Source organism: Microbacterium sp. Soil_N32, assembly GCF_057655505.1.
Genome location: NZ_JBDGME010000015.1, coordinates 55,528 through 110,464, shown reverse-complemented (window position 1 = coordinate 110,464; position 54,937 = coordinate 55,528). Strand labels below are relative to the sequence as shown.

The following is a 54,937-nucleotide window of genomic DNA, read 5'->3' as shown; positions in this document are numbered from 1 at the left end:
CGTGCCCGAGACGGCGACACGGGCGCTCACGAACGCCACCCTCCCCTACGTCTCGGCGATCGCCGGCTCGGGTTGGGAGGCCGCGGCATCCGCCGACCCCGCGCTCGCGAAGGGTCTCAACGTGCAGGCCGGTCGCATCACTCTCGACGCCGTCGCCCGCGCCCACAGCCTCTGAGCCGCGCTCCCGCGCCCCGCAGCCCGTAGCCAGCACCTCGCGCCCCCGCACCGCACCCGCCTGCGCGGGACGGAAAGAACGGGGCTTCTTGTCGGCGCGCAGACCGGGCACGAGAGGGTGCGCCCGAGTACGCTCGTAGTCGTGACCGAACGCGCACCTCTCTCCCGCAAACTGTCCGCGATCGCCGAGTCCGCGACCCTCAAGGTCGATGCGAAGGCCAAGGCGCTGAAGGCCGAGGGCAAGCCCGTCATCTCGTATGCCGCCGGCGAGCCCGACTTCGCGACGCCGCAGTTCATCGTCGACGCCGCATCCGAGGCCCTCGCCGACCCGGCGAGCTACCGCTACACGCCCGCCGCCGGACTGCCCGGCCTGCGCGAGGCGATCGCCGCGAAGACCCTGCGCGACTCGGGCCTCGAGGTCGTACCGAGCCAGGTGCTCGTCACGAACGGCGGCAAGCAGTCGGTGTACCAGGCGTTCCAGGCCGTGGTGAACCCGGGCGACGAGGTGCTGCTGCCCGCGCCGTACTGGACCACCTATCCCGAGGCGATCCGCCTCGCCGACGGCACCCCGGTCGAGGTCTTCGCCGGCGCCGACCAGGACTACAAGGTCACCGTCGAGCAGCTGGAGGCTGCGCGCACGCCGCGCACCACCGCGCTCGTGTTCGTGTCGCCGTCGAACCCGACCGGCTCGGTCTACACCGCCGCCGAGACCACGGCGATCGCCGAGTGGGCCCTCGAGCACGGCATCTGGATCATCAGCGACGAGATCTACCAGAACCTCACGTACGAGGGAGCGGAGGCCACCTCGATCGTGCAGGCGGTGCCCGAGGTCGCGAACCAGACCATCCTCGTCAACGGCGTCGCCAAGACCTACGCGATGACCGGGTGGCGCGTGGGCTGGATGGTCGGCCCCGCCGACGCCATCAAGATCGCCGCCAACCTGCAGTCGCACCTCACGAGCAACGTGAACAATGTCGCGCAGAAGGCCGCGATCGCCGCGCTGAACGGCCCCCAGACCGAGGCGGAGCAGATGCGCGAGGCATTCGACCGCCGTCGCCGGCTCATCGTGTCGGAGCTGTCGAAGATCGAGGGCATGGTCGTGCCGAACCCGCTCGGGGCGTTCTACGTGTACCCCGATGTGCAGGGCCTGCTCGGTCGCACCTGGGGCGGCGTCACCCCGACCACCTCGCTCGAACTCGCCGACCTCATCCTCGACCAGGCCGAGGTCGCCGTGGTGCCGGGCGAGGCGTTCGGCCCGAGCGGCTACCTGCGCCTGTCGTACGCGCTCGGCGACGACGCGCTGCTCGAGGGCGTGCAGCGCCTGCAGCGCCTGTTCGCTTCCTGAGCACCGGCACCGGACCGCCCGCATCGAAGCCCTCGCCCGCCTGATCGGTGGCGAGGGCTTCGTCGCGCGGCCTGCTAGTCGGGGTGGTACCCGATCAGCCAGCGGATGCCGTAACGATCCACGACCGATCCGTCGACGTCGCCCCACGGTCGGGTCTCGAGCGGCGAGACGACCCGCCCGTCCGCGGCGAGCGCCTCGAACCAGCGCGTCAAGGTCTCGGCGTCCGCCGTTCCCAGCAGCGCGAAGAACATCCCACCCATCTGCACCGCGTCGTCGTCGGCCCCGGCATCCGCTCCGGAGAGGGAGACGACGCCCCTGAGCTCTCCGTGCGCGACGGCGTCGCCGGGCCCGTCGTGCCGCCCCATGGTGCGGTAGTCGAACGTCTGCAGCTCGCCTCCGAACACATCGCGGTAGTGAGCCAGGGCCTCCGCCGCATTGCCGGGGAAGAGGAGGTACGGGGTGGGAGCCGTCATCAGGCGAGTGTACCGTCGCGCCCCGGTCGCTCACCGGGCGCGTCGACCGCGCCCCGGCCCGTCAGGGGGCGTCGACCGCGCTGCGGTACCGCCGCGGTTTGCCCTCGCCGAGGTCGATCACCCGGGGCACCCGTTCGACCGAGACCGGCGCCTGCAGCAGCGCGCACAGCGCCCGTTCGATCGCGACCGGGTCGCCGCCCGCGATCCGCGCGTGCACCGATCCGTCCGCCCGCTGCGCGACGGCCCACCCCTCGGCCCCGTGCGCCTGCAGGTGCTGCGTGAGGTCGACGGATGCCACGAGCGAGCCGTCTCCCGCGCGGAACCGGGTGTTCTCCCGGCCCTCGAGATCGGCGATGCCGACGCCCCCGTCGTCGAGCGCGAGCAGGCGCCCGAAGTCGCCCGTGCGGTACCGCACGAGCGGCAGGAGCGGGTTCTCCCCCGCGGTGACCGTGATCTCGCCGATCTCCCCCGGGTCGACCGGCTCGTCGCGATCGGCGTGCAGCACCTCGACGTGCACGCGTCGGTCGAGCACGCGGAACGGCCCGTCGGCGCGGCGGGCCGCGATGGGCCGCGTCTCGTGCAGGCCGTACACGTCGATGACGCAGCAGCCGAACGCGTCCTCCAACCGGGCGCGCAGGGGCGCGGCGAGCGCCATGGCGCCCGAGAAGATCGCGACGGGGTGCAGCACCTCGTCGAGACCGGCGTCGACGAGTTCGGCGAGGCTGGTGGGGTGCCCGCTGAGCAGGTGCGGGTCGGCATCCGCGAGGAAACGACGGCGCGCGGCGGCATCCGCCCACGACGACGGATGCAGGTTGAGCCGCGCCATCGCCCGGTGCCCGAAGCTGCTGATCACCGAGACGTAGGTGAACGCCTGCTGCTGGAAGACGAGGTTCGCGACCGCCATCCGCTCCCCCTCTGGACGCACCACCCCACCGGCGTCCGCGGCGAGCGCGACGAGCAGGTGGAAACCGCGCGCGACCTCTTCGACGTCGTCGGGGATGAGGAGCGCGGCGCCGGTCGACCCGGAGCTGGTGCCGTGCAGCATGCGCTCGAGGTCGGCGTCGAGCGGCACATGGGCGCCGAGGTCGGCCACGAGGTCACGACGCCGGGTCGTCGGGTAGGCGTCGAGCGGGGCATCGGCCGGCATGCCACGATGCCGCAGCGTGCGCCGGGCCTGCGCGAGGTGCGCGTCGAGCCACCCCTCCGTCGGCAGGGGCCGCCGCACGCGCTCCACCTGCGCCGCGGTCAGCCGGTCGCCGGTCGCGTGCGTCCACGACGGGGCATCCGGATGCGTCCGCCACCGCTCCAGCCGCGCGGCGCCCTCCGCGTCGAGGGTCGGCCAGCGTTCGGCATCCGTCAGCACCGCCGAGGCGCCGGGCGCGTACTCGGCGAGCACGAGCGGGCCGACGGCATCCGGGTCCCCCCGCCCGCCCGGACGGATGCCCGCGCTCGGAGCCACGTCGGGGTACCCGGGCGACGGCACACCGGTCACCGGGTCACTCACTCGAGTACCGAGCCGCCGCCTCGCGCCGGCGGGCCTCCTGCAGCTTGCGGGCGATGTCGGCGCGATGCCTGTGGCCCTCGTACGCCTCGGCGAGGGCGCGGTCGCGGGCCAACGAGTCGACGGACGCCAGCAGCGAGGCCGCGGTGTGCGGGTCCTCCCCCGCGGGCAGGTAGCCGGCCCAGAGCAGGAAGGTGCGGGCCGCCTCGATGCGCCGCTCGTCGTCGGCGACCCACGCCGACGGGTCGGCGACGGGCGCGAGGCGCAGCGCGAGAGCGTCGACCGCGAGGCCGGCGGTGCCGTGGCGCAGCGAGGGAGCGAACGGTTCGACGAGGTCTTCGCTCGCGACGAGCCACAGGCCGATCGCGCCGCCGCGGCGCACGCGCGGGTCGCTCTCGAAGGCGAGGCACCCCAGTCCGTTGCCGAGCACGTCGCCGGCGAGAGCGGTCAGCGAGATCCGCTCGTCGAGAAAGGTGTGGGGCACGCTCGACAGGCGGCTGGCGATCTCGTCGAGCGACGGACCGGGCCGCACGCGCGACCAGGCCTCCTGCTCCCCGCCCGATCTCTCCGACCATGCGGCCAGCAGATCCTCGGTGGGGATGCGGCCCTCGCGGCTTCCGCCGTCACCCACGGAGCCTCCCGGCGAGCGCGGCGCACGCGGCCGGGGCGTCGTCCATGCTGTCGAGGTACACCACGTCGTAGCCGTCGCGGGCGGCGAGCTCGGCGACGTGGTGACGGCGATCCATGAGCACGAGCGTACCCGTGGTCAGCTTCGACCTCACCGCGCGCGCGACGTCGGAGTACGGCTCGTTGCCGACGCCGAACATCGACACGAGGCCGTCGTCGGAGAGCACGACCACGTGGCGCTGCTGCTCCGGAGCGGCCGGCGGGAGCGCGGCATACCGCGCCTGGTACAGATCGAGCGGGAACGAGGTTCCACCCCCGAAGAAGAACGCGATCGACGCGATGATCTCGTTCGCGTCGCGGCTGAAGCGCTCCATGCCCGCCACCTGCCCCGCGCTGGCGAAGCTGACCACCCGCAGCCGCCCACCGCCGCGCAGCACGGAGAGCGCGAGGATCGTGCCGGCGAGCACGGCGGGCGACCCCCGACGCGGGTTCCGCATCGACCCGGACGAGTCGATGTACAGATCGACCTCGAGGCTCGTCTCGCTCAGGGCCGGCTCGTCGTCGAGCTCGGAGCGCCGTCGCGTGGTGACGCCCGGGATCACGGGACCGCCGCGCAGCGTGGCGGCCCAGTCGATGTCGCCGATCGGATCGCCGGTCTCCCACAGTTCGAGCGGTCCGGGGATGCCGCCGGAGGGCCGTTCCGGCGCGCGGCGCGTGTACGGACGCACCCAGGCGGCGGCCTCGTTGCGGTACCAGGCCGCGAGCACGGTCTGCTCGTCGAGCTCGTCGTAGAGCGCGAGCGTGCGGGCCACGTCGAGGCGCTGACCGCCCCCGGCCCCGCCGCCGGACGGATCGACCTCGGAATCGACCTCCCCGCGTGCCCCGGGATGCGGCGGCAGGTCGCCCCGCAGCCGCCGGTCGGCGAGCATCCGTCCGAGTTCGTCGCCGGAGGGTCCGTCGTCGTCGGGCGCGCACCCGGCGCCCCCGGCGGCGGGCCGGGCGGCGCCGGCGTCGATCCGTTCGGCCACGTACGGTGCCGCGATGACGCCGAAGCGCACCGCACCCGACACCGGATCGGTCGCGAAGCCCCAGACGGTCTCGGCGACGAGCGCCGCATCGACGGGCGGGTTCGTTGCCCGCGCCCCGGCGAGTTCGGCCGCGATGCGGGCGCTCTCCGCCTGGCGCTCGCGCAGGATGCGCTCCTTCTCGCGGTGCCGCTCGGGAACGCTCTCCAGAGGGGGAAGCGTCGTGTCGGCGGCGGCGACGCGCGGCGCCGCCGGGGGCTCGGGCGGGCAGAGGGACCCGGCCGGCAGCCGCCAAAGGATCTCGTATGCCCGGCAGTAGACCCACCACAGCCGATCACGGCCGGCCGGCGGCGGGTAGAGCGTCCGGCCGAGCCGCACGATCCCCGGCTCCCCCGGCACGACATCGCTGGCGACCGCGTGCGCCTCCGCCCGCTGCAGCTGGGCGAGGCGCGTGTTCACCAGGAGGTCGCTCCACAGGTTCGCGAGCATGCCGATGTCGGCGGCTCGCGGGGCGAGCGCAGAGACCCCGGCGAGCGCCCTGGCCATCTGGTGCCGGATCTTGAGCGCGTCGATACGGGTGCTCGGAGCGAGTACATGATGGCCCACCTCGTGCGCGAACATCGTCCAGAGCTCATCGTCGAGCCCGCGCTCGGCGAGGTACTCGGGATCGACGGTCACCGACGGCGGGAACGTGAACCACGCGGGGGCGCCGTGCGCGGCGGCAGCCCCGGGACGCACCTGCGGGTCGTCGAGACGCACCCCCCACAGCGCGAGCGCCCGATCCCAGGCGGCGCGCACCGCACCGGTCATCGGCACGGAGGGCGCATCGGCGCGATCGGCCTTCCCCTGCCCCGCCGGGGGTGGCGGGGGTGGCGCGCTCACGCCGCCTCCCGCACATGCACCCACGCGAGGTGCGTGTCGGCGCCGATCACGATGCTGACGCCGTCATCGACGGGCGACGCCGGATCCGGCTCACCGGATGCCGCGAGCCGCGACCCCCAGACATCGGCGTCGAGGCGCCACCACTCGCCCGCGACGAGGAACGCGAACGCTCCGGCATCCGCGAGCCGCACCGCACGCTCGGGCGGGCAGATCCACGCGCCGCCGAAGCCGCGGAACCCGCCTGCGGCCAGGACGTATCCGCGATCATCGACGCGGCCGGGCCACCAGAACCGATCGGCGCGCTGGCGCCGCACGAAAGCCTCGAGGACGTCGACCCCGAGACCGAGGGTCGACGCGAGGGCGCGTCGATGCACCGGCTCGTCCGCCGCTGCGAGACGCGCTAGAGCGTCGTCCCGCAGGGCGAGGGCTCCGGCCCGCCAGGCGGCGACCGCCACGAGGTCGAGGGCGCGGGAGCGGTCGTGCACCGCGTCGGGCGCTGCTCCCGCGCCCGCCGCGAGAGCCCGGCCGAACAGAGCGGCGTCGCCGTGGGCGCGCTCCACGTTCTGCGCCGCGAGGGCGAGGTCGAGGCCCACCCCCGCCAGATCCGGCGGCGGTGCGGGGGCGAGCGGCAGCCGGGCGGCGGCCAGCTGCACCGGTCGACGGATCACCCGCGGGTCTCCTGCCAGCGCGCGTAGGCGGTGTAGCGCTGGTGCAGATACTTCAGCGCGATGACGTCGTCGAAGTCGCGACCGTAGAGCTTGCCCACGCCTGCGATGCGACGCAGCTCGGTCTCGACCGCGGTGATGCGGCGCGAGACCTCCAGCGGCGCGACGCCCTCCAGGCCGCGGTCGAGCTCGGCGAGCAGCGCGGCGACGGGGTCGGCCGCATCCCGCCCGAGCATGTCGTACTGGCGGCACGACTCGGCGAACAGGTCGCCGAGCCAGCTGACCGTGTCGGTCGCGAGCTCGCGCTCGGCGCCCACGTCGAAGCGCGGATGCGTGTCGTTCGGCAAGAGCTTGCCCCGGAGCACGAACGGCAGCACGGCCGCCACATCGTCGAGCTCGACGGCCTCCGCGCCGCGGAACCAGGAGACGGCCTTCGCGTACAGCACGAGCGTCTGCAGGGCGCGCACCGAGAGGCCGTTGCGGGTCTGCGCGCCGAGATCGACCTCGAGGTCGGCTCCGCTGTTCGCGTCGATCACCTCGCCCACACGGCCACCGGCGGTGGTCACGACGTCTTTCGTGCGGTACTCGAAGCGCCGGCCGCCGTGCTGCACGAACTCGAAGTGGCTGAGAAAGAACCGCAGCCGTCGGCGCACGCCGTCGGGGATGGGCACGGCGCGGATCGCCGCCCGCATACGGCGCTGCTCGTCGGCATCGAACCGCAGCTCGGCCGGCACGTGCTCCTCGGGCTTCTCGCCCGCCTCGACGCGGGTGATGAGCTCGTCGAGGAATCGACTGTTGAACCCTGCAGCCTGCACCGTCACGTCCATCCGGTCGCGCAGCGCCTGGATCACCGGGAACGTCCCGCCGCCCGCGTCGTCGTTCGCCGTGAAGAACCAGCTCTCGACCCCCGACTCGGGGGCCGTCCGACGCATCTGGTCGTGACTCTCGACGTACCCCTCGGCCACCATCGTGAGCAGGGCCGACTGCGTCTTGGTGGGGATGCGGTTGTACTCGTCGATGATCTTCACCGGCAGGGCGAGCCAGTCGCGCCACGCGATCCGGATGTCGCTCAGCCGCTCGGCCTCGACGAGGTCGCGCGGCAGGGGGATGCCGACGAGATCGCTCACGGTCAGCTGCGGCTGCCCCTGCTGCACGCCGCGACGCACGTCGTCGGCCGCGGTGCCGGCCAGCACGCCCATGAGCACCGCCACCGTCGTCTTGCCGCGACCGGGACCCCCGATTAGGAGGCACTTGCCCCCGACCGCGAACGTGAGCAGCGGCAGCAGCACGTTCGACGAGAACGACGCCTGGGTGGGCAGCGAGATGCGCGCGTCGGCGTCGCCCAGACCGATCGACAGGGGCTCGCCGTGCGAGAACTCGATGTCGTAGTAGGGCGAGATGACCGCGCGGTTGACGATCCAGTAGTACGTCTGCCGGAGCTTCTCGTCGAGCGGGGTCTGCGCGGCGGGCGCCGCTCGGAACAGGTCGTCTGCGGTCAGCGGGGCGATGCCGTGCTCGGTGCCGGGGTTGGTGGGCGATGCAGACACGCGGCTCCAGCGATCGGACATGCCCTCATCCTAGGGGCGGCTGCCGACAGCGCTGCCAGACGCTGCATCGGCCGCCCCGCCGACCCCGGATGCCTCGGCGGCCGCCCGCTGCAGTGCGCGCTGCTCGTCCATCGACCGCCCTTCGAGGGGATCCGCGAACCGCAGGTGTGCCCGCAGCAGCGGCGCGAGGGCCGATGCCGCGGACTCGACACGAGCAGGAACGTCGCCGCGCACCTCGATCCAGGGCACGGGCTGCGTCGCGAGCACGTCACGGAACCGCTGCTGCATGCCGTGGCGGATGTGCTCGCCGTCGCGCATCCCGTCCTGCACGAACGGGATCTCATCGCCGGTCAGCACGTACAGCAGAGGACGATGCGCGGCGGCCGCGCGCTCCAGGCGTTCGGCGGGAACGCCGACGTACCGCTCGTGCCAGAGTGCCGTCGCGAGCACGTCGGTGTCGCACACCAGCACCGGCGTCGGCACCTGGCGGAGCGCGCGCTGCTCGAGGGCGATCTGCCGTTCGACGATGAGATCGAACTCGTCGCTGCGCCAGGGGGCGTCGAGCCCGCCGTCGCGCGTTTCGGAGTGCTCGCGGCCGTACTCCGGCACCCACAGCGTGCCGAGGTGCGCGGCGAGCGCCTCGGCCAGCGTCGTCGACCCGGTCGATTCGGCGCCGAGCACGACGACGCGCGCCGCGAGATCGGCCCGCACCGCGGGGGCGAGCTCGCGCCAATGCGCTGCGGGGTCGGCGCGGATCGCCGTGCCAGACACGGGGTTGATGCGGCGTCCCTCGTCGACGCGCACCCACTGCGCACCGAGCCGTCTCGCGAGTTCCCCGCCGTAGTCGTCGCACGAGAAGACGGTGTCCACCGGCTCGTCGAGCAGCGACTCGATGATCGCGAGGTGCTCGGCCCACGCGGCATCCGAGTGGAAGTCGACGGGCGCATCGTCCATCGCGGCGACGACCCGCGCACCGGGATGCGATTCGCGGATCCAGTCGGCCCGCGTCTGCAGCGGGACGGATTCGACGGATGCTCCGAGCACCTGCACCGTCAGCCGCTCGCTGCGTCGTTCCGCCTCGCGGATGAGGTGGGAGTGCCCGCTGTGGAAGGGGTAGAACTTGCCGAGCACGAGACCGTGTCCGCGCCGTTCGGGCACGACGAGCGGGGCCGTCACTCCGCGCCCCGCGACGACGCCGTCATGCCGTCACCGCGCTCTCGCGCGCGGCGCTCTCGGCGCGGGCCACGCGGCGCCAGGAGCCGTAGCCAAAGAGGCAGAGCCCGATGAACAGCGTATAGAGCGCGGCGATGATCCACAGGCCGGCGGCGATCGACAGTCCGACGAACACCACGTCGACGCCGATCCAGACGAACCAGTTCTCGATCCACTTGCGGTTGAGCATGTACTGGGCGACGAGGCTCACGGCGGTCGTGAGCGCGTCCGCGACGGCCACCTGCGAGTCGGTGAAACTCGTGAGCAGCCACATCAGGATCGCCGTCCCGCCCAGGCCCGCGACGGCGAGCAGCGGCCACGCGGCACGGGGCGTGCGAGCGATGTACGTCGGACTCTGCTCGACGCGGCGGGTCCACCGCCACCAGCCGTGCACGCCGAACGCGAGGTACACCACCTGCAGCCCGGCGGCGGCGTACAGGCCGGCACCGAGGAACACCAGGAACAGCACGACGTTGTTCGCGATGCCGATCGGATACGTCCAGACGTTGCGCAGCCCCGCGAGCAGCACGCAGGCTGCGCCCGTCGCGAAGCCGAGCACCTGCGTCCACTCCGCGAGCAGCCAGTCGAGCACCGGTGCCCCTAGAGTTCGACGCCGACGAGCACGGGTTCGGGCTGCAGCACGAGCCCGAACTCGCTGTGCACCCGGTTCTGGATGAAGCGCGCGAGCTCGGCGACCTCCGCCGCGCTCGCTCCGCCTCGGTTGGTCAGCGACAGGGCGTGCTTGGTCGACACGGATGCCCGCGAGCGCGGGAGCCGGAAGCCCTTGCCGATGCCGGCGTGCTCGATCAGCCAGGCCGCGCTCACCTTCACGTCGGCCTGCTCGCGTCGGGGCGCCGGGAGCACTCCCCCGTACGACTCGAGCGGGATGACCGTGAGGGCGTCGAGGTCGGGAGTGACCGGCCAGCGCGGGCATTCCGCGGGGAGGGCGCGCGCGACGGCCTCGGTGACGATGGCGTTCTGGAAGAACGAGCCGACGCCGTGCGTGTCGGCATCCGTCTCGTTCCACAGCATGCCCTTCGAGGCGCGCGTCTCGAGGATGCGCTCGCGCACCCACGTGAGCGGCACGGGCGCGTCGTCTCCGAGCGTGAGCGCGCGGCGCAGCTGCTCACCGCGCACGACGCGTTCGCTCGCCACGAGCAGGTCGACGGTGATCGAGAGGATCACGGCCCGACGCTGGGGCTCGCCGCCGTAGTGGTGCTTGAAGACGGAGGTGCGGAAGCCCAGCCCGAGCTCGGATGCCGGCACCACGCGCACTTCTCCGTCGATCTCGTCGATGAGCTCGACCTCGACGAGCGTCTCCTGGATCTCCTGGCCGTACGCGCCGATGTTCTGCACGGGCGCGGCGCCGACGGTACCGGGGATGCCGCTCATGGCCTCGAGACCCGCGTACCCGTGCGAGACGGCGTAGGCGACGAGATCGTCCCACCCGTGCCCCGCCTGCACACGCAGTCGGATGCGGCCGGGGTGCGGGGACGGCAGTTCCTCGATGCCCTCGGTGAGCATGCGCACGACGGTGCCCTCGAAACCCTCGTCTCCGACGAAGAGGTTGGACCCGCCGCCGAGCACCATCCACTCGTCGCCGCGGCGCCAGGTCTCGCGCAGCGCGTCGACGACGGCGTCGGTGGTGCGCGCCTCGAGCATCCGCTCCGGAGCACCGCCGGTCTCGAGAGTGGTCAGGGCCGCCAGACGCAGCGGGGCGACCTCCTGCAGGGGCACGACCATCACGCGGCGATGCGCAGCTGCGCCTTGACGAGCACGGTCGTGTCGCCGGTCGTGACCTTGAGGTCGATGCGCGTGGAGGCGTCGTCGACGGCGCCGACCGTGGCGACGACGTGCACGTCGGCTCCGTTCTCGGGGTCGACGACGACGGGCTTGGTGAACCGCACGCCGTAGTCGACGATGCGCGCCCGCGGGTCGAGCGCGGCGACGACGACCGACGAGGCGATGCCCATGGTGAGCATGCCGTGCGCGAGCACGCCGGGCAGGCCCACCGCCGCGGCCACGTCGTCGCGGTAGTGGATGGGGTTGAAGTCGCCGGATGCTCCGGCGTAGCGCACGAGCGACTCGCGCGTGAGGTGCACGCTGCGCTCGGCGATCACGTCTCCGACCGAGTAGGCCATCACTCCCCCTCTCCGACCAGCAGCACGCTGGTGGCGGTCACGACATGGGCGCCCGAGCCGTCGGTGATCTCGGCCTCGCTCGTGATCATCGCGTTGCCGGCCATCATGCGGATGCCCGTCACCCGCAGCCGCCCCGTCAGCTCGTCGCCGGCGACGATCGGCCGTGTGTAGGCGAACCGCTGCTCGGCGTGGATCGTCCGTGCGAGCACGATGCCCGAGTCGGGTTCTGACAGCAGCTGCTGGAGGGTGAGGTCCTGCACGACCATCGCGAAGGTCGGCGGAGCGACCACGTCGTCGAAGCCGGCCGCGCGGGCCGCCTCGACATCGGTGTGCTGCGGAGCATCGGCGAAGACGGCGCGCGCGAACTCGCGCACCTTCTCGCGTCCGACGAGGTACGGGGGCGTCGGCGGGAACTCCCGGCCGACCAGTTCTGTGTTCACTGCCACCCCTCGATCCTACCGAGGGGGTCCGACACCCGAGTCCTCGGCGGCCGGATCAAAGGCGCGCGGCACCGCGGCATCCGTCCCGCATCACCCGCACCTCCGGTCAGGCCGTGCGGCGCCCGCGGATCGCCTTGAGCGCCATCTGCACCGCGATGACCACGAGGTACGCGGCGAACAGGATGCTGCCCACCCGCGGGTCGATGAGCGTCGCGATCCAGGCGCCGAGCGCCGTGGTGGTGCAGGCCGCGACGCCGATGACCGCAGCCGCGAGCAGGTCGACGTTGCGGTGGCGCAGGTTGCCGACCGTGCCCGACAACGCCGTCGGGATCATCATGAGCAGCGATGTGCCCTTGGCGACGAGGTCGCTGGTGCCGAACGCGAGCATGAGCACCGGAACCACGATCACGCCGCCGCCGACGCCGATCAGCCCGGCCAGGATGCCCGTGCCCACGCCGACGGCCACCAACGCGATGCCCGAGCCCCAGGTCAGCTCGAACACGGCGTCGCGCGACGGGATCACGAGGAAGAGCGTCACGATGACCACGAGCAGGAAGCCGACGAACCCCCACCGCAGAGCGGTCTGCGAGATGCGCGGCAGCAGCCGCGTGCCGATCTGCGCACCCACCACGGCGCCCACGGCGAGGATGATCGCCGGGATCCAGGCGACCGAGCCGCTGGCCGCGTACGACACGACGCCGACGGCCGAGGTCGGCACGATGGCGGCGAGCGAGGTGCCGGCCGCCAGGCGCTGGTCGAAGTGCAGCAGCAGCACGAGCAACGGCACGATGACGGTGCCCCCGCCCACGCCGAACAGCCCCGACAGCAGACCGGCGAGCAGGCCGATCACCACGAAGGATACGTACGCCCGCGGGCCTCGGAACGATGTGATCGCCGCGTCTCCCACGAGCATCCCTTCCGCGCGCCCGGGCGGCGGGCGCACCGTCCGAGCCTACTCCCGCTACGGTCGCGCCTCGTCCCTGCTGCGCGAAGCGGAAGCATCCGTCGCCCGCACCGGACCCGCTCCCCCGGGTACGACGAAGGCCCGCCACCTGAACGGTGACGGGCCTTCCTCTCGAACGAGTGATTACTCGGACTTCTCCTCGGCGGCGGGAGCCTCCTCGGCCGGAGCCTCGGTGGTCTCGTCGGCCGCAGCCTCGGCGGTCTCCTCGGCGGGAGCCTCCTCGGCCGGCTTCTCCTCGACGGGCTTCTCGGCGGCAGGGGCCGCAGCCTTCTTCGTCGACTTCGCCTTGGGGGTGACGGGCTCGAGAACGAGCTCGATCACGGCCATGGGCGCGTTGTCGCCCTTGCGGTTGCCGACCTTCGTGATGCGGGTGTAGCCACCCTGGCGGTCGGCGACGAGCGGCGCGATCTCGGCGAACAGCGTGTGGACGACGTCCTTGTCACCGATGACCGAGAGCACGCGACGACGCGCGTGCAGGTCGCCGCGCTTGGCGAAGGTGATCAGGCGCTCGGCGAGCGGACGCAGGCGCTTGGCCTTGGTCTCGGTCGTCTTGATCGACTTGTGGGCGAACAGCGCAGCGGCGAGGTTGGCAAGCAGCAGGCGCTCGTGGGCGGGGCCGCCTCCGAGGCGGGGACCCTTGGTGGGCTTGGGCATAATCGTCTAACTCCTGGTCAGAAAGGGTCGGGTATCAGAAGGACTCGTCTTCGCTGCCGCCGTAGAAGTGGGCGCCGTCGAAACCGGGCACCGAATCCTTGAGCGACAGACCGAGCGAGATGAGCTTGTCGCGCACCTCGTCGACCGACTTCTGGCCGAAATTGCGGATGTTCATGAGCTGCGTCTCCGAGAGGGCGACGAGCTCCGAAACGGTGTTGATGCCCTCGCGCTTCAGGCAGTTGTACGAACGGACCGACAGGTCGAGGTCCTCGATCGGCATCGACAGCTCGCTCGAGTTGACGGCCTCGACCGGCGCGGGGCCGATCTCGATGCCCTCGGCCTCGACGTTCAGCTCGCGGGCGAGACCGAACAGCTCGGTGAGCGTCTTGGCGGCCGACGCGACGGCGTCGCGCGGGCTGATCGCCGACTTGGTCTCGACGTCGAGGACGAGCTTGTCGAAGTCGGTGCGCTCACCGGCACGGGTGGCGTCGACGCGGTAGCTGACCTTGAGCACGGGCGAGTAGATCGAGTCGATCGGGATCTGGCCCGCCTCGGCGTACTCGTTGCGGTTCTGCGTCGCCGACACGTAGCCGCGGCCGCGCTCGATGATGAGCTCGAGCTCGAACTTGGCGGTGTCGTTGAGGGTCGCGATGACCAGCTCGGGGTTGTGCACCTCGACACCGGCCGGAGCCGAGATGTCGGCGGCGGTCACTTCACCGGCACCGGTCTTGCGCAGGTACGCCGTGATGGGCTCGTCGCGCTCCGACGAGACGACGAGCTGCTTGATGTTGAGGATGATCTCGGTGACATCCTCCTTCACGCCGGGGATGGTGCTGAACTCGTGCAGCACGCCGTCGATGCGGACGCTCGTGACAGCCGCGCCGGGGATCGACGACAGCAGGCTGCGGCGCAGCGCGTTGCCGATCGTGTATCCGAAGCCGGGCTCCAGAGGCTCGATGATGAACCGGCTCCGGTTCTCGACGATCTTTTCCTCGGTGAGTGTGGGACGCTGTGCAATCAGCACTCTGTGTTCCTTTCGATCACATGACCGCTATATGACATGTGGTGGGTGAGGTCTTGAGTTGTGGAAGTCGATGCCCGCGAGCGGGCGTGCGAGCCGCCCGACCGCCGCACTCCTGACGAGTGGCGGTCGAGCGGCTCGCGAGCCGGATCAGACGCGGCGGCGCTTCGGCGGGCGGCATCCGTTGTGCGCCTGCGGGGTGACGTCCTGGATCGAGCCGACCTCGAGGCCGGCGGCCTGGAGCGAGCGGATCGCGGTCTCGCGGCCGGAGCCCGGACCCTTCACGAGGACGTCGACCTTCTTGACGCCGTGCTCCGCAGCCTGGCGGGCTGCCGACTCGGCAGCCATGCCCGCGGCGTACGGGGTCGACTTGCGCGAGCCCTTGAAGCCCACGCCACCCGACGATGCCCAGGCGATGACCGCGCCGGACGGGTCGGTGATCGAGACGATCGTGTTGTTGAACGTCGACTTGATGTGGGCCTGGCCCAGCGCGATGTTCTTCTTCTCCTTGCGGCGCGGCTTGCGCGCGGCGGCCTTGGGTGCAGCCATGAAAGTGTTCTCCTAGTCCCTGGGGCCGCGCTTAGCGGGCCTTCTTCTTGCCGGCGACGGTGCGCTTCGGGCCCTTGCGGGTACGGGCGTTGGTCTTGGTGCGCTGACCACGGACCGGGAGGCCGCGACGGTGGCGGATGCCCTCGTAGGAGCCGATCTCGACCTTGCGGCGGATGTCTGCGGCGACCTCGCGGCGCAGGTCACCCTCCACCTTGTAGTTGCCTTCGATGTAGTCGCGGAGGGCGACGAGCTGCTCGTCGCTGAGGTCCTTCACGCGGATGCTCTCGTCGATCTCGGTCGCCTTGAGGATCTCGACCGAGCGGGTACGGCCGACGCCGTAGATGTAGGTAAGGGCGATCACCACGCGCTTGTCGCGCGGGATGTCAACGCCGGCAAGACGTGCCATGCGGTTCTCCTGGGTGTGATGGAGGTGTGGAACAGGATCGGTGCCCGGGCCTCCGCCCCGAGGTGTCCTCCCCGCCGGTCTCCCGACGGGGGATCTGATCCTGCCGTTGTGTATTCAGTTGTCGATTGCGAGAAACCTGCTCACGCAGCGGGGGCGATCAGCCCTGGCGCTGCTTGTGACGCGGGTTGCTCTTGCAGATCACCATGACGCGGCCGTGACGGCGGATCACCTTGCAGTGGTCGCAGATGGGCTTGACGCTGGGGTTGACCTTCATGATGCTTCCTGTTCGCTGTCTTCGTACCGCCCCGGAGGGCAGGCCGTTACTTCTCGACCGATCAGCGGTAGCGGTAGACGATGCGGCCGCGGGTCAGGTCGTAGGGGCTGAGCTCCACGACCACGCGGTCCTCGGGGATGATGCGGATGTAGTTCTGCCGCATCTTGCCCGAGATCGTTGCCAGGACCTTGTGTCCGTTGCTGAGCTCAACGCGGAACATCGCGTTGGGGAGAGCCTCGGAGATCACGCCCTCGATCTCGATGACACCGTCTTTCTTAGCCATAGCCTCGCTGACGCTTCTGCAGATCGGTCGATCTGCGGTGGATGGATGGGTTTGTGGTGCTGCGCCGACGGACACGCCGAATCAGTGCACAAGGCACCAAAGATCTATGTTAGACGACGTCGGAGCATCCGGCAACTCGGCGCAGGCGCCGGCCGGATGCCTCCCCCGCGTCACGCACGAGGGCGGCCCCTGACGGAGCCGCCCTCGTGATGAAAGCGTCGATCAGGGAAGGATCTCGGCGAAGCGCTGCGCGATCTCGCTGTTCTCGATGCGGTCGCCGTTGACCTCCACGGTCGGCGTGCCCTGGATCTCCTGCGCCGTCGTCTGGTCGCCCACGAAGTCCATGTAGGTGCCGTCGGCGATGCAGTCGGCTGCCGCTCCGGCACCCGCCTGCTCGGCGAAGCCCGCGAGCTCCTCGTCGGTGTAGCCCGGGGTGTTCTCCGCCGGCTGGTTGGCGAACATGTAGTTGAAGAAGTCGAGGAACGCGTCCGGCGCCTTCTCGGCGACGCAGTACGCCGCACCCGCCGAGCGCGTCGAGTACTTCGTGTTCTGCGAATAGCGGTCGAGGATCGACACCGGGTGGATGTTCAGGGTGATGTCGTCGTTGGCGGCGGCGGTCTGCAGCTGCTCGCCGTAGGCGTCTTCGAACTGACCGCAGACCGGGCACATGAAGTCGACGAACACGTCGACCTCGTCCTCGCCGGACCCGAAGCTGATCGCTCCGGTCTCCTGGTTGACGTTGCCCCCCTCGGGCGCGACGCCGGGAGCGGTGGCCTGGTTGTTCAAGAACACCACCAGCGCACCGAGGGCGATCAGCACGACGACGACGGCTGCGGACACCCCGATCACGAACCAGTTGGTGTTGCTCTTCGCCGCTGCCATTGTCTTCCGTTTCTCTCGGTCTCGCCGCACGCCGGTGCGAGCGCAGGTACCCTGTGATCTTCCTGCATCAGCCTATGGGCTGCGTGTGAGCAGCCCTCCCCCGCGCGCTCACGCTTCCATAACGTCTCTCGCCCGCCCTGCTCGCGAAAACGGAGACGAGCGGCGAGCGAGTCGGCGTGTCGCAGTGCGACTCGCCCCGCCCCCGTCATCCGGTCTGCGTTTTCGCACCGGATCGCGCAGCAGCAGTCTCAGGCGAGAGGAACCGGGGTCACGCCGAACGGCGCGAGGCCGGCCGCACCGCCGTCTGCGGCGGTGAGCACCCAGATCCCACCCTCGTGCCGGGCGACGCTGTGCTCCCAGTGCGACCCGTCCGAGCCGTCGACGGTCGAGACGGTCCAGTCGTCCTCCTCGATGAAGGTCGCCTCACCGCCCGCCGTCACCATCGGCTCGATGGCGACGACCAGGCCGGGCTTGATCTCGGCGCCGGGGTCGGGCGTGCGGTAGTTGAACACGCTCGGGGCCTCGTGCATCTTGCGACCGATGCCGTGGCCGACGTACTCGCGCAGGATGCCGTAGGTCTCCCCCGACACCGCCGAGGGCCCCTGGGCCTCGATGTACTCCTGGATGGCCGCGCCGACCTCGCCGAGGTGCGACGCGGTCGCCATCGCGGCGATACCCGCCCACATCGAGCCTTCGGTGACGCGCGACAGCTCCTCGCGGTTCGCCACGACGTCCGGGCGGGCAGCGTCGGGCACCACGACGGTGATCGCGCTGTCGCCGTTCCAGCCCTCGAACTGCGCACCGCAGTCGACCGAGACGATGTCGCCGGGCTGCAGCACGAGCTCGCCGGGGATGCCGTGCACGACCTGCTCGTTCACCGACACGCAGATCGTGTGGTGGTAGCCCTTCACGAGCTGGAAGTTCGACTCGGCCCCGCGTGCGGTGATCGCTCGCTCCGCGGCGGTGTCGAGCTCGAGCGTGCTGACGCCCGCGCGGATCAGCGGACGGACGGCGTCGAGCGCCGCCGCCGTGATGAGGCCCGGCTCGATCATCGAGCGCAGCTGGGCAGGGGTCTTGTAGATCGACCGGCGGAACATGGAACCGCTCAGACCGCGACGCGCAGGCCGCGCGCGTCGAGCGCGGAGATGATGCGCTCGGTGATCTCGTCGAGCGAGCCCACGCCGTCGACGCGGTCGACGATGCCCTTCTCGCTGTACACGTCGATGATCGGCGCGGTCTCGCTCTCGTAGATGTCGAGACGGTGCGCGATGGCCTCTTCGGTGTCGTCGGAGCGGCCCTGCTCGATGGCGCGCAGGCTCAGACGCGAGATGCTCTCGGCCCGCGGCACGTCGAGCAGCAGCACGGCGTCGAGCGCCTCGCCGCGACCGCTCAGGAACTCGTCGAGGTGACCCACCTGGGCGACGTTGCGGGGGTAGCCGTCGAGCAGGAACCCGTTGGCGGCGTCGTCCTGCGACAGCCGGTCGCGCACGATCTCGCTCGTGAGCTCGTCGGGCACCAGATCGCCGCGGTCGAGGATCTCGGTCACCTGAGTGCCGAGCTCGGTGCCGCCCTTGATGTTCGCGCGGAAGATGTCGCCCGTCGAGACGACCGGGATGCCGAAGGTCTCGGCGATGCGCACGCCCTGCGTGCCCTTGCCCGAGCCCTGCGGTCCGACGATCAGGAGTCGTGCGGATGCCGTCATCGGAGGAGCCCTTCGTAGTGGCGCTGCTGCAGCTGCGCGTCGATCTGCTTGACCGTCTCGAGACCGACACCCACGATGATGAGGATCGAGGCGCCGCCGAACGGGAAGTTCTGGTTCGCGCCGACGGTGGCCAGCGCGATGAGCGGGATCAGCGCGATCAGACCCAGGTAGATCGACCCGGGGAGAGTGATGCGCGTGAGCACGTAGTCGAGGTACTCGGCGGTCGGCCGGCCGGCACGGATGCCCGGGATGAACCCGCCGTACTTCTTCATGTTGTCGGCGACCTCGACCGGGTTGAAGGTGATCGCCACGTAGAAGTAGGTGAAGCCGATGATGAGCAGGAAGTACGCCGCCATGTAGATCGGGTGGTTGCCCGTGGTGAAGTACGTCGTGATCCAGGTGACCCACGGTGCCGGCGTGGAGCCGTCCTGCGGGGTGTTGAACTGGGCGATCAGCGCCGGGATGTAAAGCAGCGACGAGGCGAAGATGACCGGGATCACACCCGCCATGTTGACCTTGATCGGGATGTACGTGTTCGTGCCGCCGTAGGTGCGACGGCCGACCATGCGCTTCGCGTACTGCACGGGGATGCGTCGCTGCGACTGCTCGACGAACACGACCAGCGCCATGACGATGACGCCGACGAGCAGCACGAGCAGGAAGATCTCGAAGCCCTTGGTCTGCCAGATGAGGCCCATGGCGCCGGGGAACGTGGCGGCGATCGAGGTGAAGATGAGGAGCGACATGCCGTTGCCGATGCCGCGCTCGGTGACGAGCTCGGCGAACCACATGATGAGGCCGGTTCCGGCGGTCATCGCCATGATGATGAGCAGCTGCGCCCACCACACGTCGTTGGTGAGCAGGTTCTGGCACGCGGCCAGATCGGTCGTGCCGAACAGCTGACCGCTGCGGGCGACCGTGACCAGCGTCGTCGACTGCAGGAGCGCGAGGGCAATCGTGAGGTAGCGCGTGTACTGCGTCAGGCGCGCCTGACCGGCCTGGCCCTCCTTGTGGAGCGCCTCGAAGTGCGGGATGACCACGCGCAGCAGCTGGGTAATGATGGTGGCCGTGATGTACGGCATCACGCCCAGCGCGAAGATGGAGAGCTGGAGGAGCGCGCCGCCCGAGAAGAGGTTCACCAGGCCCAGCAGACCGTCGGTGCTGGAGCTGACCGCGAGGCACTCCTCGACGTTCGGGAAGTTCACGAACGGAGCGGGGACGTTCGAGCCCAGTCGGTAGATCGCGATGATGGCCAGAGTGAAACCGATCTTGCGACGAAGGTCGGGCGTGCGGAAGATCCGCGCGATGGCGCTAAACAAGAACGTTCCTCCTGAAAAGGGTTGCCGTGCTGAAAGACGGCTGAAAGACCAGAGTAACCTAACCGCGGTCACCGGCATCCGCAAGCACAGAAGGGGCCGGACGATGTCCGACCCCTTCTGTCAGGTGGTTACTTGACGGAACCGCCCGCAGCCACGATCTTCTGCTCGGCCGAAGCCGAGACCTTGTCGACCGCGACGGTGAGCTTCACGGCGATGTCGCCGTTACCGAGAACCTTGACCTTCTCGTTCTTGCGAACCGCACCCTTGGCGACCAGGTCGCCGATGGTGACGTCGCCACCCTGGGGGTAGAGCTCCGCGAGCTTCTCCAGGTTCACGACCTGGTACTCGACGCGGAACGGGTTCTTGAACCCGCGCAGCTTCGGGGTGCGCATGTGCAGCGGCATCTGCCCACCCTCGAAGCCGACGCGCACGGTGTTGCGCGCCTTGGTGCCCTTGGTTCCGCGACCGGCGGTCTTACCCTTCGAGCCCTCACCGCGACCCACACGGGTCTTGGCGGTGTTGGCGCCGGGGACCGGACGCAGGTGGTGCACCTTCAGCACGCCGGGGCGGGATGCCGGGGCATCCGCCTTCTTCGCGGCGGGCTTCTTGGCGGCGGCCTTGGGAGCCGCGGCCTTCTTCGGGGCCTTCTCGGCCTCGACGGCCTCGTTCTTCTCAGCCATTAGTCGATCTCCTCAACCTTGACGAGGTGGGCGACGGTCTTGACGTAACCGCGCGTCTGCGCGTCGTCGGGGCGGACGGTGCTGTCACCGATCCGCTTGAGACCGAGGCTGCGCAGCGTGTCGCGCTGGTTCTGCTTCTCGCTCACCTTGGACTTGATCTGCGTGACCTTCAGACGCGCGGCCATCAGGCACCTACCTTCTGTGCGGCGATGGCCTCGGCCTCGGCGCGGACAAGACGCGCCGGAGCCACCTGGTCGAACTCGAGGCCACGGCGTGCGGCGACCGCACGGGGCTCCTCGAGCTGCTTCAGAGCGGCGACGGTCGCGTGCACGATGTTGATCGTGTTCGACGAACCGAGCGACTTCGACAGGACGTCGTGGACGCCGGCGCACTCGAGCACGGCACGGACGGGACCACCGGCGATAACACCGGTACCGGCGGCAGCCGGACGCAGCAGCACGACACCGGCAGCGGCCTCGCCCTGCACGGGGTGCGGGAGGGTGCTGCCGACGCGCGGCACGCGGAAGAAGTTGCGCTTGGCCTCTTCGACACCCTTCGAGATCGCCAGGGGCACCTCGCGGGCCTTGCCGTAGCCGACGCCCACCAGGCCGTTGCCGTCGCCGACGACCACGAGAGCGGTGAAGCTGAAGCGACGACCACCCTTCACGACCTTCGAGACGCGGTTGATGGTGACGACGCGCTCCAGGAACTGGTTGTCGCCACGGTCGCGCGAGTTGCGGTCGCGGCCACCCTGGTTGCGGTCACCACGGCCGCCACGGCGACCGTCGCGCTGGTCACGAGTCGAGTCGCCCTGCGTCGTGCCGGCGGCCGTCTCGGAAGTGGCAGCAGCCGCTTCGGTCACTTCGTTCTCCTTGTTGTCACTCACAGTGCCAGCCCCCCTTCACGGGCGCCCTCGGCGATGGCGGCGACACGACCGGCGTAGCGGTTGCCGCCACGGTCGAACACAGCCTCGGAAACGCCGGCGGCCTTCGCGCGCTCGGCGACGAGCTCGCCGACCTTGCGGGCCTTGGCGGTCTTGTCGCCCTCGAACGAACGCAGGTCGGTCTCGAGCGTGGATGCGGAGGCCACGGTGTGACCCTTGCTGTCGTCGACGAGCTGCACGAAGACGTGGCGCGCCGAGCGGTTGACGACGAGGCGCGGACGCACCTCGGTGCCGACGACCTTCTTGCGAAGGCGGGCGTGACGACGCGCGCGGGCGTCAGACTTTGACTTGAGAGCCATGGTTACTTACCACTCTTTCCGGCCTTGCGACGCACGACCTCGCCGGCGTAGCGCACACCCTTGCCCTTGTACGGTTCGGGCTTGCGGATCTTGCGGATGTTCGCAGCTGCCTCGCCGACAGCCTGCTTGTCGATTCCGCTGACGGTGAGCTTGTTCGTGCCCTCGACCGTGAGCGTGATCCCGGCGGGCGGGTCGATCAGGACCGGGTGCGAGAAGCCGAGGGCGAACTCGACCGAGCTGCCCTTCTGCTGCACGCGGTAACCGGTGCCGACGACCTCGAGACCCTTGGTGTAGCCCTGGGTCACGCCGATGATGTTGTTGTTGATGAGCGTGCGGGTCAGGCCGTGCAGCGACCGCGACTCGCGCTCGTCGTCGGGACGGGTGACCAGAACCTGGTTCTCCTCGACCGCGACCTCGATGGGGCTGGCCACCGTGAGGGTGAGCTCACCCTTGGGGCCCTTCACCGCGACCTCACGGCCGTTGACCGAAACGGTCACGTCCGCGGGAACGTCGATGGGAAGTCGTCCAATACGCGACATTTCGAATTACCACACGTAGGCGAGAACTTCTCCGCCCACGCCCTTCTGCTCAGCCTGACGGTCGGTGAGGAGACCGGAGGAGGTGGACAGGATGGCCACGCCGAGGCCGCCGAGGACGCGCGGGAGCTCGGTGGACTTCGCGTACACGCGGAGGCCGGGCTTCGACACGCGCTTGATGCCGGCGATCGACCGCTCGCGGTTGGGGCCGTACTTGAGGGTGAGCGTGAGGTTGGTTCCCACGCGGGCCTCGGACGTCTCCCAGCCGGCGATGTAGCCCTCCTGCTGGAGGATCTCGGCGATGTGCGTCTTGAGCTTGCTCGACGGCAGGGTCACGGAGTCGTGGTGCGCCGAGTTCGCGTTGCGCAGACGGGTCAGCATGTCTGCGACCGGGTCTGTCATTGTCATTGTGTTCTTCTTTCGTTCATGAGGTTCCGGCTGCCGTTACACGACAGACGGCCTGCGATGAGCACGCAATCTTCAATTGTACGCACACATCGACGGGCTCAGTGACACGAGACCACTGAGCCCGTCGAGAGGTGTTACGCCTGTGCGTCTTCCGAGCGGAACGGGAAGCCGAGGTGACGGAGCAGCGCCCGACCCTCGTCGTCCGTCTTCGCCGTGGTGACGACGGTGATGTCGAAACCGCGGACTCGGTCGATGCGGTCCTGGTCGATCTCGTGGAACACGCTCTGCTCCTGGAGACCGAAGGTGTAGTTGCCGTTGCCGTCGAACTGCTTGGCCGAGAGGCCGCGGAAGTCGCGGATACGGGGCAGGGCGAGCGAGACCAGGCGGTCCAGGAACTCCCACGCGCGGTCACCGCGGAGGGTGACGTGCGCGCCGATGGCCTGGCCCTCGCGCAGCTTGAACTGCGCGATCGACTTGCGGGCCTTCGTCACGATCGGCTTCTGACCGGTGATCTTGGTGAGGTCGTCGACCGCACCCTCGATCACCTTGCTGTCGCGAGCCGCCTCGCCGACACCCGTGTTGACGACGACCTTGACCAGTCCGGGGATCTGCATGACGTTCGCGTAACCGAACTCGTCCTGCATCGCCTTCTTGATCTCGGCGTTGTACTTCGCCTTCAGGCGGGGCTGGATCTTGCCAGCCACCGCGGCGTCGGTGCTTGCCATCAGAGGTCCTTACCGCTCTTCTTCGCGAACCGCACGCGGACGGTGCGCTTGACGCCGTCCTTGGTCTGCTCCTCGACCCGGTGGCCGACCTTGGTCGGCTTCTTGGTCGAGGGGTCGACGAGTGCGACGTTCGAGATGTGGATGGGGGCCTCGACGGTCTCGAGCCCTCCGGTCTTGGTGCCACGCTGCGTCTGTCCGACGCGGGTGTGCTTCGTGACGTAGTTCACGCCCTCGACGATGACGCGGTTGCGCTCGGCAAGGATCTCGAGGACCTTGCCCTGCTTGCCGCGGTCTCCGCCGCGCTCGGGCTTGGCGCCCGTGATGACCTGAACCAGGTCACCCTTCTTGATCTTCGCCATGACTTAGATAACCTCCGGCGCCAGCGAGACGATCTTCATGAACTTCTTGTCGCGAAGCTCACGGCCGACCGGTCCGAAGATACGGGTGCCGCGGGGCTCCCCGTCGTTCTTCAGGATCACGGCGGCGTTCTCGTCGAACTTGATGTACGAGCCGTCGGGACGGCGCGTGGACTTGACGGTGCGGACGATGACGGCCTTGACCACATCGCCCTTCTTGACGTTGCCGCCAGGGATCGCGTCCTTGACCGTGGCCACGATGGTGTCGCCCACACCGGCGTACCGGCGGCGCGAGCCACCGAGAACGCGGATGGTGAGCAGCTCCTTGGCACCGGTGTTGTCGGCGACCTTGAGGCGGGACTCCTGCTGAATCACTTGGCCTTCTCCAGAATCTCCACCAGACGCCAGCGCTTGGTGGCGCTCAGCGGACGGGTCTCGTTGATGAGGACGAGGTCGCCGATGCCGGCGGAGTTCGTCTCATCGTGCGCCTTGACCTTCGAGGTGCGGCGGATGACCTTGCCGTAAAGCGGGTGCTTCACGCGGTCCTCGACCTCGACCACGATGGTCTTGTCCATCTTGTCGCTCACGACGTAGCCGCGGCGCGCCTTGCGGTAGCCACGGGCGTCCGCGTCGCGGACGTCGTGCGCGGCGTGCTCAGCCTCGACGGCGGCTTCCTTCTTGGTGGCCATCACTCAGCCTTCCCTTCGGCGTCGGCCGAGGTGTCCTCGGTCTTCTTCGCCTTCGACTTGGTCGCCTTCTTGGCCGGAGCCTCGACGGGAGCGGGCGTCGCACGGATGCCCAGCTCGCGCTCGCGGATCACGGTGTAGAGGCGCGCGATGTCGCGCTTGACGGCGCGGATGCGGCCGTGGCTCTCCAGCTGGCCGGTGGCCGACTGGAAACGGAGGTTGAACAGCTCCTCCTTGGCCTTGCGCAGCTCCTCAACGAGGCGCTGGTCTTCGAACGTGTCGAGCTCTGCCGGAGCGAGCTCCTTGGTGCCGATCGCCATTACGCGTCGCCCTCCTCGCGCTTGATGATGCGTGCCTTGAGCGGCAGCTTGTGAATTGCTCGGGTCAGTGCCTCGCGAGCGAGTTCCTCGTTGACACCGGCGACCTCGAAGAGGACGCGGCCCGGCTTGATGTTGGCGACCCACCACTCGGGGGAACCCTTACCGGAACCCATGCGGGTCTCGGCCGGCTTCTTCGTGAGGGGGCGGTCCGGGTAGATGTTGATCCACACCTTGCCGCCACGCTTGATGTGACGGGTCATCGCGATACGAGCGGACTCGATCTGACGGTTCGTCACGTACGCCGGCGTGAGCGCCTGGATGCCGAACTCGCCGAAGGAGACCTTCGTGCCGCCGGTGGCCTGGCCGTCACGCTTGGGGTGGTGCTGCTTGCGGTACTTGACCTTGCGGGGGATAAGCATCAGGCGGACGCTCCTTCTGCGACGGGGGCCTCGTTGCGGGGGGCCCGACGGCGGTCGCCACCGCGGTCGTCACGACGCGACTTGGGCGCGTTGGCCTGCTCGCGTGCGAGTTCCTTGTTGGTGAGGTCGCCCTTGTAGATCCAGACCTTCACGCCGATGCGGCCGAAGGTCGTCTTGGCCTCGTAGAAGCCGTAGTCGATGTTCGCGCGCAGCGTGTGCAGCGGCACACGACCCTCGCGGTAGAACTCCGAGCGGCTCATCTCGGCGCCGCCGAGACGACCCGAGACCTGGATGCGGATGCCCTTGGCGCCGGCGCGCTGAGCGCCCTGCAGACCCTTGCGCATCGCGCGACGGAACGCCACACGAGCAGACAGCTGCTCGGCGATGCCCTGCGCGACGAGCTGAGCGTCGGCCTCGGGGTTCTTGACCTCGAGGATGTTCAGCTGGATCTGCTTGCCGGTGAGCTTCTCGAGGTCGCCGCGGATGCGCTCGGCCTCGGCGCCGCGACGTCCGATCACGATGCCCGGGCGGGCCGTGTGGATGTCGACGCGGACGCGGTCACGGGTGCGCTCGATCTCGATGTTCGAGACGCCGGCGCGGTCGAGCTGCGTCTGCAGCAGACGACGGATCTTGATGTCCTCGGCCACGTAGTCGGCGTAACGCTGACCCGGCTTCGTCGAGTCCGAGAACCAGCGCGACACGTGGTCCGTGGTGATGCCGAGGCGGAAGCCGTAGGGGTTTACCTTCTGTCCCATTACTTGCTCGCCTTCTTGTTGCTGTCGCCGGCCGCGGTCGGAGCCGCCTCCGGCGTGGAGAGCACGACCGTGATGTGGCTCGTGCGCTTCTTGATCTGGAAAGCGCGACCCTGTGCACGGGGCTGGAAGCGCTTGAGCGTCGTTCCCTCGTCGACGTACGCGTTCTTCACGTACAGGTCCTGCTCGTCGAGGTACTCGCCGTCGCGATCCGCCTTCACCGACGCGTTGGCCATGGCCGACGCGACGAGCTTGTAGATCGGCTCGCTGGCGCTCTGCTGTGCGAACTTCAGGATGGCGAGAGCCTCCTGAGCCTGCTTGCCCTTGATGAGCGCGACGACACGACGAGCCTTCTGCGGGGTCACGCGGATGTGCTTCACGCGTGCGATCGATTCGACCATTAGCGGCGCCGCCCCTTCTTGTCGTCCTTCTCGTGGCCGCGGAAGGTGCGGGTGGGCGCGAACTCGCCCAGCTTGTGACCGACCATGGTCTCGGACACGAACACGGGAATGTGCTTGCGTCCGTCGTGGACCGCGATCGTGTGACCCAGCATGGCCGGGATGATCATGGACCGACGGGACCAGGTCTTGATGACGTTCTTGGTGCCGGCTTCGTTCTGCACGACCACCTTGCGAAGCAGGTGCTCGTCGACGAAGGGGCCCTTCTTAAGACTGCGAGGCATCTTCTCTTACTCCTACTTGCGCTTCTTGCCGGCGTTACGACGACGCACGATGTACTTGTCGCTTTCCTTGTTGGCGTGACGGGTGCGACCCTCAGCCTGACCCCACGGGGAGACGGGGTGACGTCCACCGGACGTCTTGCCCTCACCACCACCGTGCGGGTGGTCGACCGGGTTCATCGCGACACCGCGGACGGTCGGGCGGACGCCCTTCCAGCGCATACGGCCGGCCTTGCCCCAGTTGATGTTCGACTGCTCGGCGTTGCCCACCTCGCCGATGGTCGCGCGGCAGCGCGCATCGACGTTGCGGATCTCGCCCGAGGGCAGACGCAGCTGGGCGTAGGGGCCGTCCTTGGCGACGAGACGGACGGATGCTCCGGCCGAACGCGCCATCTTCGCGCCGCCGCCGGGGCGGAGCTCGATCGCGTGGATGACGGTACCCGTCGGGATGTTCTTCAGCGGCAGGTTGTTACCCGGCTTGATGTCGGCCCCGGCGCCGGACTCGACGATGTCGCCCTGCTTCAGCTTCGCCGGCGCGAGGATGTAGCGCTTCTCGCCGTCGAAGTAGTGCAGCAGCGCGATGCGCGCGGTGCGGTTGGGGTCGTACTCGATGTGCGCGACCTTGGCGTTCACGCCGTCCTTGTCATTGCGACGGAAGTCGATGACGCGGTACTGGCGCTTGTGTCCACCACCGATGTGACGGGTCGTGATGCGGCCCTGGTTGTTGCGACCACCGGTCTTGGAGAGCGGGCGCAGCAGCGACTTCTCGGGCGTCGATCGGGTGATCTCGGCGAAGTCAGCCACCGACGAGCCGCGACGGCCCGGGGTCGTGGGCTTGTACTTGCGAATTGCCATGATTGTCCTTTATCCCCCGGATCAGCCGATTGCCGTGAAGATGTCGATGGTGCCCGACTTCAGGGTCACGATGGCGCGCTTGGTGTCCTTGCGCTTGCCCGTGCCGAAGCGGGTGCGACGGGCCTTGCCGACGCGGTTGAGCGTGTTGACGGACGCGACCTTGACGCCGAAGATCTTCTCGATGGCGAGCTTGATCTCGGTCTTCGAAGCGCGCGGGTCGACGAGGAAGGTGTACTTGCCCTCGTCGATGAGCCCGTAGCTCTTCTCGGACACGACCGGCTTCAGGATGATGTCGCGCGGGTCCTTGTTCAGGGCCGTCTGGAGAACAGATGCCTGCTCGCTCATGCGGAGACCTCCTGGTTGGCGCCGGTCTTCGAGGCGATGAACGCCTCGAGAGCGGCCTGGGTGAAGACGATGTCGTCGGAGACGAGCACGTCGTAGGCGTTGAGCTGGTCGAACGACAGCACGTGGACGTGGCCGAGGTTGCGGATGCTCTTGAGCGCGAGCTCGTCGCCGCGCTCGATGACGACGAGCACGTTCTTCGACGACGCGACCTGGCCGAGGAAGCCGGCGGCGGCCTTGGTCGAGGGCGCACCCTCGGTGCCGAACGTGTCGATCGCGTGCAGACGGTCGCCGCGGAAGCGGTCGCTGAGCGCACCCAGGAGGGCGGCCGCGATCATCTTCTTGGGGGTCCGCTGCGAGTAGTCGCGCGGCTTCGGGCCGTGCACGATGCCACCACCGGTCATGTGCGGCGCGCGGATCGAGCCCTGACGGGCGTTACCCGTGCCCTTCTGCTTGAAGGGCTTGCGACCGGCACCGGAGACCTCACCGCGACGCTTGGTCGAGTGGGTTCCCTGGCGAGCCGCCGCGAGCTGCGCGACGACGACCTGGTGGATCAGCGGGATGTTCGTCTTGACGTCGAAGAGCGCGGCGGGCAGCTCGATGGAGCCGGCCTTCTTGCCGTCGGCCTTGAGGACGTCGAGCGCGAGAGTCGAGTCAGCCATGATCAGGCACCCTTCACTGCGTTGCGGACGTAGACGATGCGGCCACGAGCACCGGGGACGGCGCCCTTGACGAGCATCAGACCCTTCTCGATGTCGATGGCGTGCACCGTGAGGTTGAGGACGGTCACGCGCTCGCCACCCATACGGCCGGCCATGCGCATGCCCTTGAAGACGCGGCTCGGGGTCGACGATGCGCCGATGGAGCCGGGCTTGCGGTGGTTGCGGTGCGCACCGTGCGATGCCGAGACGCCCTTGAAGTTGTGACGCTTCATGACACCGGCGAAGCCCTTGCCCTTGCTCGTGCCGACGACGTCGACGAGCTGGCCGGCCTCGAACGTGCCGTCGACCGTGAGCTCCTGGCCCAGCGAATAGTCGGCGGCGTCCGCGGTGCGGATCTCGGTCACGTGGCGGCGCGGCGTGACACCGGCGGCCTCGAAGTGAGCCGAGAGGGGCTTGTTCACCTTGCGGGGGTCGATCTGGCCGTACGCGATCTGCACGGCGTTGTAGCCGTCCTTCTCGGGCGTGCGGACCTGCGTGACCACGTTGGGCGCGAGCTCGATGACGGTGACGGGAACGAGCTTGCCGTTCTCGTTCCACACCTGGGTCATGCCGAGCTTCGTGCCGAGCATGCCCTTGGAAATCTTTGCGTTGATGTCAACCATGTCGGACCTCAGAGCTTGATCTCGATGTTGACGTCGGCCGGGAGGTCGAGACGCATCAGCGAGTCGACGGCCTTGGGCGTCGGGTCGACGATGTCGATCAGACGCTTGTGGGTGCGCATCTCGAAGTGCTCGCGGCTGTCCTTGTACTTGTGGGGCGACCGGATGACGCACACGACGTTCTTCTCGGTCGGAAGCGGCACGGGGCCGACGACGGTCGCGCCCGCACGGGTCACGGTGTCGACGATCTTGCGTGCCGACGAGTCGATGACCTCGTGGTCGTACGACTTCAGGCGAATGCGGATTTTCTGTCCCGCCATTGTCTGCTCACTCTCTTTAAGCGTCTTACCGACCGGGGCCGGGTGACCCTGGGGCATTGGACGCACGTCGGCGCTGTTCGCGCCTCGGCACATGGCCGACCCTCGCGAGTCGATCTGCTGCACCACTGTTCTGCTGTCATTCCCCCGCCTCGCAGCGGGAAGATGCCGACCTCCGCCGCGCACGGCGGAACCCTCGCCGGGAGGGGTGTCGGGGATTGTGTTGTCCTGCCCGCGGCCTAGAACCCTGCATCTCTCGAGGAGACGCCGTCTATGCACTGCCCTGGCAGTGATCCGGCGCACGCTGAGCGCACCGAAATGTCGAACCTGTCTATTCTGCCACGGGGGATTTCACTTGCGCAAACCCGGGCGTGTCGCGCTCAGCGGACCGCGTGGGGCCGCGCGATCCCGGCTCCTGAGAACGGGGCGGGGCATCCCCATGCCCCGCCCCGTTCGGGGAGGGCGTCCGGCACGAGGGGGAGGCACCGGACGCGAGGATGCCGGCGGGAAGGGCCGCCGGCATCCCCGTTCGAGGACGCGACCGACGAACGTCGCGCGACCGGAGACGAGGGCGCGGCGGACAATCCGCCGCGCGTGCGGGATGTCGCGGAGCTCGATGGCCGAGCGCGTCGCGTGATCATCCCCATGGTCGTTCCCCAGTGTCGACGCGGCCGAGCCGCGTGCGTCGGGAGGCCGGACCCCTCCGGTTCTCCCCGGCCGCCCTATCCCCAGCGCGGCCACCAGAAGTCTACGGCCGCGGCGGCACCGACGCGAGCATCCGCCGGTATATCGCGTCATGCGCACCGGGGGACGACGAAGGGCGGCGCCCCCGCGGATGGGAGGCGCCGCCCTGGTGTCGTCGGCTACTGGTTGCCGATCTGCTTATCGGCGGCGTCGCGGATCTCGTCGATCTTCTCGGCCGCTCCGGGGGCGATCTTCTTGGCGAAGTCGGCGACGCCGTCGAGGACCTTGTCGCTGATGTCCTCGGCCTGCTCGCTCTTCACCGCGTCGGCGATCTTGTCCTTGTTCTGCTCCAGGAAGTCCCTGCCCTTGTTCACGGCGTCGTCGATGGCCATGCTCGTCCCCTTGCGTTCAGGATGCGCCGGAGCGGTTCCGGCGCATCCCTCATTCTGCAGAGATCGCGGCCGGGGTGGAAGGGCGACGACGGCGGTATGCCGCGAAGAACCCTCCCGACAGCAGCAGGAGCAGCGCCAGCAGCACCATCCCCCACGTCATCTCGGCACCCGTCGTCGCCAGCGGGTCGGCGGCCTGCACGTCGCTCGTCGCCACCGCCGTCAGCACGGCGTCGTCGGTCTGCTCGCTCGGCGATTCGACCACCACGGCGTTGCTCACCGAGGGGTACGCGGCCTCCCCGACGTTCACGTGCAGCGTCAGCTCCACCAGATCGCCGGCGGCGACCCCGTCGGTCAGCGTCCACGTCACGATGCGACCGTCCACCCGCACGCCCTCGTCGGGCGACGAGACGAAGGTCAGCCCGTCGGGAAGCGCATCCGTCACCGTCACGGGTCCCGGGTCGGCAGTCGGTCCGTCGTTGCGCACGACGATCCGGTACTCCCCCGGTGTGCCGGCCTTGAGCTGCCCGACCGCCGTCTTCGAGACGACGAGCGCCGCCATCGGCGGAACCACGACGGCATCCTCGACGGAGTTGTCCGCCGGAGTGCGATCGGGGGTCGCGTCGGTGATCTCCGCCGCCGTCACCGACGCGGTGTTCACCACCTGCGGGTAGGCGCCGACATCGACACGCGTGCGCAGCGTCAGCTCGGATGCGGTCGCAGCCGGGGCGACGGTGAGGGCGTACCGCGCCGTCACCCGGGTGCCCGCCGCCGGATCGTCGGCATCGACCGGCTCGATCGACTCGACGGTCCAGTCGTCGCCGACCTCGTCGCCGACCTCGGTGAGCACCGTGAGCCCCGCCGGCATGACGTCGGTCACGACGATGTCGGAGGCCTCGGACGGACCGGCGTTGGCGACCTGCAGCGAGAACGGCAGCGCATCGCCGATGCGGACCGCCGACGCGTCGTGCGACTTCGTGATCGACAGGTCGACCGCACGCGTCACCGTGAGATCGGCGCGACCGGAGTCGTTCGCCGGGTTCGGGTCGGGCGTACCCGACGCGGCCGTGGCCACGTTGGTCAGCACGGTGCCGGTCGCGACGGACGCGTCGATCGTCACCTCGAACTCGATCGACGGGGCGGTCGCGCCGTTCGCGAGCCCCGCGCTCTGCGGCAGTTGGACGAACGTCACCACCTGCGGGTCGGCGTCATCGGCCTCCACCGCCCAGGCGTCGGCGTCGTCTCCGAGCATCCGCTCGAAGCGCGTGCCCGCGGGCAGCGTGTCGACCACGGTGAGCGGACCCACGGCGTCGCTCGGGCCCACGTTGTCGACGAAGATCCGGTAGCGGGCGGTCTCGCCCGCCACGGCGACGTCGGTCGTCTCGCCGCGCTCGTCGAACGCGGTCTTGGTCACCTGCAGGTCGGCACGGGTCGTGACCTCGATCGCTGCCGAGTCGCTGTCCTCGTGGGGCGACGTGCGGCGACTGTCGGTCCAGGTGAGATCCGCCGTGTTGACGAGCTCCTCGCCCGTGGGCACGCTCGAGGCGACGCGAGCCACGACGGTGATCGTGCTCTCCCCCACCGGGTGCGCGGCGCGCACGCAGTCGAGGCCGTCCCGGTCGCAGTCCCAGCCCGTGCCGCTGATCGACACGACGGTGAGGCCGGTCGGCAGCAGATCCGAGACGAACGCGTCGGCGACAGAGGGGCCGTCGTTGTCGACCGTGATCGTGTACGTCACGTCGGTTCCGGCGATCCACGGACCGTCGGCGACGGACTTGACGATCGACATCTCCGCGAGCGTCACGATGTCGACCGGCGCCTCAGCGTGGTTGTTCGACGGGTCGGAGTCCTCGGGAGCCGTGACGTCGGCGACATTCACGAGGCGCTGCTCGCGCACGTCGGGGGCCACGGCGGCGGTCACCACGACGACCACGGTCTGTCCGACCGCGAGCGTGCCCGCGCCGGTCACCGCCTCCCAGGCGAGGGAGCGCCCGTCGTCGCTCACGACCGGGGTGGCCGTGCCCGCACCGGTGCCGGCGACGTCGATCGTCGACGAGACGTACGTCATGCCCGCCGGCAGACGGTCGGTGATCGAGATGGGCGCGCTCGAGCTGCTCGGACCGTCGTTCGTGACGGTGAGGACGAACCGCGTCCGGGTGCCGGCCACGACCTCGGGGATCGTGCCCGCGGGAACGGGCGCGCCGTCGGCATCGAGCGCCTGCTTGACGATCGACAGGTCGGCGACCCGGTCGGATGCCGTCGTGGCGATGTCGCGCGGGGCGTTGGTGGCGTTCGTCGCCGAGGCGACGACGGCGTTCTCGATCACCGCTCCCGGCTCGAGCGCCGAGTCCACGGTGTAGACCACGACGAACGAACGGGTGTCGTCGCCCGCGGTGGTGCGGATCGTGCCGCCCAGCGTGAACGTGTCGCCGGCGCCCGGGCCCGCAGTGCGGGTCCACGTGCCGTTCTCGTCGACGACAGTCGAGTAGGTGAGCATGCTCGGCACCTCGTCGACCACCCGCACGCCGCGCGCGTCGGCGGGGCCGTTGTTGGTGACGATCACTCGGTAGGCGATGTCCTCGCCCGCGACGGGCTCGGGAAGCGCCTCGCCGTACTGCGCCGCGTCCTTCCAGACGCCGCCGTCGTTCACGACGCGCGTCTTGGTGACGGCCAGCGTGGTGGCGTCACCGGGGGTGACGGTCGCGGTCGACGCGTTGTTCGTCGGCGTCGGGTCGTTCGTCGCTCCCGCGGTCACCGTCGCCGTGTTGGCGACCGCTCCCCCGGTCCACGACGGGGCGACCAGTCCGGTGAGCGACAGGCTCTGCGCCGGGCCGACGGGCAGCGTCGCCCCCGCGTAGGTCCACGTGATCGTGTCGCCGGCGGTGGCCGGCCAGCCGTTCGAGGCCGTGACCGTCCACGAGGTGAGGCCCGCAGAGGGGTCCTGCACGTCGGTGATGCCGGCCGGGATCGTGTCGGTCACGGTGATGCGTGCGTCGCTCGTCGATGCGGCGACCGACGGCCCGTTGTTGCGCACGGCGATGTTCCACGTGATCGGGCGACCAGCGGTCGGCGCCGTGGTGTTCACGGTCTTCTGCACCGCCAGGTCCGCTGACGTAGTGATCGCCTTCGTCACCACCGAGCTGTTGTCTTTCGCGATGTCAGCGGTCGTCTCGTACGTGCGAGTCTTCGCATCGACGGTGTTCTTCGCACTGCCGGTGGCGGTCGCCGCGATCGTGACGTTCGCTGTCAGCTCGATGCGGTCAGCTCCATTCGCCGCCAGGGTGAGCCCGTTGGTTCCAAGCACGAAGGGGTTCGTCGGCGTGCCTACGCCCGTCAGCGTCACCGCCGTGGAGGACGTTGCCATCCGAGACGAGTAGTACCGCGCAGTGAACGGCCCCGTCGTCACTCCGGCGGGGAGCTCCGCGCTATCGGTCACGACGAACGGTCCGTTCGCGGCATCCGGTCCCTGGTTGGTGAGCGTGATGCGCCACTGCGGTTGCGCGTAGCCGCTGCGCAGCGTGTCTCCGGCGGTCCAGGCGCCCTGCGCCGTGCCGCCGACCGCCGCCTTGACGACCTTGAGGTCGGCACGGTCGATGTGAGCGTTCGCCTGCGCCCCGTTACTCACGTAGGAGGTCGAGAGGCTCTGCGTCTCACCCGACGTGTCGGTCACCGTCGCGGAGAGCCGGTTGGTATGCGGGATCGTCGATCCTGCTCCGGCCGCGACGGCGTCCTTCGTCGGGGTTGCGGAGAAGGTGATGACGGCGGTGCGCTGAACCTCGTTGTTGTCGCCGAGTCCCGCGAGCAGCGGCGCCGACGACGGAGTGCCGAGGGTCCACGTGAGGGTCTGGCGTCCGTCGGACGTCGTACCGAGCTTCGGGTCGCCGAGGGCGACCGCATCGGCCGCACCGATCTTCGCCGTCGGTGTGACCCGAGTGTCGTACTGCCAGTGGGCCGGCAGCGTGTCGGTCATGGTCACAGTCTGCGCGGCGCCGGTTCCGACGTTGAGCGCTTTCAGCGACCAGCCGAAGGACTCCCCGATGAAGGCGCGCGAGCCGTTGCTCGCCGCCTTCTCGAGCTGGACGTTCGGGAACAGCGGCGTCACCTCCGCCGTACTCTCGGCGGCGGCGATGCTCCCCCCACCGGGTAGGCGTCCGGTGCCGGGCTGGTACACCCATCCGCCCGCCGTCGCCGAAGCGTACGTCGTCACGGTGGCGGTGTTCTTGTGCGCGACGTTCTCGAGCGAGGCCGCAGCGACGAAGGTCGCGCGGTAGGCGAAGTCCGTCGAAGCACCCACACCGAGCTCGTCGATCGTCCAGCGGATCGTCCCCCCACGGCCGTCGCGAATGGCGTCTGGGTCGGCGATTTCGGCGCCGACGAACACACTCTGCGTCGTATCGATGCGGATGCCCGAGGGCACGACGTCCTGCACGATGGCACCGAAGGCGGTCGAGCCGCCACGGTTCGTCGCGGTGATCCGGTACATGAAGCCTTGATCGGGCTCGCCCACGGCCGACGACCTGAACGCAGAGTTCTGGGCCTGCTGCTGCTTCACGTCTTTCGTGACGACGACATCGGGGTTGAGAATCGTCACCGAGGCGTCATCGATGACCGATCGCGCGTCTCCATCACGGGTCGAGCCATCGACCTTCGTCCACGAGAACGTCGCGGTATTCACCGGTACCGCCGACGCGACCTGATCTGTGATCCGCGCGCGGAAGGTCACCGTGATGGTCCGCTCGGCGTCGGCGGCGAGGATGTCGTCGGCTCGGATCGGCCACTCGATGGCGTCACCCGAGCGGACCGGTGCGCCGATGGTCGGCACACCGGCCGCTCCCGCCCAGTCCGCGCTCTCGGTGTGCGGGCCCTCGGGCAGGAACTCGATGCCGTGCGGCAGCTCGTCGAAGAGCGACACGTCGTAGAAGTTCGTTCGCGCGGGGAGGCGCGTCGTCACCGTGTAGGTGACTTCCTCTCCCACCGCCGCACGGTCGGGGGTGACGGACTTCGTCACCTGCGCCTCGGGCATCCGCACCGTGGCCTCGGCCTCGGCGGTGAAGGACGCTCGGCGCGCGGTCGTGTCTCGGTCGCCGTCGATCGTCGAGGGGAGTGAGTAACCCGTGAGCTGCGCACGGTTCGTGAATTCCGAGCCACCACCGGCGATCGCCTCCACGCTGCCCGTGTAGGTGAGGGTCGGTTTCGCGCCGGCCCCACCGAGCTGCGGGATGCGCCATTCGATCAGCGTGCCGGCTCCGGCGCTCGTGTCGATCACATCGCCGTCGACCGCGCACGGCCCGACGACGGTCGCCTTCCCCGTGGCCGTAGAGAGGTCGCTCGGGCTGATCTCTGGCGGAAGGCAGTCGCGCACGACCACATCGAACAGGGCCGGGGACCCGGCCACGCTCGAAGCGGTGAGGGTATAGACGACCTCACCGCTCGCGGTCACGACGGTCGAGCTCGACGTCTTGGTCAACGCGGGCTGCGGTTCGAGGTAGTCGACGTTCGCCGTCGCCTGACGAGTGAGCTGCGCGCCGGCGTTCGACGAGTTCGGGTCGCCGAAGACGAAGGAGGCGCGGTTGGTGAGGGTGCGGTTGCCGCCGAGATCCTCCACCCAGGCGGTGATCCGCACGCGGAAGATCTGCGTCTGAGCCGTCTCGTTCGTGTAGGTGCTCGGGAAGGTGAGCACGCCATGAGCCGCGCCGTCGGTGTCAGCGGTGCGGAATCCCTCCGTGCCGTCGACGGTGTCGATCGGCTCGCCGCCGGGGCCGAAGTACGCGGCGCTGCCGGCGACGTACTGATAACCGACGGAGCCGCCCCGGTACGAGAGTCGCCCCCCGTCGGACAGCACGGCATTCCGCACGCTGGTGCGGGCGGGGATCTCGACGGAGTACTCGAACGTGGCGTACTCGCCGGCGACGATCGCGTTCGCCGGGTTCGCACTGCCCTCGTCAAGGTCGTACTCGCCGAACGGGGTGCCGGTCGTCGGACCGATCTCGGTGGAGATGAGCTTCTTGCGCACGTCGACGTCGGGCAGGTGCACCTCGGCGGCATCGACCGTGTCGACGTCAGACACGCGCACCTCGCCGTTCTGCGGCGTGCGGGTGGTCAGCTGCTGACCGCCTCCGTCGCGCTGCGGCACGATCGTGGTCGTGCGCGTCGCCGAGTTCTCGATGCCGTAGCTGACGATGCCGGCGGTGTTGACGTACTGCTGGTTCACCTGCGCCGGGGCACCGCCGCCGGCCACACCGGACGGGACGTTCAGCGTGTACCCGAGCGACAGTCCGCGCACGGTTCCTTCGGTATCCGGCGTGGGCGCTGTCGTGCCTGCGATTGAGGCGCCGATCGTCCACACGATCACGGAGCGGCCCGCGAATGCGGGGGCGAGGGCGACGCCCGCGGGCAGCTGGCCCGCATCGTACCCGCGCACGTCCACCGCGTCTTTCCCGATCGGCGTGTAGGCGCCGTCGGGGGTGGACGCGCTGGCGTCATAAAGGTCGGCCGCGTATCCGCTGATGTCGGCTGCCGTCACTCCTGCGGGGAGGACGTCCCACACCACGTAGTCAGTGGTCGGGTTCTGCGGCGCCGTCACATCGAGACGGAACTCGACCTTCTGGGCCTGCTTCACCGTCGACGAATCGGTGCGATCACCGAATGAGCCCGGCAGCGGCGTGCCGTCTATCGCCGCGATGCCCTTGCTCAGCGTCGATCCCCAGTCGAGGTCGATGCCGGCGTCGGCACGACCGAACTCGATCGCGCGGTCGACGTTCACCTGCAGGTACTTGGCCTGGTTCTTGGGGTTGTCGACCTCGTCGGGCGAGGCCGACTGGCCGACGACCTCGCCGGCGATGTAGGCGGTCACCCGGCTGCCCGCGGGCATGAACCGGTCTTCGCTCGCGGTCCTGTTCTGCGCGCCGAGCGTCCAGGTCAGAGAGTTCGAGGTGGTCTGCGGGCTCGGCACGAACGCCTCGGGGAAGCCGTCGGTTCCGCGCGCGACCGGGGCGCTCGGCGCCGGCGATCCGGGGATGCCGCTCCAGGTGTAGAGCACGTCGCGGAAGGCGATGCCCTCCGGGAAGTAATCGGTCAACTCCACGTTGCGCGAATCGATGCCGCGGGCGAGCTGCAGGTCGACGCGGTACCAGACGGTGTCGCCGGGCGAGAACGGGCGCGTGGCCTGGGCGACCCAGGCCGACGGCGCGGTGGTCAGCTCCTCGCCGCGCTCGAGCACGGTCTTGGTCAGGCTGCTGCTCGCCGAGGCGATGGTCGCGGAGGAGTCGTCCCAGGTGAGGAACGCACCGCCGACACGGTCCGACAGCACGGGGTCGTTCGCGATCGCGGTGATCGGCTGGGTGCGAGCAGTGACCTCGACGTGGTTGACGAAGCTGTCGCCGGCACTCGTGCCGCCGTTGCCGCCGGTGTAGTTGGAGCGCTGCATCGCCGTGTACTTCGCCGTGAGGGTGCCGTTCGCAGGGATGTCGTCGGCGCCGAACACGATCGTGAACGTGCCCGCCTGGGGCGCGTAGTCGATCGAGACGAGATTCAGGTCGTCGGAGAGCTCGGCGCCCGCGGCGGACGACGGGTACGTGCAGGTGTCGCCGGGCACGGCGCCGTTCCAGACGTCGGAGGTCACCGTCTCGCCGGCGATCATCAGGCGCACGCCGTCGCCCGCGACCGGGAACGCCGGGCAGAGACCGTTGGGGATGACGTCGGTGAGCACGATGTCGCTCGCGTCGACGTACTCGCTCACGTCGACCTGCACCGAATACACGGCCAGGACGCCGGTGTCGAAGGTGTCTCCGCTGTCGACGCTCTTCAGCACCCGCACGTCGACGGCGTCGACGATCTCGGAATCGTGGTCGGCGACGGCACGCAGAGCCGGATCGTCGTTCAGCACCGGGCCCTGGTAGGCGCCGGAGGCGTGGGCGACGTTGCGCTGGCTCTGGGCGCCCGCGGGTACGACGGTCGAACCGTGGCGCGTCGAGGGGCCGGTGTTGTTGCCGAGGTTCGCCGCCTGCTCGCCGCTCTGCGGGCTCGGCGCGGTGCCGTCGGCCCACAGCGCGTTCTCGAACAGCGGCACGGCGGCGCGGTAGCGGATCTCCCGCTCGGCCCCGGCGGGGAGGTCGCCGATCGTCCAGGTCACCTTGGTGTACACACCGGCGCCGGGGAGGTCGAGCGCGCGGGCCTCGTCGGCCGACATCTGCACGGTCTCGACGACCTCGCCGGAGGTCGCGCCCGCGTCGAGAGCCGCGGCGGTCGGGTACTCGCGAGCAGCGGAGTTGTCGTCGGCGCGACCAGCGCCGAGGTACTCGAGACCGGCGGGCAGGTAATCGGTGACGACGACGCCGTTCGTGGCGGCACGGTCGGTGTTCGTCACGCGCAGCGTGTACTCGGTGGGGTGGTCGTGCGCACCGCGCAGCAGCTCGGCCTCGGCGCTCGGCTCGGTCTTCACGATGCGCAGAGCGCCGATCTTCACCTCGGCCTGAGCCGTGCCGGCGCCGGAGGTGTGGTCCGCGGTGCGCGAGACGCTCGCCGAGCCGTCGAAGGTCGGGATGCGGGTGGGGTCGTTGCTCGTGAAGGCGCGGATCGCGAAGGGCACGGTCGCGCCGACGGGCGAGACCGCTTCGTCGACGGTGAGGCGGATGCGCGCCGACACGGTGCCGCCCTGCGGGAGGTCGTTCACGTTCGACCACACCAGGACCTGTGCGCCCTCGGGCACGGCGCAGAGGTACGGGGTCTTCGAGTCGACGGGAGCGCCGACGAGTCCGAGAGAGGCGCAGTCGGGCGTGGGCAGCTGCGCCGTCCGCGTCGCGTTCGGCAGGATGCTCCCCGCGGGGTAGACCTTCGCCGCACCGAAGGCGCCCGAGTCCGCCAGCTGCACGCTGGCGGGCGCGACCGCCATGAGGCTGAGGTTGAACTGCTTGCCCCCCGTGCCCTGGGCGGGGTTCGTGACCGCGACGTCGAACTCGACCGGATCGCCCGCGAGGACGAAGTCCTTCTTCGCCCCGGACGAATCGACGGCGTTCATCGTCACCGTCGGCGTCCACTCCTGGGCTGCGGCCATCTGGGCGGTCGCGCCGACCACCAGAGCCCCGGCGATCAGGGAGAGGACGGCGGTGACGGCCGTCAGGCTCCGGGCGCGCGTGAAAGTCTTCCGACGCATGGTCGAACGCATGGCGATGCTCCCCTTGGTCCCGCGCACCCTTCCCCGATGCGCGGGTTCTCCCCTTCGCGCAGGCGCGAGTGCGCCCGGCGGGTCGAAGGAGCTTCGGGTTCCTTCGACCGCCACAGCGCCGGTCCGACTCAGGGCTCGGACACATGCCTGCCGGCCGTGCTCAGCACAGCAGAATCACACTACAAGACACGAAGTGTTTTGTTCAAGTGAATATATTTGCGCGGCCTCCGGCGGAGCATCCGGAGACGACGAAAGGGCCGGACCCGAAGGTCCGACCCTTTCGCAGGAAGCAAATGCTTACTTGATGATCTTCGTCACCGTACCGGCGCCGACCGTACGACCACCCTCACGGATGGCGAAGCCGAGGCCCTCCTCCATGGCGATCGGCTGGATCAGCTCGACCGTCATGTCGGTGGTGTCGCCGGGCATGACCATCTCGGTGCCCTCGGGCAGCGAGATGACGCCGGTGACGTCGGTGGTACGGAAGTAGAACTGCGGGCGGTAGTTCGTGTAGAAGGGGTTGTGGCGGCCACCCTCGTCCTTGGACAGGATGTACGCGGTGCCCTCGAAGTCGGTGTGCGGCGTGACCGAACCCGGCTTCACGATGACCTGGCCGCGCTCGACGTCCTCACGCTTGGTGCCGCGGAGCAGCAGACCACAGTTCTCGCCGGCCCAAGCCTCGTCGAGCTGCTTGTGGAACATCTCGATACCCGTGACCGTGGTCTTGACGGTCGGACGGAGTCCGACGATCTCGACCTCGGAGTTGATGGCCAGCGTGCCACGTTCGGCGCGACCCGTGACGACGGTTCCACGACCGGTGATCGTGAAGACGTCCTCGACGGGCATCAGGAACGGCTTGTCGCGGTCACGCTCGGGGTCCGGCACGCTGTCGTCGACAGCCTGCATCAGGTCGAGGATGGCCTGCGTCCACTTCTCGTCGCCCTCGAGGGCCTTGAGAGCGGAGACGCGGACGACCGGAGCCTCGTCGCCGTCGAAGCCCTGGCTGGAGAGCAGCTCACGGACCTCGAGCTCGACGAGCTCCAGGATCTCCTCGTCGTCGACCGCGTCGGACTTGTTCAGCGCGACGAGCAGGTAGGGAACGCCGACCTGCTTGGCGAGCAGAACGTGCTCGCGGGTCTGAGCCATCGGGCCGTCGGTGGCGGCGACCACGAGGATCGCGCCGTCCATCTGAGCGGCACCGGTGATCATGTTCTTGACGTAGTCGGCGTGACCGGGCGCGTCGACGTGCGCGTAGTGGCGCTTCGGGGTCTCGTACTCGATGTGCGAGATGTTGATGGTGATACCACGCTGACGCTCTTCCGGCGCCGAGTCGATGGAAGCGAAGTCGCGCTGCACGTTGGTGTCGGACGGGTACTTGTCGGCAAGCACCTTCGAGATCGCTGCGGAGAGCGTGGTCTTGCCGTGGTCGACGTGACCGATCGTTCCGATGTTGACGTGCGGCTTGGTCCGCTCGAACTTGGCCTTAGCCACTGGGTCCTCCTCAGGACGTCGTTGTAGAGGTGCCGGGCACTGGATTGCGACCGGTTCTCTACGGGTGTGAATCTCAGTTTAGTAGAGAGGGAATGTGAAGTTGTAGGTGACCTGGGAGCCGACCCCGTCGCATGCTCGGGGGCCGGCACCCAGAAGTGTTACTCGCCCTTGGCCTTCTGGACGATCTCGTCGGCCACGGCGCGGGGAACCTCAGCGTAGCTGTGGAACTCCATCGAGTAGACGGCGCGACCCGAGGTCTTCGAGCGCAGGTCGCCGATGTAGCCGAACATCTCGGACAGCGGCACCTGGGCGCGGACGACCTTGACGCCTGCGGCGTCCTCCATCGACTGGATCTGGCCACGACGCGAGTTCAGGTCGCCGATGACGTCGCCCATGTACTCCTCCGGAGTACGGACCTCGACGGCCATCAGCGGCTCGAGCAGCACGGGGTTGGCGCGGCGCGCCGCCTCCTTGAAGCCCATGGAACCCGCGATCTTGAACGCCATCTCCGAGGAGTCGACGTCGTGGGCGGCACCATCGACGATGGTCGCGCGAACGCCGACCATCGGGTAGCCGGCGAGCACGCCGACGTTCATGGCGTCCTGGAAACCGGCGTCGATCGAGCCGATGTACTCGCGCGGGATGCGGCCACCGGTCACCGAGTTGACGAATTCGTAGGTCTTGTCGCCGTCGAGCTCGAGGGGCTCGATGGTGAACTGGATCTTTGCGAACTGTCCGGAACCACCGGTCTGCTTCTTGTGCGTGTAGTCGTGCTTCTCGACGGCCTTCTTGATCGTCTCGCGGTAGGCCACCTGGGGCTTTCCGACGTTCGCCTCGACGCGGAACTCGCGCTTCATGCGGTCGACGAGGATGTCGAGGTGCAGCTCGCCCATGCCCTTGATGGTCGTCTGACCGGTCTCGGGGTTGAGCTCCGTGCGGAAGGTCGGGTCCTCTTCGGCGAGCTTCTGGATCGCGGTGCCCAGCTTCTCCTGGTCGGCCTTGGTCTTCGGCTCGATGGCGACCTCAATGACGGGCTCGGGGAACGTCATCGACTCGAGGACGACGGGCGCGTCGATCGCGGCGAGGGTGTCACCGGTGGTGGTGTCCTTCAGGCCGATCACGGCGTAGATGTTGCCCGCGGTGAGCGAGTCGACCGGGTTCTCCTTGTTGGCGTGCATCTGGAAGATCTTCCCGATGCGCTCCTTCTTGCCCTTGGTCGAGTTGATGACGGCCGAGCCCGAGTCGAGGTGACCCGAGTAGACGCGCACGTACGTGAGGCGACCGAAGAAGGGATGCACCGCGACCTTGAACGCGAGCGCGGCGAAGGGGTCTTTCGCGTCGGGGTGACGCTCGATGACCTTCTCCTCGTCCTTCGGGTCGTGCGCCTCGATGGCACCGACGTCGAGGGGGTTGGGAAGGTAGTCGACGACCGCGTCGAGCATCGGCTGCACGCCGCGGTTCTTGAACGCCGAGCCGCAGAGGACCGGGTAGATCTCGCTGGCGACGACCATCTTGCGGATGGCGCCCTTGATCTCGGCGACCGAGAGCTCCTCGCCGCCGAAGAACTTCTCGAGCAGCGCGTCGTCGGTCTCGGCGACGGTCTCGAGCAGGGTCTGGCGGTACTCCTCGGCCTTCTCCTTGAGGTCGGCCGGGATCTCCTGGATCTCGTACGAGGCACCCATGGTGACGTCACCCTTGGCATCGCCGGGCCACACCAGGGCGCGCATCTCGATGAGGTCGACGACGCCGACGAAGTCGTTCTCGGCACCGATCGGCAGCTGGAGGACCAGCGGCTTGGCACCGAGGCGGTTCACGATGGTGTCGACGGTGAAGTAGAAGTCCGCGCCGAGCTTGTCCATCTTGTTGACGAAGCAGATGCGGGGGACGTTGTACTTGTCGGCCTGACGCCACACGGTCTCGGACTGGGGCTCGACGCCCTCCTTGCCGTCGAACACGGCGACCGCGCCGTCGAGCACGCGGAGCGAACGCTCCACCTCGACGGTGAAGTCCACGTGACCGGGGGTGTCGATGATGTTGATCTGGTTCTTGTTCCAGAAGCAGGTCACGGCGGCAGACGTGATCGTGATGCCGCGCTCCTTCTCCTGCTCCATCCAGTCGGTCGTCGAGGCGCCGTCGTGCGTCTCGCCGAGCTTGTGGTTGACGCCCGTGTAGAACAGGATGCGCTCGGTGGTGGTGGTCTTGCCGGCATCGATGTGAGCCATGATGCCGATGTTGCGGACCTTGCTCAGGTCGGTGAGCACGTCTTGTGCCACAGGAGTGTCCTTATCGTTTTGGCAGGTGAACTGCGAAGAGAGGGTGCCCGCCCCCGACCCGGGGGCCGGGGGCGGGCGAGGCTGTTACCAGCGGTAGTGAGCGAACGCGCGGTTCGACTCGGCCATCTTGTGCGTGTCCTCGCGGCGCTTGACCGCGGCACCGAGGCCGTTCGACGCGTCGAGGATCTCGTTCTGCAGACGCTCGGTCATCGTCTTCTCACGACGGCCCTTGGCGTAGCTGACGAGCCAGCGCAGCGCGAGGGTGTTCGCGCGGTGCGGCTTGACCTCGACCGGCACCTGGTAGGTCGAACCACCGACGCGGCGGCTGCGGACCTCGAGGGTGGGACGGACGTTGTCGAGCGCCTTCTTGAGCGTGGCGACGGCATCCTGGCCGTTCTTCGCCTCGACGCCGCGGAGGGCGCCGTAGACGATCGACTCGGCCAGCGACTTCTTGCCGTCGACGAGGATCTTGTTCACCAGCGAGGTGACGATCGGAGCGCCGTAGACCGGGTCGTTGACGACGGGGCGCTTGGGGGCGGGACCCTTACGAGGCATCTAACTCAACCCTTCTTCGCGCCGTAGCGGGAACGAGCCTGCTTACGGTTCTTGACGGCCTGGGTGTCCAGGGCGCCGCGGACGATCTTGTAACGCACACCGGGGAGGTCCTTCACACGACCGCCGCGGACGAGCACGAGCGAGTGCTCCTGCAGGTTGTGGCCCTCGCCGGGGATGTAGGCGGTGACCTCGGTGCCGTTGCGGAGCTTCACACGGGCGACCTTGCGCATCGCCGAGTTCGGCTTCTTCGGGGTGGTGGTGTAGACGCGGGTGCAGACCCCGGCCTGCTGCGGGTTCGACTTCAGGGCGGGAGCCTTGGTCTTGGTGACCTTCGGCGAGCGACCCTTGCGAACCAACTGCTGAATGGTTGGCACGTTCTCTCCTCATAGTGCTGCACGGTGACAGCGTGATGGGTTTCACATCATGACCCACCGGCGCGCCTGAGCAGACGAGCTTTTGGTGTGATGGGTATGCCGTGGGGGCGGACCGGTCATGGGACCGGCGCCCAGCGCGCACGTCGAGACGTGCACACACCTGATCAAGTGTAATGCCGCGTCACAGAACTGGTCAAATGGGTCCGGTCACGACGGATCGGCGTCGAAGGGCGAGTCGAGCGACTGCGTGAGCTCGGCCAGCAGCGCCTCGATCTGCGGCTCGACGTGCTGCGAGACCGCGGTCTGGATGCGCATGCGGTGACGCAGGAGCAGGCCGCAGATCTCGCGTCCGACCAGGTTGGCGTACTCGTCGGCCAGAGCGACCTCCTGCCGGAGCGCGACCTTCGCCTCCTCGCTCAGCGGCGGGAGGGGCGGCAGCGCCTCGGCGGCGTCGTCGGCGAGTTCAGCGATCGTGAAGAGGAACGGCGCGCCCGGCACCGGCTCGGGGTCGAGCGGCAGCCCGTCGAACTCGGGGTCGAGGTCTTCCGTGGGGCGGTAGCTGCGCGCCCGGTTGCGCGCGGCCTGCTGATCGAGCTCGCTCTGCAGCATCGGAAGGTTGCGCGCGGTGTACTCGGCGACCGCGTGGTCGACGATGGTCTTGAGGCGGGTGGAGAGTCCGTGCTGCACGCCGTGCGGAACGGTGCCGGCGATCCCGGCGGCCGAGAGCATCGGCGACCCGAGGCAGCGGCGGCACGGTGCGGTGCGGCCGCGGTGCGTCGCCGGCTCCCACCGCGGCACCCAACGCAGCCAGGCCTCGACGGCCTGGTCGACCTGCGTCTCCAACGAGCGCTCCACCCCTCCAGCGTACGCGTGGGGCGTGTTCCCGGGCGACACGCCCGGCGGACGGCGCGTCATCCCTCGGAGTCGCGCTCCCAGGGCCAGCGCGGATGCCCCGCCCCCGACCGCCGCATCACGATGCCGCCGCAGGCCGCGATGCCCGCCGCGACGAGCAGGACGGCACTCGTGCCGCCCCGCACCAGATCGCCGGCGACCGCCGTCGCGAGCAGGAAGCTGGCGGTCACGGACGTGGTGACGATCCAGACCACGACGAGGTGGGCGAGCGCGGCGCACACCGCGATCACCGCGGCGGAGGAGAACGACGGCGGCCGACGGCGCAGGGCGACGAGCAGCAGCCCGGCGAAGGCGACGAGAGCGCCGAGCATCCCTCCGACCCCCGGCCCCTGCCCGAGACCCGGCGCGGAGATGATGTCGGTGTCGGTGGCCACGCTCAGCGCGCCGACCCCGAAGACCGCGAGCGCGAAGAAGCCGACCGTCGCGAAGACCGTCGCCAGGACAGGAGAGACCCCCGCGGGATCGGATCCGCGGGGGCCTCTCGACGACGGCTCGTCCATCACCTCGCCAGTGTGGGTCCGGCCTCGAGCGTGCGCTCGTACTCGCGCTGCGCCTCGATGTTCAGTTCGGTCTTGCGAGCACCGCTGCGGGCGACCCAGGCGCCGAACCAGATGGTCAGTTCGCGGGCGAAGACGAACGCGGCGATCGCCAGGGGGGCCAGCAGCTCGCCGTTCACCACGTCGGCGGCGGCGGACGCGCGGATCGCCCAGAAGGGCGCCTCGAACAGCTGGCCGAGGATGTGGCCGCCGTAGGCGATCACGCCGACGACGATGCCGAAGATGACCCACAGGCCCCAGCGACCGCGGTTGATGATGGCGCCGAGCAGCCAGAAGCCGAGGAAGAAGACCACGACGGGGGTCCAGAAGCCCCATGTCGTGAGCGGCGCCAGGGCCGCCTCTCCCAGGTTCTCGGCGGTGACGTCGCCGGCGATCGCGCCGAGTCCGAGAGTGGCGCCGAGGTAGAGGAGGGCGAAGGCGAGCGTGGCCAGCAGGCCGATCGCGCCGGCCGTGCCGCGGTTGCCGCGGTCGCGTGGCGGCTCGGGCGCCTGCACGAAGATCGGCTGCGGACCCGAGAAGCCGCTCGTGCCGGTCACGGGCTCGGACGGGACGATCGTCGTGTCGGTGCGGTCGGAGGCCGCGTAGGCCGAGTCTGCCATCGGCGAGCGGTCGGCGTCGCGCACGGTCGAGGTGGTGTGCACAGCCGTGGCATCGTCGTCGCGCCAGCGGTCGGCGGCGCGCGCCGCCTCCTCGCGGGTCTCGGCCTCGTCGCGGGCGGCCTCGGAGCGGGCGGCCTCGTCGCGGGCAGCAGCCTCGCGGGCAGCGACCTCGCGCGCGTCGTCGTCGCGGCGCTCGTCGTCGGTGCGGAACTCGGTGCGCGGGGCATCCGTCGATCCGGCCGCAGCCGCAGCCGTGCCGGCGCCGGCCGTGGTGAAGGTGCCGGGGTGATCGCGCTCGGCGGCCTCGAAGGCCGCGAGATCCGGGTCGACCGCGGCGGCGTTGCGGTCGGCGTCTGCGGGGGCGGCGTCGCGGGTCGCCGCGTCGTTCGCCGGCGTACCGGGCACGTCGCCGCGCGCGGCCGCGGCCGCGTCGAGACCGGCGTTCGCGCTGTCGACGACGTGGTCGACGTCCTTCGGCTTGTCGGCCGGGTGAACCTCGGGGTCGCTCATGGGGTGCGCCTCTCGTCGAAATGTGCAGTGCCGAGGCTACCGCCGCGCGCGGACAGCGCTCGGGAGGCGTGCCGACGTGTCGCCAGACGCCTCTCCCCCGCTGCGACGCTCTCTCAGGGGAACGCGGCCCGCAGGATGTCGCCGGCGAGCGCGGCGAGGGCCGGGGCCATGGGCAGCGACAGCCACAGCAGCCCTCCGATGACGGCCGCGCACAGGATGCCGGCGACCCAGCTCATGCCGAGATTGCGCCCGCCGATCCGTGCCATGCGCTCACGCTACGACGTTGACCGATATTCCGGTGGGAGCAACGCCGCGATCCGCGCGTCGTCGTCGCCGCGCCGAGAGGTTCCCCCGCGGAAGCGCCGCACGGGCCCGCTCGGTACACTCCTGGTATGGCTGACAGTTCCTTTGACATCGTCTCGAAAGTGGATCACCAGGAGGCCGAGAACGCCCTCAACCAGGCCCGCAAAGAGGTCGAGCAGCGCTACGACTTCAAGGGCACCGGCGCGTCGATCGCGTGGAGCGGCGAGCAGGTGCTCATCACGGCGAACACCGAGGAGCGCGCCAACGCGGTGCTCGACGTCTTCCAGTCGAAGCTCATCAAGCGAGGCATCTCGCTGAAGTCCCTCGAGTCGGGCGACCCGTTCGCGAGCGGCAAGGAGTTCCGCATCGTCTCGAGCCTGAAGGACGGCATCTCGTCGGAGAACGCGAAGAAGATCAACAAGATCATTCGCGACGAGGGCCCCAAGGGCGTGAAGAGCCAGATCCAGGGCGACGAGCTGCGCGTGCAGTCGAAGAGCCGCGACGACCTGCAGGCCGTCATCGCGCTGCTGAAGGGCTCGGACCTCGACATCGATCTGCAGTTCATCAACTACCGCTGAGCATCCGCCCTGCCGCGCGCAGCGCCCGCTCATGAGCCCCTCGACCTCCGGGTCGGGGGGCTCTTCCGTCGGTCCGCCGCCAGGCGGGATCGCGACGACGCAAGGGCATGCACTCTGCCGCCGCATAGGTGCATGATGTAGTTTCCTGCCGAGGGCGAATGGGGCGCCCTCCGCACGAGAGAACTCTGGGGTCAACTCGATGAACACGATCGAAAGCCGCCGCACGGGCGACGCCAAGCAGCTGCTGGCAGACGAGGTCTTCCACCACATCGGTCAGCGGATCGTCGACGGCGCACTGGCGCCGGGCGACCGCATCCGCGACGTGGCCGTCGCCGACGAACTGCACGTGTCGCGCACCCCCGTGCGCGAGGCGCTGCAGCGTCTTGAGCGGCTGGGGCTCGTGACGATGTACCCCAGCCGCTACACCGAGGTCACGCCCGTCTCGCCCGAGACGGTCGCGTCGACCCGCGAGTTCGCGGGCTATCAGGCCGGGGTCTCGGCACGGATGGGCGTGCCGCGCCTCACCGAGACCGAACGAGCGGCGGCCGTGCAGCTCGTCGACGGCCTCGACGACGCTCTCCCCTCGGGCGCGCAGACGTCGGAGCGGCGGTGGGAGTTGTTCTCGTACCTGGGCGCTCGGTCGAACAACCCGCGTCACGGGGCGATCATCGACGATGCGAGCTTCGCGATCTTCCGCAACCTGCGCGACTGGGTGGTACCCGTCGACGACCACGAGCGGATGCGGGGCATCCACGCCGAGCTGCGCGACGCGGTGCGGCTCGGCGACGGGGATGCCGCCGAGCGGCTCGCCCGTCTCATGTACTACGTCTGATCTCCCGCGAGGGGCCACCCGGCCCGCCACCCGGCGATCCACAGCGCGAGTCGCCGGTACGCGTCCTCCCGGGCGGCATGCGCCGACAGGAACACGTCGTGCAGCGCCCCGTCGATGCGCTCGACGGTCACCGACGGCCCCAGTCGCAGGGCCGCCCGGGCGATGTCGTCGACGACGAGCACCGAGTCGGCGCGCGTCAGCTCATCGGACCAGCGCGTCGGCGTCGCCGAGCGCGCCGACAGCAGCACGCACACCGGGGCGTCGATCGCGAGCCCGGCCGAGACGGAGCGGTGCCCGTTGAGGATGGCGTGCAACCACCCGGCGTGCACCGCCATGGTCTGCAACGGCCGCCACCGCAGGTCGACCTCGACCGGGTCGTCAGGGTCGGCCACCTCCTGCTGCGCGCGGCTGTAGAACCCGAGGTCGACCTGCGGCGCCGCGTCGAGGGGCCGCAGACGCGCGCCGAGTTCGACGACGGGCGCGATGGCCGCCCGCGCCGCCGCCACCTGGAACTCCAGCCACGGGCTGTTCAGCACCACGGCATCCGCCGCCCCCGGATGCCGGGAGGCCCACAGGCTGAGTGTCAGGCCACCCGTCGAATGCCCGAGCAGCACGAGTCGGCGCCCCGGCGCCTCCGGCGGCGGAGCAACCGCCGAGTCGGCCCCGGTGGACCGGACCGGATGCCCCATGACCGCCAGCGCCGCCGCGATGTCCTCGTCGTACGTGCGGAGGTCGGTCACGTAGCCCGGCGTCTGCCCGTCGCGCAGGCTGCGCCCGTACTTGCGCAGGTCGAGCGCGAAGAATCGCGCGCCGCGCGACGTCCAGAACCGGGCGAGGCGCTTCTGGAAGAAGTAGTCGGACCACCCGTGTACGTAGAGCACGTCGACGCCGTCGAGCATCGGACGTCGCCCGCGGATGCTCTTCCACCACGGGACCTCCGCCGGAAGCGCCCGCACGAGAGTCGCCACCACGGGGCCCTCGTCGTCGTCGGCGAGCGTCAGCGTGCGCTGCGCGAATTCGTCGCCGAGGACGTCGGGGATCCACTCCGAGCGGTCGTCAGCCATGCGGCCAGGCTAGCCGACGGGCCTCGCGGCCCCCCGTCACGTCACTCGCCGCGCGAGACCCGCACCATCTCGTCGCGCGGCACGACCTTGACGCGGGCCCGCTCCTGCGGCGCTCCGAGGCCGATCTCGTGCTCGTCGAGACGGTGCCATCCGTCGAGGTCGGTCCACAGCACGCCGCGCTCCTGCAGCAGAGCCGGGATGGCCTCCTCCGAGGGCTCCTCGGGCCGCCACCACGACCCCTGGTCGTTGATGAGGTGACGCACGGTCTCCATCGCGTCGGACTTCGTGTGGCCGATGAGGCCGACCGGCCCGCGCTTGATCCAGCCGGTGGCGTAGAGGCCGGGAACGCGCTCGTTCGAGTCCTTCGCGAGGACCTGACCCTCGTGGTTCGGGATCACGCCGTGCTTCTTGTCGAACGGCACGCCGTCGAGCGGCGAGCCGAAGTATCCGATGGCGCGGTACAGGGCCTGCACCTCGACCTCGCGCATCTCGCCGGTGCCTTCGGCACCGCCCTGGCCGTCGGGACGGGTGCGCTCGTACACCAGCGCCGCGACGCGACCGGCCTCGTCGGTGCGCACCTCGACCGGGCGCGCCCAGAAGTGCAGGTGCAGGCGGCGCGACGCCGTGCCGCCGGCATTGTTGACCGAGTCGCGCTTGCGCCACGACTGCAGGATGCGGTCGATGACCATGACCTGCTTGTTGCTGGCCACGGCATCCTTCGACGCCTCGTCGTAGTCGAAGTCCTCGTCGTAAACGACCATGTCGACGTCGCGCAGCTCGCCCAGCTCGCGCAGCTCGAGCGGGGTGAACTTCACCTGCGCCGGGCCGCGGCGGCCGAACACGTGCACGTCGGTCACGGCGCTCTGCTGCAGACCCTCGTACACGTTCTGAGGAACCTCGGTCACCAGCAGGTCCTCGGCGTGCTTCGCGAGCATGCGCGACACGTCGAGCGCGACGTTGCCGTTGCCCAGAACCGCGACGGACGCCGCGTCGAGCGGCCACTCGCGCGGCACGTCGGGGTGACCGTCGAACCAGCTGACGTAGTCGGCGGCGCCGTACGAGCCGACCGCGTCGATACCGGGGATGTCGAGCGTGGTGTCGCGGATCGCGCCGGTGGCGAAGATCACCGCGTTGTAGTGCTTCTTGAGGTCGTCGAGGGTGATGTCCTGCCCGAAGCGCACGTTGCCGAAGAGCCGGATGTCGCCGCGGTCGAGCACGTCGCGCAGCGCGTTGATGATGCCCTTGATGCGGGGGTGGTCGGGGGCCACGCCGTAGCGGACGAGACCGTACGGCGCCGGCAGCTGCTCGAACAGGTCGATCGACACGTCGAACTTGCGCTCGGCCTTCAACAGCAGGTCTGCCGCGTAGATGCCCGCGGGTCCTGCACCGACGATGGCCAGACGGAGCTTGGTCATGGGAGTCCTTTCGTGGGCCTGCGGCCCGGGCGCGCGGCGGGACGGAGCACCGCCGCGCCGGCGGGTCAGCTGGAGCGCTCGGCGAGGGTCTTCGCGAAACGCGTCAGCGCCTCGCGAACAGTGCCCTGCGGGAGCGGACGGAGCGCATCGATCGCATCGCGCGTCCAGGCCAGGGCGAGGTCGAGGGTCTGCGCCGTGGCCGCGTGGTCGCGCAGCTCGGCGAGGGCGGCGTCGAGGATCGCGGGGTCGGCGCCGTCGGCGATGCGCGTCACCCCGTCGTCGATGCGCGCCGCGAGGTCGGTGGTGTCGGCGGCCTTGCCCGCCTTCAGCAGCAGATACGGCATGGTCGGCACCCCGGCCCGCAGATCGGTGCCGGGGACCTTGCCGGTGTCTTCGGGCTTCGACGACAGGTCGATCACGTCGTCGAGCAGCTGGAAGGCCACGCCGATCTTCTCGCCGTACACGCGCAGCGGCTCGACGTACTCGGCCGGGGCGTTCGAGAAGATCGCGCCGCCCTGGGTCGCGGCGGCGATCAGCGAGCCGGTCTTGTCGGCGAGCACCTGCAGGTAGAAGTCGATCGGGTCGTCGTCGGGCTGGGCACCGAGCGTCTCGTGCATCTGCCCGAGCACGAGGCGCTCGAACGTGTCGGCCTGCAGACGGATGGCCCGCTCCCCCAGGCGCGACATGAGCTGGCTCGCGCGGGAGAACAGGATGTCGCCGGTGAGGATGGCGATGTTGTTGCCCCATACCGTCTGCGCGGCCGGAACTCCGCGGCGCCGGTCGGCACCGTCCATGACGTCGTCGTGGTACAGCGACCCGAGGTGGGTGATCTCGAGCGCCTTCGCCACGTCGATCACCTCGGGGGTGTTGCCGTCGCCGAGCTGCGCAGCCAGGAGCGTGAGCACCGGGCGGATGCGCTTGCCCCCCGCCTCGTACAGGTATCGGCTCGCGGCGTCGGCGAGCGGGTCGGCGACGCGCACGTCGGCGGCGAGCCCGGTCTCGACGAGCTCGAGGCCGTCTTCGATGGAGCGGGCGACGCGACGGGCGGCAGGGCCGATGAAGACACGGTCGCTGAAACCGAGTCGGCTCGCCAGTCGCGAACCCGGGGCAACGGGGCTCGAAGTCACGGGATCAGCCTACCGGTCTCCACCGACGCGAGCCTGACCCATCAGCGGGGCTTGCGCGCGCGGTGCAGGGCGACGATGCCGAATGACAGGTTGCGGTACGCGACGTCGGCCCAGCCCGCCTCGCGGATCCAGGCGGCGAGCCGCTTCTGGTCGGGCCAGGCGCGGATCGACTCGTTGAGGTAGTCGTAGGCTTCGCCGTTGGTGCCGGCGACACGGGCCACGCGCGGCAGCACCTGGTCGTTGTAGAACCGGTAGGCCCCCCGGAAGAGGGCTCCGGGCGGGGTCGAGAACTCGTTGATCACGAGGCGTCCGCCGGGCTTGGTCACCCGCAGCAGCTCGCGCAGCGCCTTCTTCGGGTCGTTGACGTTGCGCAGCGCGTACGACATCGTCACCGCGTCGAACTCGTCGTCGCCGAAGGGCAGGTCGGTCGCGTCGGCCTGCACGAACGAGAGGTTGCGCATCGCGCCGTGGCGGCGCTCCCCCTCGGCGAGCATCCCGGGAGAGAAGTCGGCGGCGACCACCTGGGCGCCGCTGCGGGCGAGCGATGCCGACGACGAAGCGGTGCCCGCGCCGAGGTCGAGGATGCGCTCGCCGGGCTTCGGCGCGACGGCGCGGGTCGTGGCAGCGCGCCAGAGCACGTCGTTGCCGAAGGTCATCGCCGTGTTGGTGCGGTCGTAGCCGGCGGCGACCTGGTCGAACATGCCGCTCACGCGGGCGGGGTCCTTGCCGAGGTCGGCACGGTTGGGCTCGCGGGGCTCGTTCGGGGTCACCAGATCAGTGTAGGCGGCGTGAACCCGCATCGAGCCCGAGAGCCTCGAGGCGGTCGAGCCAGGCATCCGCCGTGGCGTCGTCGAACGGCGCGACCCCGCGGCGCACCCGATCCTCGAGATCGAGCGCCAACGCCTCGAGACGCGCCATGACGTCGGACGGATACGCGTACAGCACGCTGTGCTCGGCCCACTCGTCGCGGTCGTCCACCCAGGTGCCCCGCTCGCCCTCGACGCGCACCACGTCGAGGTCCATGTCGATGCCGGTGGCGAGCAACGGGTCGTCGCTCCAGCGCACGTCCCACGCCAGGTCGATGTAGATGCGCATCCCTTTCGGATGCCGTCGGTTGACCGTGAGGGCGAAGTCGCCCTGCGGCGGCAGCAGCGTCACGTTCGGGTTGCCCGCCGGGTAGTCCCGCCCCGGACGGTGACTGCGCCATCCGGTCGGCTGCCCGATCCAGTCGCCCCACTCGTCGGCACCGAGGTAGACGCTCTCGTGCCGCCAGTGCGGCGCCCCGTTCCATTTGCGCCACTGGACGATCATCGGGGTGCCGGGCTCGGGGCGGGTGGTGCTCATCCGCTCAGCCTAGGCGCGGAGCCGCGCGCCGCACGGAGATTAGGCTGGAGCGGTGAGCAGCGCGCTGGTCGTGGAGACACGGGAGATCGAACCCCTCGAAGACATCCTGGCGTTCGCCTCGCCCTCCCGCCCCCTGGCGTGGCTGCGTCGCGGTGACGGGATCGTCGCGGTGGGCGCACCGTTGCGCGAGCTGCGTGCGAGCGCGTCGGCGGGAGCGGTCGGACCCCGCAGCGCCGCCCTCGCCACCGCCTGGCGCCGGATCTCCGAGAGCGCACGCGTCGACGACCCGATCGGACTCCCCGGCACCGGCCTCGTCGCGTTCGGCGCGCTCGCGTTCGACGAGCGGTCGGCCGCCGACAGCATCCTCGTGATCCCCTCCGAGGTGATCGGACGCCGCGGCGACCGCTTCTGGCGCACGACCATCCGGTACGCGGATGCGCCGCCCACCGCTTCCTCCCCCGTCGAGCCGTACGGCCCGCACTGGGCCGGCACGGTCGGACCCGGTGCGCAGAGCCCGCAGGGCTACCAGGACGCGGTCCGCCAGGCGCTCGGACGCATCGCCGGCGGCGAGCTGAGCAAGGTCGTGCTCGCCCGCGACCTCACCGGCAGCATCCCCGCCGGCTCCGATCTGCGTCGCCTCGTGCGGGCGCTGTCGACCGGCTATCCCGACACCTGGGCGTTCGCCGTCGACGGTCTCATCGGAGCCAGTCCCGAGACGCTGGTGACCGTGCACGAGCGCACCGTCACCGCGCGTGTGCTCGCCGGCACCACGGCCCGCGGGGCCGACGCCGACGCCGACACCCTCGCGTCGTCCGCGCTCGCCTCCAGCAGCAAGGACCTCGACGAGCACCAGTACGCCGTGCAGAGCGTGCTCGCGTCGCTCCGCCCGCACACGCGTGCCCTCGCCGCGAGCGAGCAGCCGTTCCTGCTGAAGCTGCCGAACCTGTTCCACCTCGCCACCGACGTCGAGGGCGAGCTCGCCGACGGCGGGTCGGCGCTCGACCTCGTGGGCGCCCTGCATCCGACCGCGGCCGTCGCCGGCA

The 54,937-nt window shown here is 69.7% G+C and carries 62 protein-coding genes (2 of these 62 running past the window's edge); 5 read left to right on the top strand and 57 right to left on the bottom strand.

The window, feature by feature from the left end; translation table 11 throughout:
- Both ald and AC3A3J_RS03995 read left to right on the top strand, forming a co-directional pair.
- Window positions 1-175, top strand: the end of a protein-coding gene (gene ald, locus AC3A3J_RS04000; protein ID WP_487671041.1) for an alanine dehydrogenase. Its footprint begins 911 nt before the window's first position; 175 of the gene's 1,086 nt are visible here — the last part of the coding sequence; its start codon lies off the left edge, out of view; its stop codon occupies window positions 173-175.
- A gap of 141 nt (window positions 176-316) precedes the next feature.
- Window positions 317-1,519 carry a pyridoxal phosphate-dependent aminotransferase gene (locus AC3A3J_RS03995; protein WP_487671040.1) on the top strand — a complete coding sequence of 401 codons (1,203 nt, stop codon included), beginning with the start codon at window positions 317-319 and terminating at the stop codon, window positions 1,517-1,519.
- 74 nt (window positions 1,520-1,593) lie between these two features.
- On the opposite strand, the gene AC3A3J_RS03990 is transcribed toward AC3A3J_RS03995, so the two are convergent.
- The 52 genes from AC3A3J_RS03990 to AC3A3J_RS03735 all read right to left on the bottom strand — a co-directional run bounded on the left by AC3A3J_RS03990 (window position 1,594) and on the right by AC3A3J_RS03735 (window position 47,497).
- The gene (locus AC3A3J_RS03990; RefSeq protein ID WP_487671039.1) at window positions 1,594-1,992 is read right to left on the bottom strand and encodes a VOC family protein; all 399 of its coding nucleotides are present in this window, start codon (window positions 1,990-1,992) and stop codon (window positions 1,594-1,596) included.
- A gap of 61 nt (window positions 1,993-2,053) precedes the next feature.
- Entirely contained in the window at window positions 2,054-3,496 is a 1,443-nt protein-coding gene (locus tag AC3A3J_RS03985; RefSeq protein ID WP_487671038.1) for a phenylacetate--CoA ligase family protein, read from the bottom strand.
- Complete coding sequence (locus AC3A3J_RS03980) at window positions 3,489-4,124, bottom strand: phosphohydrolase (RefSeq protein ID WP_487671037.1); 636 nt, start codon at window positions 4,122-4,124, stop codon at window positions 3,489-3,491. Before AC3A3J_RS03980 ends, AC3A3J_RS03985 begins: the two co-directional genes overlap by 8 nt.
- On the bottom strand, window positions 4,117-6,027 hold the full coding sequence (locus AC3A3J_RS03975; protein ID WP_487671036.1) for a VWA domain-containing protein: 1,911 nt from the start codon (window positions 6,025-6,027) through the stop codon (window positions 4,117-4,119). Before AC3A3J_RS03975 ends, AC3A3J_RS03980 begins: the two co-directional genes overlap by 8 nt.
- Entirely contained in the window at window positions 6,024-6,695 is a 672-nt protein-coding gene (locus tag AC3A3J_RS03970) for a potassium transporter Kef (protein WP_487671035.1), read from the bottom strand. Before AC3A3J_RS03970 ends, AC3A3J_RS03975 begins: the two co-directional genes overlap by 4 nt.
- Window positions 6,692-8,260, bottom strand: coding sequence for an AAA family ATPase (locus AC3A3J_RS03965; protein ID WP_487671034.1), 1,569 nt, complete (start codon window positions 8,258-8,260; stop codon window positions 6,692-6,694). Before AC3A3J_RS03965 ends, AC3A3J_RS03970 begins: the two co-directional genes overlap by 4 nt.
- Window positions 8,261-8,269: 9 nt before the next feature.
- Window positions 8,270-9,415 carry an AAA family ATPase gene (locus tag AC3A3J_RS03960; RefSeq protein ID WP_487671033.1) on the bottom strand — a complete coding sequence of 382 codons (1,146 nt, stop codon included), beginning with the start codon at window positions 9,413-9,415 and terminating at the stop codon, window positions 8,270-8,272.
- A 22-nt stretch (window positions 9,416-9,437) separates the two neighbouring features.
- Window positions 9,438-10,043 carry a nicotinamide riboside transporter PnuC gene (gene pnuC, locus AC3A3J_RS03955; protein ID WP_487671032.1) on the bottom strand — a complete coding sequence of 202 codons (606 nt, stop codon included), beginning with the start codon at window positions 10,041-10,043 and terminating at the stop codon, window positions 9,438-9,440.
- Between the two features lie 8 nt (window positions 10,044-10,051).
- Entirely contained in the window at window positions 10,052-11,194 is a 1,143-nt protein-coding gene (locus AC3A3J_RS03950; RefSeq protein WP_487671068.1) for a UDP-N-acetylmuramate dehydrogenase, read from the bottom strand.
- Window positions 11,194-11,592 carry a MaoC/PaaZ C-terminal domain-containing protein gene (locus tag AC3A3J_RS03945; RefSeq protein WP_487671031.1) on the bottom strand — a complete coding sequence of 133 codons (399 nt, stop codon included), beginning with the start codon at window positions 11,590-11,592 and terminating at the stop codon, window positions 11,194-11,196. The genes AC3A3J_RS03950 and AC3A3J_RS03945 overlap by 1 nt, the downstream gene beginning before the upstream one ends.
- Window positions 11,592-12,038, bottom strand: a complete 447-nt coding sequence (locus AC3A3J_RS03940; protein ID WP_487671030.1) for an FAS1-like dehydratase domain-containing protein — start codon at window positions 12,036-12,038, stop codon at window positions 11,592-11,594. The genes AC3A3J_RS03945 and AC3A3J_RS03940 overlap by 1 nt, the downstream gene beginning before the upstream one ends.
- Before the next feature lie 100 nt (window positions 12,039-12,138).
- Entirely contained in the window at window positions 12,139-12,945 is an 807-nt protein-coding gene (locus AC3A3J_RS03935) for a sulfite exporter TauE/SafE family protein (RefSeq protein WP_487671067.1), read from the bottom strand.
- A gap of 174 nt (window positions 12,946-13,119) precedes the next feature.
- Window positions 13,120-13,650, bottom strand: coding sequence for a 50S ribosomal protein L17 (gene rplQ, locus AC3A3J_RS03930; protein ID WP_487671029.1), 531 nt, complete (start codon window positions 13,648-13,650; stop codon window positions 13,120-13,122).
- 34 nt (window positions 13,651-13,684) lie between these two features.
- Window positions 13,685-14,674, bottom strand: coding sequence for a DNA-directed RNA polymerase subunit alpha (locus AC3A3J_RS03925; protein ID WP_314098106.1), 990 nt, complete (start codon window positions 14,672-14,674; stop codon window positions 13,685-13,687).
- Between the two features lie 147 nt (window positions 14,675-14,821).
- The gene (rpsK, locus tag AC3A3J_RS03920) at window positions 14,822-15,220 is read right to left on the bottom strand and encodes a 30S ribosomal protein S11 (RefSeq protein ID WP_017829189.1); all 399 of its coding nucleotides are present in this window, start codon (window positions 15,218-15,220) and stop codon (window positions 14,822-14,824) included.
- A 31-nt stretch (window positions 15,221-15,251) separates the two neighbouring features.
- Window positions 15,252-15,626 (bottom strand): 30S ribosomal protein S13, encoded by a 375-nt coding sequence (gene rpsM, locus AC3A3J_RS03915; protein WP_243229806.1) that lies wholly within the window; start codon window positions 15,624-15,626, stop codon window positions 15,252-15,254.
- Window positions 15,627-15,783: 157 nt separating this feature from the next.
- Window positions 15,784-15,900: a 50S ribosomal protein L36 gene (rpmJ, locus tag AC3A3J_RS03910; RefSeq protein WP_005050492.1), complete on the bottom strand. Its 117-nt coding sequence runs from the start codon at window positions 15,898-15,900 to the stop codon at window positions 15,784-15,786.
- Between the two features lie 61 nt (window positions 15,901-15,961).
- Window positions 15,962-16,183, bottom strand: a complete 222-nt coding sequence (gene infA, locus AC3A3J_RS03905; protein WP_017201569.1) for a translation initiation factor IF-1 — start codon at window positions 16,181-16,183, stop codon at window positions 15,962-15,964.
- A 222-nt stretch (window positions 16,184-16,405) separates the two neighbouring features.
- On the bottom strand, window positions 16,406-17,065 hold the full coding sequence (locus AC3A3J_RS03900) for a DsbA family protein (protein WP_487671028.1): 660 nt from the start codon (window positions 17,063-17,065) through the stop codon (window positions 16,406-16,408).
- Window positions 17,066-17,313: 248 nt separating this feature from the next.
- Window positions 17,314-18,162 carry a type I methionyl aminopeptidase gene (gene map / locus AC3A3J_RS03895; protein WP_487671027.1) on the bottom strand — a complete coding sequence of 283 codons (849 nt, stop codon included), beginning with the start codon at window positions 18,160-18,162 and terminating at the stop codon, window positions 17,314-17,316.
- Between the two features lie 8 nt (window positions 18,163-18,170).
- Window positions 18,171-18,767, bottom strand: a complete 597-nt coding sequence (locus tag AC3A3J_RS03890; RefSeq protein ID WP_487671026.1) for an adenylate kinase — start codon at window positions 18,765-18,767, stop codon at window positions 18,171-18,173.
- Window positions 18,764-20,086 carry a preprotein translocase subunit SecY gene (gene secY / locus AC3A3J_RS03885; RefSeq protein ID WP_487671025.1) on the bottom strand — a complete coding sequence of 441 codons (1,323 nt, stop codon included), beginning with the start codon at window positions 20,084-20,086 and terminating at the stop codon, window positions 18,764-18,766. Before secY ends, AC3A3J_RS03890 begins: the two co-directional genes overlap by 4 nt.
- A 128-nt stretch (window positions 20,087-20,214) precedes the next feature.
- Window positions 20,215-20,766: a 50S ribosomal protein L15 gene (rplO, locus tag AC3A3J_RS03880; protein WP_314651640.1), complete on the bottom strand. Its 552-nt coding sequence runs from the start codon at window positions 20,764-20,766 to the stop codon at window positions 20,215-20,217.
- Window positions 20,766-20,951: a 50S ribosomal protein L30 gene (gene rpmD, locus AC3A3J_RS03875; protein ID WP_067121122.1), complete on the bottom strand. Its 186-nt coding sequence runs from the start codon at window positions 20,949-20,951 to the stop codon at window positions 20,766-20,768. The genes rplO and rpmD overlap by 1 nt, the downstream gene beginning before the upstream one ends.
- On the bottom strand, window positions 20,951-21,652 hold the full coding sequence (gene rpsE, locus AC3A3J_RS03870) for a 30S ribosomal protein S5 (protein ID WP_400190103.1): 702 nt from the start codon (window positions 21,650-21,652) through the stop codon (window positions 20,951-20,953). The genes rpmD and rpsE overlap by 1 nt, the downstream gene beginning before the upstream one ends.
- The gene (gene rplR, locus AC3A3J_RS03865) at window positions 21,649-22,008 is read right to left on the bottom strand and encodes a 50S ribosomal protein L18 (protein WP_314651645.1); all 360 of its coding nucleotides are present in this window, start codon (window positions 22,006-22,008) and stop codon (window positions 21,649-21,651) included. Before rplR ends, rpsE begins: the two co-directional genes overlap by 4 nt.
- 2 nt (window positions 22,009-22,010) lie before the next feature.
- The gene (rplF, locus tag AC3A3J_RS03860; RefSeq protein ID WP_487671024.1) at window positions 22,011-22,547 is read right to left on the bottom strand and encodes a 50S ribosomal protein L6; all 537 of its coding nucleotides are present in this window, start codon (window positions 22,545-22,547) and stop codon (window positions 22,011-22,013) included.
- 6 nt (window positions 22,548-22,553) lie between these two features.
- Complete coding sequence (gene rpsH, locus AC3A3J_RS03855) at window positions 22,554-22,952, bottom strand: 30S ribosomal protein S8 (RefSeq protein ID WP_487671023.1); 399 nt, start codon at window positions 22,950-22,952, stop codon at window positions 22,554-22,556.
- 134 nt (window positions 22,953-23,086) lie between these two features.
- Window positions 23,087-23,677 (bottom strand): 50S ribosomal protein L5, encoded by a 591-nt coding sequence (rplE, locus tag AC3A3J_RS03850; protein WP_487671022.1) that lies wholly within the window; start codon window positions 23,675-23,677, stop codon window positions 23,087-23,089.
- Window positions 23,677-24,036 (bottom strand): 50S ribosomal protein L24, encoded by a 360-nt coding sequence (rplX, locus tag AC3A3J_RS03845; protein WP_391478567.1) that lies wholly within the window; start codon window positions 24,034-24,036, stop codon window positions 23,677-23,679. Before rplX ends, rplE begins: the two co-directional genes overlap by 1 nt.
- Before the next feature lie 3 nt (window positions 24,037-24,039).
- Window positions 24,040-24,408: a 50S ribosomal protein L14 gene (rplN, locus tag AC3A3J_RS03840; RefSeq protein WP_314651655.1), complete on the bottom strand. Its 369-nt coding sequence runs from the start codon at window positions 24,406-24,408 to the stop codon at window positions 24,040-24,042.
- Window positions 24,405-24,722 (bottom strand): 30S ribosomal protein S17, encoded by a 318-nt coding sequence (gene rpsQ / locus AC3A3J_RS03835; RefSeq protein ID WP_314651657.1) that lies wholly within the window; start codon window positions 24,720-24,722, stop codon window positions 24,405-24,407. The genes rplN and rpsQ overlap by 4 nt, the downstream gene beginning before the upstream one ends.
- A complete protein-coding gene (gene rpmC, locus AC3A3J_RS03830) occupies window positions 24,722-25,039 on the bottom strand; it encodes a 50S ribosomal protein L29 (protein WP_175985212.1) in 318 nt (105 codons plus the stop codon). The genes rpsQ and rpmC overlap by 1 nt, the downstream gene beginning before the upstream one ends.
- The gene (rplP, locus tag AC3A3J_RS03825; protein ID WP_487671021.1) at window positions 25,039-25,458 is read right to left on the bottom strand and encodes a 50S ribosomal protein L16; all 420 of its coding nucleotides are present in this window, start codon (window positions 25,456-25,458) and stop codon (window positions 25,039-25,041) included. The genes rpmC and rplP overlap by 1 nt, the downstream gene beginning before the upstream one ends.
- On the bottom strand, window positions 25,458-26,213 hold the full coding sequence (rpsC, locus tag AC3A3J_RS03820) for a 30S ribosomal protein S3 (protein ID WP_050722499.1): 756 nt from the start codon (window positions 26,211-26,213) through the stop codon (window positions 25,458-25,460). Before rpsC ends, rplP begins: the two co-directional genes overlap by 1 nt.
- Window positions 26,213-26,611, bottom strand: coding sequence for a 50S ribosomal protein L22 (rplV, locus tag AC3A3J_RS03815; RefSeq protein WP_487671020.1), 399 nt, complete (start codon window positions 26,609-26,611; stop codon window positions 26,213-26,215). Before rplV ends, rpsC begins: the two co-directional genes overlap by 1 nt.
- Entirely contained in the window at window positions 26,611-26,892 is a 282-nt protein-coding gene (rpsS, locus tag AC3A3J_RS03810) for a 30S ribosomal protein S19 (protein WP_017201589.1), read from the bottom strand. Before rpsS ends, rplV begins: the two co-directional genes overlap by 1 nt.
- A gap of 12 nt (window positions 26,893-26,904) precedes the next feature.
- On the bottom strand, window positions 26,905-27,744 hold the full coding sequence (rplB, locus tag AC3A3J_RS03805; RefSeq protein WP_017201590.1) for a 50S ribosomal protein L2: 840 nt from the start codon (window positions 27,742-27,744) through the stop codon (window positions 26,905-26,907).
- Between the two features lie 21 nt (window positions 27,745-27,765).
- Window positions 27,766-28,089 (bottom strand): 50S ribosomal protein L23, encoded by a 324-nt coding sequence (gene rplW / locus AC3A3J_RS03800; protein WP_017201591.1) that lies wholly within the window; start codon window positions 28,087-28,089, stop codon window positions 27,766-27,768.
- Window positions 28,086-28,748, bottom strand: coding sequence for a 50S ribosomal protein L4 (gene rplD, locus AC3A3J_RS03795; protein WP_487671019.1), 663 nt, complete (start codon window positions 28,746-28,748; stop codon window positions 28,086-28,088). The genes rplW and rplD overlap by 4 nt, the downstream gene beginning before the upstream one ends.
- A gap of 2 nt (window positions 28,749-28,750) precedes the next feature.
- Window positions 28,751-29,410: a 50S ribosomal protein L3 gene (rplC, locus tag AC3A3J_RS03790; protein WP_314651675.1), complete on the bottom strand. Its 660-nt coding sequence runs from the start codon at window positions 29,408-29,410 to the stop codon at window positions 28,751-28,753.
- An 8-nt stretch (window positions 29,411-29,418) separates the two neighbouring features.
- Window positions 29,419-29,727 (bottom strand): 30S ribosomal protein S10, encoded by a 309-nt coding sequence (rpsJ, locus tag AC3A3J_RS03785; RefSeq protein ID WP_030147986.1) that lies wholly within the window; start codon window positions 29,725-29,727, stop codon window positions 29,419-29,421.
- 860 nt (window positions 29,728-30,587) lie between these two features.
- Window positions 30,588-30,800, bottom strand: coding sequence for a hypothetical protein (locus tag AC3A3J_RS03780; protein WP_487671018.1), 213 nt, complete (start codon window positions 30,798-30,800; stop codon window positions 30,588-30,590).
- Window positions 30,801-30,849: 49 nt separating this feature from the next.
- On the bottom strand, window positions 30,850-39,948 hold the full coding sequence (locus tag AC3A3J_RS03775) for an isopeptide-forming domain-containing fimbrial protein (RefSeq protein ID WP_487671017.1): 9,099 nt from the start codon (window positions 39,946-39,948) through the stop codon (window positions 30,850-30,852).
- Between the two features lie 309 nt (window positions 39,949-40,257).
- Window positions 40,258-41,451: an elongation factor Tu gene (tuf, locus tag AC3A3J_RS03770; RefSeq protein WP_314651689.1), complete on the bottom strand. Its 1,194-nt coding sequence runs from the start codon at window positions 41,449-41,451 to the stop codon at window positions 40,258-40,260.
- A gap of 158 nt (window positions 41,452-41,609) precedes the next feature.
- The gene (fusA, locus tag AC3A3J_RS03765) at window positions 41,610-43,724 is read right to left on the bottom strand and encodes an elongation factor G (RefSeq protein WP_487671016.1); all 2,115 of its coding nucleotides are present in this window, start codon (window positions 43,722-43,724) and stop codon (window positions 41,610-41,612) included.
- A gap of 84 nt (window positions 43,725-43,808) precedes the next feature.
- A complete protein-coding gene (rpsG, locus tag AC3A3J_RS03760) occupies window positions 43,809-44,279 on the bottom strand; it encodes a 30S ribosomal protein S7 (RefSeq protein ID WP_017201608.1) in 471 nt (156 codons plus the stop codon).
- A gap of 5 nt (window positions 44,280-44,284) precedes the next feature.
- Complete coding sequence (rpsL, locus tag AC3A3J_RS03755; protein WP_017201609.1) at window positions 44,285-44,653, bottom strand: 30S ribosomal protein S12; 369 nt, start codon at window positions 44,651-44,653, stop codon at window positions 44,285-44,287.
- 207 nt (window positions 44,654-44,860) lie between these two features.
- Window positions 44,861-45,508, bottom strand: a complete 648-nt coding sequence (locus AC3A3J_RS03750; protein WP_314651695.1) for a spermidine/putrescine ABC transporter substrate-binding protein — start codon at window positions 45,506-45,508, stop codon at window positions 44,861-44,863.
- Between the two features lie 56 nt (window positions 45,509-45,564).
- A complete protein-coding gene (locus tag AC3A3J_RS03745) occupies window positions 45,565-46,065 on the bottom strand; it encodes a DUF6121 family protein (RefSeq protein WP_487671066.1) in 501 nt (166 codons plus the stop codon).
- Window positions 46,065-47,231 (bottom strand): ABC transporter, encoded by a 1,167-nt coding sequence (locus tag AC3A3J_RS03740; RefSeq protein WP_487671015.1) that lies wholly within the window; start codon window positions 47,229-47,231, stop codon window positions 46,065-46,067. Before AC3A3J_RS03740 ends, AC3A3J_RS03745 begins: the two co-directional genes overlap by 1 nt.
- Before the next feature lie 113 nt (window positions 47,232-47,344).
- A complete protein-coding gene (locus AC3A3J_RS03735; protein ID WP_487671014.1) occupies window positions 47,345-47,497 on the bottom strand; it encodes a hypothetical protein in 153 nt (50 codons plus the stop codon).
- A 126-nt stretch (window positions 47,498-47,623) separates the two neighbouring features.
- On the opposite strand from AC3A3J_RS03735, the gene AC3A3J_RS03730 reads away from it, so the two are divergent.
- Both AC3A3J_RS03730 and AC3A3J_RS03725 read left to right on the top strand, forming a co-directional pair.
- Window positions 47,624-48,112: a YajQ family cyclic di-GMP-binding protein gene (locus tag AC3A3J_RS03730; protein ID WP_487671013.1), complete on the top strand. Its 489-nt coding sequence runs from the start codon at window positions 47,624-47,626 to the stop codon at window positions 48,110-48,112.
- Window positions 48,113-48,311: 199 nt separating this feature from the next.
- The gene (locus AC3A3J_RS03725) at window positions 48,312-48,944 is read left to right on the top strand and encodes a GntR family transcriptional regulator (RefSeq protein ID WP_487671012.1); all 633 of its coding nucleotides are present in this window, start codon (window positions 48,312-48,314) and stop codon (window positions 48,942-48,944) included.
- Here AC3A3J_RS03725 and AC3A3J_RS03720 read toward each other — a convergent pair.
- The 5 genes from AC3A3J_RS03720 to AC3A3J_RS03700 form a co-directional block, all read right to left on the bottom strand.
- Window positions 48,935-50,008, bottom strand: coding sequence for an alpha/beta hydrolase (locus AC3A3J_RS03720; RefSeq protein WP_487671011.1), 1,074 nt, complete (start codon window positions 50,006-50,008; stop codon window positions 48,935-48,937). The genes AC3A3J_RS03725 and AC3A3J_RS03720 overlap by 10 nt on opposite strands.
- A 41-nt stretch (window positions 50,009-50,049) precedes the next feature.
- Entirely contained in the window at window positions 50,050-51,423 is a 1,374-nt protein-coding gene (locus AC3A3J_RS03715; protein WP_487671010.1) for an FAD-dependent oxidoreductase, read from the bottom strand.
- Window positions 51,424-51,488: 65 nt separating this feature from the next.
- Window positions 51,489-52,550, bottom strand: a complete 1,062-nt coding sequence (locus AC3A3J_RS03710; protein WP_487671009.1) for a polyprenyl synthetase family protein — start codon at window positions 52,548-52,550, stop codon at window positions 51,489-51,491.
- Between the two features lie 41 nt (window positions 52,551-52,591).
- Window positions 52,592-53,350, bottom strand: a complete 759-nt coding sequence (locus AC3A3J_RS03705) for a class I SAM-dependent methyltransferase (protein ID WP_487671008.1) — start codon at window positions 53,348-53,350, stop codon at window positions 52,592-52,594.
- Window positions 53,325-53,894, bottom strand: a complete 570-nt coding sequence (locus AC3A3J_RS03700; protein WP_487671007.1) for a DUF402 domain-containing protein — start codon at window positions 53,892-53,894, stop codon at window positions 53,325-53,327. Before AC3A3J_RS03700 ends, AC3A3J_RS03705 begins: the two co-directional genes overlap by 26 nt.
- Window positions 53,895-53,946: 52 nt before the next feature.
- Here AC3A3J_RS03700 and AC3A3J_RS03695 point away from each other — a divergent pair, with 52 nt between their 5' ends.
- A protein-coding gene (locus AC3A3J_RS03695) for an isochorismate synthase (protein ID WP_487671006.1) crosses the window boundary here: on the top strand, window positions 53,947-54,937 show its 5' portion. It continues 263 nt past the right edge of the window; 991 of the gene's 1,254 nt are visible here — the first part of the coding sequence; the start codon lies at window positions 53,947-53,949; its stop codon lies beyond the right edge, outside the window.

Excerpts from the sequence above, each read along its gene's own strand:
- AC3A3J_RS03990 (WP_487671039.1), bottom strand. The coding sequence starts at position 1,992 with ATGACGGCTCCCACCCCGTACCTCCTCTTCCCCGGCAATGCGGCGGAG.
- AC3A3J_RS03965 (WP_487671034.1), bottom strand. The coding sequence starts at position 8,260 with ATGTCCGATCGCTGGAGCCGCGTGTCTGCATCGCCCACCAACCCCGGC.
- AC3A3J_RS03950 (WP_487671068.1), bottom strand. The coding sequence starts at position 11,194 with ATGGTCGTGCCCCTGCAGGAGGTCGCCCCGCTGCGTCTGGCGGCCCTG.
- AC3A3J_RS03945 (WP_487671031.1), bottom strand. The coding sequence starts at position 11,592 with ATGGCCTACTCGGTCGGAGACGTGATCGCCGAGCGCAGCGTGCACCTC.
- AC3A3J_RS03935 (WP_487671067.1), bottom strand. The coding sequence starts at position 12,945 with ATGCTCGTGGGAGACGCGGCGATCACATCGTTCCGAGGCCCGCGGGCG.
- rplQ (WP_487671029.1), bottom strand. The coding sequence starts at position 13,650 with ATGCCCAAGCCCACCAAGGGTCCCCGCCTCGGAGGCGGCCCCGCCCAC.
- rpsK (WP_017829189.1), bottom strand. The coding sequence starts at position 15,220 with ATGGCTGCACCCAAGGCCGCCGCGCGCAAGCCGCGCCGCAAGGAGAAG.
- rpsM (WP_243229806.1), bottom strand. The coding sequence starts at position 15,626 with ATGGCACGTCTTGCCGGCGTTGACATCCCGCGCGACAAGCGCGTGGTG.
- rpmJ (WP_005050492.1), bottom strand. The coding sequence starts at position 15,900 with ATGAAGGTCAACCCCAGCGTCAAGCCCATCTGCGACCACTGCAAGGTG.
- infA (WP_017201569.1), bottom strand. The coding sequence starts at position 16,183 with ATGGCTAAGAAAGACGGTGTCATCGAGATCGAGGGCGTGATCTCCGAG.
- AC3A3J_RS03900 (WP_487671028.1), bottom strand. The coding sequence starts at position 17,065 with ATGGCAGCGGCGAAGAGCAACACCAACTGGTTCGTGATCGGGGTGTCC.
- map (WP_487671027.1), bottom strand. The coding sequence starts at position 18,162 with ATGTTCCGCCGGTCGATCTACAAGACCCCTGCCCAGCTGCGCTCGATG.
- AC3A3J_RS03890 (WP_487671026.1), bottom strand. The coding sequence starts at position 18,767 with ATGACGGCATCCGCACGACTCCTGATCGTCGGACCGCAGGGCTCGGGC.
- rplO (WP_314651640.1), bottom strand. The coding sequence starts at position 20,766 with ATGGCTGAGAAGAACGAGGCCGTCGAGGCCGAGAAGGCCCCGAAGAAG.
- rpmD (WP_067121122.1), bottom strand. The coding sequence starts at position 20,951 with ATGGCCGCGCGTCTGAAGGTCACGCAGATCAAGTCCAAGGTGAGCGAG.
- rplR (WP_314651645.1), bottom strand. The coding sequence starts at position 22,008 with ATGGCTCTCAAGTCAAAGTCTGACGCCCGCGCGCGTCGTCACGCCCGC.
- rplF (WP_487671024.1), bottom strand. The coding sequence starts at position 22,547 with ATGTCGCGTATTGGACGACTTCCCATCGACGTTCCCGCGGACGTGACC.
- rpsH (WP_487671023.1), bottom strand. The coding sequence starts at position 22,952 with ATGACAATGACAGACCCGGTCGCAGACATGCTGACCCGTCTGCGCAAC.
- rplE (WP_487671022.1), bottom strand. The coding sequence starts at position 23,677 with ATGGCAAGCACCGACGCCGCGGTGGCTGGCAAGATCCAGCCCCGCCTG.
- rplX (WP_391478567.1), bottom strand. The coding sequence starts at position 24,036 with ATGGCGAAGATCAAGAAGGGTGACCTGGTTCAGGTCATCACGGGCGCC.
- rpsQ (WP_314651657.1), bottom strand. The coding sequence starts at position 24,722 with ATGGCCACCAAGAAGGAAGCCGCCGTCGAGGCTGAGCACGCCGCGCAC.
- rpmC (WP_175985212.1), bottom strand. The coding sequence starts at position 25,039 with ATGGCGATCGGCACCAAGGAGCTCGCTCCGGCAGAGCTCGACACGTTC.
- rplP (WP_487671021.1), bottom strand. The coding sequence starts at position 25,458 with ATGCTTATCCCCCGCAAGGTCAAGTACCGCAAGCAGCACCACCCCAAG.
- rpsC (WP_050722499.1), bottom strand. The coding sequence starts at position 26,213 with ATGGGACAGAAGGTAAACCCCTACGGCTTCCGCCTCGGCATCACCACG.
- rplV (WP_487671020.1), bottom strand. The coding sequence starts at position 26,611 with ATGGTCGAATCGATCGCACGCGTGAAGCACATCCGCGTGACCCCGCAG.
- rpsS (WP_017201589.1), bottom strand. The coding sequence starts at position 26,892 with ATGCCTCGCAGTCTTAAGAAGGGCCCCTTCGTCGACGAGCACCTGCTT.
- rplB (WP_017201590.1), bottom strand. The coding sequence starts at position 27,744 with ATGGCAATTCGCAAGTACAAGCCCACGACCCCGGGCCGTCGCGGCTCG.
- rplW (WP_017201591.1), bottom strand. The coding sequence starts at position 28,089 with ATGAGCGAGCAGGCATCTGTTCTCCAGACGGCCCTGAACAAGGACCCG.
- rplD (WP_487671019.1), bottom strand. The coding sequence starts at position 28,748 with ATGGCTGACTCGACTCTCGCGCTCGACGTCCTCAAGGCCGACGGCAAG.
- rplC (WP_314651675.1), bottom strand. The coding sequence starts at position 29,410 with ATGGTTGACATCAACGCAAAGATTTCCAAGGGCATGCTCGGCACGAAG.
- rpsJ (WP_030147986.1), bottom strand. The coding sequence starts at position 29,727 with ATGGCGGGACAGAAAATCCGCATTCGCCTGAAGTCGTACGACCACGAG.
- AC3A3J_RS03780 (WP_487671018.1), bottom strand. The coding sequence starts at position 30,800 with ATGGCCATCGACGACGCCGTGAACAAGGGCAGGGACTTCCTGGAGCAG.
- AC3A3J_RS03775 (WP_487671017.1), bottom strand. The coding sequence starts at position 39,948 with ATGCGTCGGAAGACTTTCACGCGCGCCCGGAGCCTGACGGCCGTCACC.
- rpsG (WP_017201608.1), bottom strand. The coding sequence starts at position 44,279 with ATGCCTCGTAAGGGTCCCGCCCCCAAGCGCCCCGTCGTCAACGACCCG.
- AC3A3J_RS03745 (WP_487671066.1), bottom strand. The coding sequence starts at position 46,065 with ATGGACGAGCCGTCGTCGAGAGGCCCCCGCGGATCCGATCCCGCGGGG.
- AC3A3J_RS03740 (WP_487671015.1), bottom strand. The coding sequence starts at position 47,231 with ATGAGCGACCCCGAGGTTCACCCGGCCGACAAGCCGAAGGACGTCGAC.
- AC3A3J_RS03735 (WP_487671014.1), bottom strand. The coding sequence starts at position 47,497 with ATGGCACGGATCGGCGGGCGCAATCTCGGCATGAGCTGGGTCGCCGGC.
- AC3A3J_RS03730 (WP_487671013.1), top strand. The coding sequence starts at position 47,624 with ATGGCTGACAGTTCCTTTGACATCGTCTCGAAAGTGGATCACCAGGAG.
- AC3A3J_RS03725 (WP_487671012.1), top strand. The coding sequence starts at position 48,312 with ATGAACACGATCGAAAGCCGCCGCACGGGCGACGCCAAGCAGCTGCTG.
- AC3A3J_RS03720 (WP_487671011.1), bottom strand. The coding sequence starts at position 50,008 with ATGGCTGACGACCGCTCGGAGTGGATCCCCGACGTCCTCGGCGACGAA.
- AC3A3J_RS03715 (WP_487671010.1), bottom strand. The coding sequence starts at position 51,423 with ATGACCAAGCTCCGTCTGGCCATCGTCGGTGCAGGACCCGCGGGCATC.
- AC3A3J_RS03705 (WP_487671008.1), bottom strand. The coding sequence starts at position 53,350 with ATGCGGGTTCACGCCGCCTACACTGATCTGGTGACCCCGAACGAGCCC.
- AC3A3J_RS03700 (WP_487671007.1), bottom strand. The coding sequence starts at position 53,894 with ATGAGCACCACCCGCCCCGAGCCCGGCACCCCGATGATCGTCCAGTGG.